Source organism: Bradyrhizobium sp. MI1.11 (genome assembly GCF_055811255.1).
On sequence record NZ_JBVVPM010000022.1, the window covers coordinates 63057 to 119466 of the forward strand.

Here is a 56410-nt window from a genome sequence, read left to right on the forward strand (position 1 = left end):
GCGCACCCGCCCCCCCCCCCCCGCGCAACACACCCAAATCTATATCGCCCCCGCACCCCCCGCCCCCGCCGCGCTTCCCCGACAGACTTGCATTTCCCCCACGCGCCGCGGCGCGCGGGGCGGCGCCGGCGCCTTCGGCGAGATTATGCGTATCGGTCCAGAGCGCATGGATCGCGAGCGCGATCTCATCGTCCATCACCTGGACGATACGCGAGGCGCCCTTGAGGATGACCGCGAGCGCTTCCGGATCGGGAATCCGCGTCGCCATGCCGTCCGCGAGCGTGTTGCTGGTCTCGGTCGTCACGACGTGGCCCGCCGCGAACGACAGCGCGTAGGACGGCGCCTCGGTCGACTGCACGCCGACGATCTCGGTCTTCAGGCCGAGCAGATCGCGCGCCATGATGCAGCCGCAGATCCCCGAGCCCTGCCCGATCGGCACATAGAGGACGTCGAGATCGGGCGCGGCCCGGAGCATTTCGAGCGCATAGGTCGCCACGCCCAGCACCAGGTCCGTATGGAACGACGGCACCATGTGCAGTCCGGCGAACTGCGCGTGGCGCCCGGCCTCCTCGCGTGCGGCCTGAAAGTCCTCGCCATGTTCAACGAGCTCTGCGCCAAACGCCTTCATCGCGCGGTTCTTCTCGACCGAATTGCCGCGCGGCACATAGATCACGGCAGGCACGCCATGGCGGCTCGCCGCAAAAGCGAGGCTCTGACCATGATTGCCGCGCGTCGCCGAGATGATGCCCGGAATGTTCGGCCGTTCGCGCTTCAGCCGATCGAGATAGACCAACCCGCCGCGCACCTTGAAGGCGCCTGTCGGCGTGTGATTCTCGTGCTTGACGAGGACCTGCGTGCCGAGCCGCTCGGCGAGCAGCGGCCAGGCGTGCGCCGGCGTTGCCGGCACCGCCTGCCCCACGATCGCATGTGCGCGTTCGAGCTCGTTCAGGTCGAACATTTCACCTTCTCATCAATCCATCTCTCGCGACTGTCATCCCCGCGAAGGCGGGGATCCAGTATTCCAGAGGCCCCGAGAGCGATCGAGAGGCCGCGGCGTACTGGATCGCCCGGTCAAGCCGGGCGATGACAGCGGAATTTGTGACGATCACGCTCACACCAGCGCCTTGCCGCCGGCGAACGCCTTTGCGGTGGCTTCGTCGTTCGCCTGCTCCGGCAACAGCATCTCGTTGTGCGCCTTGCCGGAGGGGATCATCGGGAAACAATTTTCCAGCGACGCGACGCGGCAGTCGAACAGCACCGGGCGCTTGACCGAGATCATCTCCTGGATGGCGCCGTCGAGATCGCCGGGTTTGTGCACCTGGATGCCGACCCCGCCATAGGCTTCCGCGAGCTTGACAAAGTCCGGCATCGCCTCCGAGTAGGAATGCGACAGGCGGTTGCCATGGAGCAGCTGCTGCCACTGCCGCACCATGCCCATGTACTGGTTGTTCAGGATGAAGATCTTGATCGGCAGCTCGTACTGCACCGCCGTCGACATCTCCTGCATCGTCATCTGCACCGAGGCATCGCCCGCGATGTCGATGACGAGACTGTCGGGATGGGCAACCTGCACGCCGACCGCGGCCGGCAAGCCGTAGCCCATGGTGCCGAGACCGCCCGAGGTCATCCAGCGATGCGGCTCCTCAAAGCCGTAGAACTGCGCGGCCCACATCTGATGCTGGCCGACCTCGGTGGTGATGTAGGTGTCCCTGCCGCGCGTCGCCTCGAACAGGCTCTGGATCGCGTGTTGCGGCAGGATGACGTCGTTGCTCTTCCTGTAATAGAGCGAGTTGCGGGCGCGCCACTGCGCGATCTGCTGCCACCAGGCCTTGATGTCGGGCTTCTTCGCCTCCGCCTTGAACACCTGGAGAATGTCGCCGAGGATGTTGCCGCAGTCGCCGATGATCGGCACGTCGACGCGGATGTTCTTGTTGATCGAGGACGGGTCGATATCGATGTGGATCTTCTTCGAGCCCGGCGAGAACGCATCGACGCGGCCGGTGATGCGGTCGTCGAAGCGCGCACCGACGCACAGCATGACGTCACAATCATGCATGGTCATGTTGGCTTCGTAGGTGCCGTGCATGCCGAGCATGCCGAGCCAGCTCTTGCCCGACGCGGGATATGCGCCGAGGCCCATCAGCGTGGAGGTGATCGGAAAGCCGGTGACCTCGACCAGCTCGCGCAGCAGCCTGGTGGCCTCGGGACCGGAATTGATCACGCCGCCGCCGCTGTAGATCACGGGGCGCTTGGCGCCTGCGAGCAGCGCCACGGCCTTGCGGATCTGCGTCGCATCGCCCTTCACGCGCGGCGCGTAGGAGCGATGCACGTCGGACTTGCGCGGCGGATGATAGGTGCCGGTCGCGAACTGCACGTCCTTGGGCACGTCGACGAGCACCGGGCCCGGCCGACCCGTGGTCGCAACGTAAAACGCCTCGTGCAGCACCTTTGCGAGATCGTTGACGTCGCGCACCAGCCAGTTGTGTTTGGTGCAGGGGCGCGTGATGCCGACCGTGTCGCATTCCTGGAACGCGTCGTTGCCGATCAGATGCGTCGGCACTTGGCCGGAGATGCAGACCAGCGGGATCGAGTCCATCAGCGCGTCGGTGAGCGGCGTCACCATGTTGGTGGCGCCGGGGCCGGAGGTCACCAGTGCAACGCCCGGCCTGCCGGTCGAACGCGCATAGCCCTCGGCGGCGTGGCCCGCCCCCTGCTCGTGGCGGACCAGGATGTGCTGGACTTCGCTCTGCTGGAAGATCTCGTCGTAGATCGGAAGCACCGCGCCGCCGGGATAGCCGAAAATGTCGGTCACGCCATGATCGATGAGCGCGCGGACGATCATTGCGGCGCCGGTCATCTGGTTCGGATCGTGGCTCTTGTCGCTCATTGGCTTGCTCCGGATGCGCTGTTGTCAGCGGCTTCGTTCGTGTCGGGTTTTCGGAAATAAAAAAGGCCCCGAAGAGGGCCCATGCACACCGCCTGTCATGTGGATGGCAGCTAGCCACCCCCGGCGGTGTGCCTGGGTACGACGGCGATAAGGAGTTTGGTAATAATGTTACGCATGGCGGCGGCTCGGCTTCCCAAAGGTTGCGCGAAACATAGCGGCCGGGGCCCCGATGTCAAGGCAATGCGGCCGTTCCCGCGCGATTTTGGCAGTGTAGCGGTGTTCCCGGGGTTGGGCGAGAGGTAAATTCGGCGACCGAGGCACAAAAGCGTGTCAACCGGGGTCCCGGGCCGCGTTCACCGCCGCCGCCAGCCAGCCCCGCCCCCCCTCCGGCTTCACCCACTCGAATTCGGGCAATTGGTGCCGAAACCAGGTGAACTGCCGCTTGGCGTAGTGCCGGGTGTCGGCGCGGCCGATGGTGGCCGCCTGCTCCAGGCTGAGCTCACCACGCAGATGCCGGACCAGGGCCGGCACGCCGTGAGCCTTCATCGCCGGCAGCAGCGGATCGAGGTCTCGGGCGGCGAGACGCTCGACCTCCTCCAGAGCGCCGGCCTCCAACATGACATCAAAGCGGGCGTCGATGCGCGCATAGAGGTCGTCGCGCTCGGGCGCGAGGAACACAGCGCGAAAACTGTCCTTGGGCAAGAGCGGCGGCTGCCCCTCATGGTGCCAGTCCAGCAGCGAACGGCCGGTGGCTTCGACCACTTCGAGCGCGCGCGCAATGCGCGTGCGGTCACGCAGGTTCAATCGCTCGGCTGCCTTGGGATCGGCGGCTGCGAGTTCCGCGTGCATCGCCTCGACGCCGTTCCGCTCCAGCCGCGCCCGGACGTCCTCGCGCACCTCGGCGGGGATTGGCGGCACCACGGAAAGGCCCGCCGTCAGCGCCTTGAAATACAGCCCGGTGCCGCCGATGAAGATCGGCAGGCGGCCTTCGGCTTGCGCCTCTTCAAGCGCCCTCGCCGCGTCACTCACCCAGGCTCCGGCCGAAAAATTCACGGCCGCATCGACATGGCCGTACAGGCGATGAGGCACCTGCGCCTCGTCGCCTAGGGTGGGGCGCGCGGTGATGATGCGGAGGTCGCGGTAGACCTGCATGGAATCGGCATTGATCACGACCCCGTTCGCAGCGAGCGCAAGCTCGATCGCGAGCGCCGACTTGCCGCTGGCGGTCGGGCCTGCGATAAGCACGGCCTTGCCAACATGCCCTCTGCCGACTTGCCCCTCGCTCACGAAAACCTCAAATGTCCCTCGTTGCCACGCTGATCTGCAACCCGAATAACCCCGCGCTCGACTCGACCATCGTCGACGGAGCCCGCGCCGTGCTGCCTCAGGCAGCTCCCGCGCACTGGCTGTTCGACGGGGTGGCAGTCGACATCCCCTTCGGCGCCGACAGTAACCTCGAAGGCGACCGTCACGCCATCGAACAGCGGCTCCGCGAGCTTCGCGGCGACCTACCGATTGATATCGTGGTGCAACCAGTCGGCTTCCGGCGCAAGAAGCTTTTTCTCGCCGACATGGATTCCACCATGATCGGCCAGGAATGCATCGACGAGCTCGCCGATTGCGTCGGGGTGAAGGCCCATGTGGCAGCCATCACCGAGCGTGCGATGCGCGGCGAGGTCGAGTTCGAGCCGGCGCTGCGCGAGCGCGTCGCGCTGCTCAAAGACCTCCCCGCCAGTGCCGTCGACGAGGTGCTGGCCAAGCGCATTACGCTGACGCCGGGTGGCCGCGAATTGGTCGCGACCATGCGCGCCCATGGCGCCTATGCCTGTCTCGTCTCCGGCGGTTTCACACTGTTCACCAGTGCGGTCGCCACCAGGATCGGTTTCCAGGAGAACCGCGCCAACGAGCTCGTCGTCCGCGACGGCAAGTTCACCGGCGAGGTGAAGGAGCCGATTTTGGGGCGCGCGGCAAAGCTCGCGACGCTGGTGGATCTGATGGAGTCGTTCGATCTCGACGACGTCGACTCGCTGGCGGTCGGCGACGGCGCCAATGATCTCGCGATGATCCAGGCGGCTGGGCTGGGCGTGGCGTATCATGCCAAGCCTGCGGTGGCCGCGGCTGCGGCAGCCCGGATCGATCATGGCGATCTCACCGCGCTGCTGTATGCGCAGGGGTATCGGCGCGAGGAGTTCGTGAGGCGTAGCCTCCTCTCCGCTGTCATCACCCGCGAAAGCGGGTGATCCAGTATTCCAGAGACAGGGCGAGGATACGGAAAGGCCGCGGCGTACTGGATGCCCCGCTTTCGCGGAGCATGACAGTGAATGTGTGGCGACTCATGCCCCTTACTGCACGCTCAACGCCACGAAGCGCAGCTCGCCGTCGGCGTTCGACACCAGCAGCAGCACCGACTTCTTGCCGTCCTTCTTGAGCTGGTCGACCCGCTTCTGGATGTCGGCGCCGCTGGAGACGCCCTCCTGCGCCACCTCGACGATGACGTCGCCGGCGGAGAGGCGCTTCTCGGCGGCGTCCGAATTGGCGTCGACATTGGTGACGACCACACCCTTGACGCTGTCCTTGATCTTGTAGCGCGCACGCAGGTCCTTGCTCAGCGCCGCGAGATCGAGGCCGAGCGCCTTCTGCGTCACGGTCTTTTCAGGCGGAGGCTCGTCGGTCTTCACTGCGGCCTGCACCTTGTCGGGATCCTGCAACCTGCCGAGCGTGACCTTCTTGGTCTCCTCCTGACTCTTGCGGATGATGACGACGTCGACCTCCTTGCCGACCGCCGTGTCGGCGACCACGCGAGACAGATCCTTCGGGTCCTTGACGTCCTTGCCGTCAAACTTGACGACGACGTCGCCGGGCTCGATGCCGGCCGGCTTGGCCGGGCCCTTGTCGTCGACGCCGGCAACCAGCGCGCCGCGCGGCGGCTTGATGTTGAGGCTCTCGGCGATCTCGTCGGTAACGCTCTGGATGCGCACGCCCAGCCAGCCGCGGCGCAACTCGCCGAACTGGCGGAGCTGGTCGACCACACCCGCGACCGTCTTCGACGGTACGGCGAAGCCGATGCCGATCGAGCCGCCGGAGGGCGAGATGATCAATGTGTTGACGCCGATGACGTCGCCATCGAGGTTGAACAGCGGACCGCCGGAATTGCCGCGGTTGATGGAGGCGTCGGTCTGAATGTAGCTGTCGTACGGACCTGACGAGATGTCACGGTTCTTCGCCGAAACAATACCGGCCGTCACGGTGCCGCCGAGGCTGAAAGGATTGCCGATCGCGACGACCCAGTCGCCGAGGCGCAGCTTGTCGGAATCGCCGAACTTCACCGACACCAGCGGCTTCGGCGGCTTGAACTTCAGCACGGCAAGGTCGGTCTTCTTGTCGACGCCGACCAGGTCGGCCTTGATCTTGGTCCCGTCGTTGAGGATGACGTTGATCTCGTCGGCGTCCGCGATGACGTGGTTGTTGGTGACGACGACGCCTGACGTGTCGATGATGAAGCCGCTTCCGAGCGAGTTGGTCTTGCGCGGCGCCGGGCTATTCTCTCCGCCCTTGCTGCCGCCGCCGGGACCCTTGCGATTCTTGAAGAAGTCGTCGAAGAACTCCTCGAAGGGCGAGCCGGGCGGCAGTTGCGGCATGGCATTGCCGCCGCCGCCCTTGGCTTCGACGGTTTGCGAGGTCGAGATGTTGACGACCGCGTCGATCACCTTCTCGGCGACGTCGGCGATGCCGTCCGGTCCGCGCGCAGAGGCCGGTGTGCCGAATGCGCTGAAAGCGCCAACGGCGAGCGCGGCCAGCCCTAAGCGCAAACGGGTCGGGGCAATGGTGGCAGCGGTCATTGTGATCTCCAGGAAGCAAGGATTCGGCGTCAAGACTGCGCTCGAACGGGGGGACGGCGCAAGCGCGGACCTTAACGGGCCTCAAGACCCGGACAATAAGGCGAAAACCGGTCCCTCGCCTTCACTTTGGCGTTGGTGCGACGGCTAAATTGGCCGTCGCATAACCCAGATCAGGACCAAGCCGGCCACGGCCGAACCAATGCCGACCGCTCGCAGGACATTGTCCGGTGTGGCCATCGCGCTTTTCATGGCCTTGCGCATCCAGGCCGGGCTTGCCGCGAACATCAAGCCTTCCAGCACGAACAGGATGCCCAAACCGATGAGGAAGTCGGTGAACGCAATGGACCTCATCGGATTGGAACCTCCCGTTGTGCTGTTCTTGTCTGGACGAGGGGCGGCCAGACCTGAGGCCCGACTTGCCGCCCTTGTCTCACTTACGGCTTCGCTGGCGTCGTGGTCGCCGTCTTGCCGGACGGGTTACCAAAGAACCGGAAGAAATCCGAGTCCGGGCGCAGCAGGAAGCGAGTGTCGTTCGCGCGCAGCCCGTTCTCATAGGCCGTCATCGAGCGGTAGAAGGAGAAGAAATCCGCATCCTTGCCGTAGGCTTCGGCGAACAGACGGTTGCGCTCGGCATCGCCGACGCCGCGCGTCTGCTCGGCCAGCGACCTTGCATCTGCCTCGATCACGGTCGCCTCGCGGTCGGCCTTGGAGCGGATCTCCTGTGCCTTCTGGCCGCCCTGCGCGCGGAACTCGGCGGCTTCGCGCTCGCGTTCCGTCTTCATGCGCTGATAGACCGCCTGGCTGTTCTGCTCGGGCAGATCGGCACGGCGGATCCGGACGTCGACGACCTGGATGCCGTAGCCGTCGGCCTCATGATCGAGCTGATCGCGGATGCGCTGCATCAGCTTCTCGCGGTCGTCCCGGACCACGTTGATGAAGGTCACCTCGCCGAGAACGCGGCGCAGCGCCGCGTTCAAGAGCGTGGTGAGCTGGATGTTGGCGGCCTGGATCGAGCCGATGCTCTGATAGAAGCGGAGCGCGTCCTTGATGCGGTAACGCGCAAAGGCGTCGACCACGAGCCGCTTCTGGTCGGACGCGATCGCTTCCTGCGACGGGTTCTCCAGATCGAGGATGCGCTTGTCGATGTTGATCACCGAATTCCACGGTGCCTTGAAGTGCAGGCCGGGATCGGTGACGACGTCGACGGGCTTGCCGAATTGCAGCACGATGGTCTGCTCGGTCTGCGCCACCGTGAACAGGGACATGTAGCCCACGATCACGACGAGCAGGAGGCCGAGCAGCGTGACAATGCCTGTGACCGGAGATCTCATCGGTTGCCTCCGGTCGTCTGCTGGCCGGTTGCAGGCGGCCGCTTGGCCGTCAATTCGCTGAGCGGCAGATAAGGCACGACGCCCTGGCCCGACTGGCCGCCGTCATAGATGAGCTTTTCCGAGCCGCCGAGCACGCGCTCCATCGTCTCCAGATAAATCCGTTCACGCGTCACGTCGGGCGCCTTCTTGTATTCCTCGTAAACCTTCAGGAAGCGCGAGCTCTGGCCCTTGGCCTCGGCGACCGTCTGCTCCCTGTAGCCTTCGGCGGCCTGCATGATCTGCGCCGCACGTCCGCGTGCCTGCGGCACGACCTGGTTGGCGTAGGTCTGCGCCTCGTTCTGCAGCTGCTCGAGGTTGGCGCGCGCCGCCTGGACGTCGCGGAAGGCGTCGATCACCTGCGCCGGCGGGTCGACCTTCTGCATCTGCACCTGGCTGATCTGAATGCCGGCGCCGTAGCTGTCCAGGGTCTTCTGGATCAGTTCCTGCACGCCCTGTTCGGTGACGTTGCGCGCGCCGGTCAGGATCGGCTGGATCTGCGAGCGGCCGATCACCTCACGCATCGCGCTCTCGGCGACCGCCTTCACGGTGCCTTCGGGGTTCTGGATGTTGAAGAGGAAATCGCCGACGCCATTGGGCTTGATGCGCCAGAGCACGGTGAAGTCGACGTCGACGATGTTCTCGTCGCCGGTCAGCATCAGGCTCTCTTCCGGCACGTCACGAATGGAACGGCCGCGCCGCGCCGGATCGTCGATCAGCGTCATGCCGATGGAAATGGTAGAAACGCGCAATGCCTTTGGCAGCAGCACGGTCTCGATCGGATACGGCAGGTGATAGTTCAGGCCGGGCTCCACGGTGCGGACATGCTTGCCGAAGCGCAGCACGACGCCGAGCTCTTCGGACTGCACCCGGAAGAAGCCCGACAGCAGCCAAAACGCGACGATGAGCAGCACGATCAGCGTGATGCCGATGCCGGAGAAATAGCCGCCCGGCATGATCTGCTGGAGGCGATCCTGGCCGCGCCGCAGAAGGTCTTCCAGATCCGGCGGCCTTGGCCCGACCGGTTGCGGGCCGTTGCCCCATGGTCCCTTCGGACCCGAGCCCCATGGGCCACCGCCCTGATTCTTCCACGGCATTCGACGCTCTCCTCGGCAGGGTGAAATTGCCCCCGCCCGCTTTGTCCGGTCCGGCTTTATAGGGGACAGGCAGGTCCCTTACAACGCAGCCCTCGCCGCCCTCCGAGCTAAGCTTGGGGGCAGAAAAGTCAATGTTAACATTGGCAAATGCGGTTAATGGCCCGCCCGCCGACGATATGTCACATAGGAGTAGTCGGCGCTGTCGTGGGGTCCGGCAGGATGACGGATGCGCTCGACCTCGTCCCACTCTGCCCTGTCGATGTCGAAATGCGTGTCGCCTTCGGGGCGGGCATGCACTTCGGTGATTTCGAGGCGATCGGCGCGATCGAGCCATTGCCGATAGATTTCGGCACCGCCAATCACGGCGATCTCGGTGACCGAACGCCGCAGGGCATCGCCGCGCGCGATGGCGTCTGCCTCGGCAGTCGATGTCGTGACGATGGCGCCGGTGGCGCGATACTCCGCATCGCGCGTGACGACGATATTGGTGCGGCCCGGAAGCGGCCGGGGCAGGGATTCGAAGGTCCTGCGGCCCATGATCACGGGCTTGCCGATCGTGAGCGCCTTGAAGCGCGCCATGTCGGATTTCATTCGCCACGGCATCGCGTTGCCGGCGCCGATGACGCCGTTCTCCGCGATGGCGACGACGAAGACGATCTCCATCAGGTCGCGCTCCCGGCAAGCCGTGTCAGCGCCGGACCGGTGACGCGGCACAGCGTCCAGTCCTCCAGCATGATGGCACCGAGCGACTTGTAGAACGCGATCGACGGCGCGTTCCAGTCGAGCACCGCCCATTGCAGCCGCGACCAGCCGTTCTCGACGCATTCCCTGGCAAGGTGCACGAGCAGAGCCTTGCCGAGGCCCCTGCCCCGGTGTGACGGCCGCACATACAAATCTTCGAGATAGATGCCGTGGCGGCCGCTGAACGTCGAGAAATTCGCAAACCACACCGCGAAGCCGACCGGCTCGCCGTTCCACTCGGCGAGGGCGCAATGGAGTTGCGGTCGCTCCCCGAACAGTGCGTCGGCGATGTCAGCCTCGGTCGCCTCGACCTCGTGCGAAAGCTTTTCGTACTCGGCGAGCTCGCGGATGAAAGCAAGAACCAGCCCGGCTTCGCCGGGACGCACAGGGCGGATGTTGAGCGACATCGGCGTCAGACCGCGACCGCGGCCTTGATGTGCGGATGCGGGTCGTAGCCGACGAGCTCAAAGTCCTCGTAACGGAAGGAGAAGATATCCTTCACCTCGGGATTGATCCGCATCACCGGCAGCGCGCGCGGCGCGCGCGTGAGCTGGAGCTTCGCCTGCTCCAGATGGTTGGAATAGAGATGAGTGTCACCGAATGAGTGCACGAAGTCGCCGGCCTTCAGGCCCGTGACCTGCGCCACCATCAGGGTGAGCAGCGCATAGGAGGCGATGTTGAAGGGCACGCCGAGGAACACGTCGGCCGAGCGCTGATAGAGCTGGCACGACAGCTTGCCGTTGGCGACGTAGAACTGGAACAGGCAGTGGCACGGCGGCAGCGCCATCTTGTCGACCTCGGCCGGATTCCAGGCCGAGACGATCAGGCGGCGCGAGTCCGGATTGCGCTTGATCATGTCGATCACGTTCGCGATCTGATCGATGCTGCGTCCGTCCGGCGCGGGCCAGGAGCGCCACTGATGGCCGTAGACGGGGCCGAGATCGCCATTGGCGTCGGCCCACTCGTCCCAGATGGTGACACCGTTGTCGCGCAGATATTTGATGTTGGTATCGCCCTTCAGGAACCACAATAGCTCATGCACGATCGCCTTCAGCGGCAGGCGCTTGGTGGTCAGCATCGGAAAACCGGCAGACAGGTTGAAGCGCATCTGATGGCCGAACACCGACAGCGTGCCGGTGCCGGTCCGGTCGGTCTTTTCGGCGCCGTCTGAAAGAATCCGCTCGAGCAGGTCCTGATACTGGTGCATGTGCGTGAGCCTTTGGGGAGGCGGCGAATTTAGCGGCCGCCCCCGCGCTGCGACAGCGGCGATTCGCCATCGATACGCATTATACCCGGAAAAGTGAGCGTTCCCGGTGCAAACGACAAGGGGCGGAACTCAGCATTCCGCCCCTCGTCTATCAGATTGATCCTGCTGGCCAACTTGCCGGCTGGGTTCGAGGCACGACGCGCCGACGCAGGCGCGGCGCCCTTAGTTTTCGGATTCCGTGAATACCTCGTCGCGCTTGGCACGCAACGCGGGCAGCACCGTGAGCACCAGGAGGAAAGCGGCGATCGCGAGCAGCACGGCCGACAGCGGACGCGTCAGGAACACGCTCCAGTCGCCGCGCGAGATCAGCAGCGCGCGGCGCAGGTTCTCTTCCATCAGCGGTCCGAGCACCATGCCGAGCAGCAGCGGCGCCGGCTCGAAATCGTGCTTGATCAGCCAGTAGCCGACCAGACCGAACACGCCTGCGAGGATGACGTCGACCGGCGCGTTATTCACCGAGTAGATGCCGATCGCGCAGAAGATCACGATCGAGGGGAACATCAGCCGGTAGGGAACGCGCAACAGCCGCACCCAGATTCCAACCAGCGGCAGGTTGATGATGATCAGCATCAGATTGCCGATCCACATCGAGGCGATCATGCCCCAGACCAGTTCCGGCTGCTTCTGCATCACCTGCGGACCCGGTACGATGCCGTGGATGGTCATCGCGCCCACCATCAGCGCCATCACGGCGTTGGGCGGGATGCCGAGTGTCAGCAGCGGGATGAAGGAGGTCTGCGCCGCGGCATTGTTGGCGCTTTCCGGCGCCGCCACGCCCTCGATCGCACCGCGGCCGAACCGCGACGGGTTCTTGGCGATCTTCTTCTCGAGCGTGTAGGACGCAAAGGACGCGATGACGGCGCCGCCGCCCGGCAGGATGCCGAGGATCGAGCCGAGCACGGTGCCGCGCAGGATCGCAGGTGCCGAGTCGATCAGGTCCTTCCTGGTCGGCATCAGGCCGGTGATCTTCTGCTGCACGAGGTCGCGGTTCATCTCGGCGCCGGCGTCGAGGTTGCGGATGATCTCGGCGAAGCCAAACACGCCCATCGCCACCGTCGCAAAGCCGAGACCATCGGCAAGCTCCGGAATGTTGAACGCCATGCGCGAGGCGCCGGTCTCGATGTCAGAGCCGACCATCGACAGCATCAGGCCGAACACGATCATCGCGATCGCCTTCAGCACCGACCCCTTGGCCAGCACCACCGCGAAGATCAGGCCCAGCACCATCAGCGAGAAATATTCGGCCGGGCCGAACGCCAGCGCGAGCTTGGTCAGCGGCGCACCGAGAACGGCAATGAGCACGGTCGCGACGCAGCCGGCGAAGAACGAGCCGATCGCCGCGATCGCCAGCGCCGGGCCGGCACGGCCCTGCTTTGCCATCTGATGGCCGTCGATGGCGGTGACGACCGACGTCGCCTCACCGGGAATATTGACCAGGATCGAGGTGGTCGAGCCGCCGTACTGGGCGCCGTAATAGATGCCGGCGAGCATGATCAGCGCGCCGACCGGCGGCAATCCGAACGTGATCGGCAGGAGCATCGCCACGGTTGCGACGGTGCCGATACCGGGCAGCACGCCAACCAGCGTGCCGACCAATGCGCCAATCAGGCACATGAGAATATTGATCGAGATCGGCAGCGACAGACCGTAGAGCCACCAGGGTGACCACCACGAGATCTGAAACACCACACCGAAACCGAGGCCCAGATTGTGGAAGAGATCGAACATCACACCCTCACTGAACCAGGAAGCGCGGGAACATCGGCATCGGCAGCCCGAGCACGTAGGGGAAAAGCAGCGCGCAGCCGAGCGTCAGGCAGGCGCCGACGATGATCGCTTCGAGCCAGCGCGTTTCATGCGTGCCCATCGCCGCGATCAGGAAGCTTGCGAATGCCGTAACCACCACCCCAAGCGGACGAATCGCCAGCGCGAAGAAGACGATCGAGATCATCACAAAGAGGGGCCCACGCCAGGCATAGTGCGCCATGCCCGGCCCGTCGGTCAGCAGTCCCGTCAACGCGATGCCGGCGCCAAGTGCGACGAGCAGCCCGCCAAACATCCGCGGCGCCGTGCCGGCGCCGAAGGAGAAGCCGCGCATCCCCTGCAAATCGCTGGAGGCCCACAGTGCGAACAAGGCGAGCGCCATCAACACGATCCCGCCGACATAGTCCTGCGCCGACCTGATCGTCATGAAGAACGTGAGAATCGCCACCGCAAAGATCGGATAGGAATAGATCAGCGCCAGCAGCACATCGGAGGACGCCTTCTTGGTGTCACCGCCGACCGCCCCGAGCAACGCGCCGGGCGCACCCGCGAGCAGCGCCGTAGCGTGGCTGGTCACCACGGCAGCCGGGCCGCGTCCGGCGCCCCAGCCAAAGATCGTCCCGAACGACCAGATGAATTCGAAAATCTGCGGCGCTATGGCCAGCAGACAAAAGCTGATCACCACCGAGGTGTTTCGGTTGGCTGTCGCCGAGTGGCCCATCGTATCGGCCATGCATGTCTCCTCCGCGACCCGTAAGCCACGAGCACTGTTGTTCTAATCGGCTGGAAATCGATGCCCCCGCCCGGATCCCTGCCTAGCCATTTTCACTACACAATGCCAGCAAAACCCAACAAGCCCCCGACCAGCAAAATCCATAGTGGATTGATGCGCGAGACGGATGCGACCACTGCAACCGTCGCGGTCAGAAGCAGCGCAGCAAGCGTGCGATCGGTCGACTCGGCGAGGATCAGGGCGCTCGCCGCCATCAAGCCTATCGAGAGCGGAACCAGTGCAGCCTGGATCAGCCCGGGCCAGCGCGATTGGCTCGGCCGATTGAGGAGCCGGCTGACATAATAGGCAAGCAGCGCGGTGGGCAGGCACATGGCCAAGGTCGCCGCCAGGGCGCCGGGGATGCCGGCGACGGCATAGCCGATTAACGTGACGATAAGGACGTTCGGACCTGGTGAGAGCTGCGCGATCGCATAGGCGTCGGCGAACTGCTTGTCGGTCATCCAGTGATGCACCTCGACCGCGATGCGGTGCATCTCGGGCACGGCCGCCGCGGCGCCGCCGACCGCGAACAGCGACATCAGACCAAAGGTCGAGATCAGCGCCCAGATCGGGTTCTCCGCGTTCATGCTGCTACCTTCCGCCGCATCAGGAAAATGGCGCCGACGCTGACGGGGATCGCAACCAAAAGCACAGCCTGGAGCGGCAGGCGAAGGACGCCGATGGCGAGGAATACGCCTAGCATCAGGATGAGCGCGACGACGTCCAGCCGCTTGAGCAGCGGCGTCATCATCCGGAAGACCACCGCGATCAAGAGGCCGACGGCCGCACAGGAGATGCCCGCGAGGCTGCGGCGCAGCACGTCCACATCGCCGAACCGGGCGTAGATGATCGCGAGCACCGTCATGATCAGCGTGGGCGGGAGCAACAGCCCTGCAAAGGCGGCAATGCCGCCGGCGATTCCGCGCAGCCGCGCGCCGAACACCATCGACAGATTGACGATGTTGGGCCCGGGCAGGAAATGGCAGAGCGCGAACGTCTCGTTGAACTCGTCCGCCGTCATCCAGCGGTGCTGTTCGACGATGGCCTGCCGGGCGAATACCAAAACCCCGCCGAAACCTGCCAGCGACATCCGGGCGAAGGCGAGGAACAGCGCGAGCAAGCCCGGCGGAACGGCGCTGGTGGCCAGACCGTCCGGCTCTTGAACTGGTTGTTGGGCGGCCGGTGCGGAATCCTCGGACATGTCAGGAGCTTAGAACGCCGGCCGGCGCGCGGCCAAGCCTGGCGGGAACCTATCCAAAGGGAACCCCGGAATGATCGCTCGAAACACCTGTTATTTGAAACGTTTGCCCCCTATATTGGGAGTGCCGGTTCGCCGGCTATGGAAATAAACGGTCGTCGCAATAAACCATTCGGACCCGGGGGCGGTACCCGGCGCCTCCACCAAAGCCCACCAGCGGGCTAGCCCTGAGGCGGGCTTTGGCGGGGGCGAAATAGGATCGACGAGGGCGTAAAGGGCGTTCTTTTTCCCGGTATTGTTCCGCCGTTATCGGGCTATGCAATAGTTGCCAACGACAACTTTGCTCCGGTTGCTCAGGCTGCGTAACGCAGTTTGAAAGACCATTCTGAAGTCCTAACGGGTTAAGCTCCGTTAGGCGGGGTTCGGAGGCACCTGGCAACAGAAGCCTCCACTTACCTCTTATTTCCTACCCCGCGGGGACTCCTGCTGACCCGTCAGGCGCGGTACTATTGCGGCTTGGCGAGTCGGGCCGGCAGGGCCCAGCTCCTGGAATGCAACAGGACCACCATGGCGACCGATCATATCCGATACGATGTGCTGGCCCGCGACGCGCTGCGCGGCGTGTTGCGCAAGGTGCTGACCGACGCCGCGTCCCAGGGACTGCCCGGCGAGCACCATTTCTTCATCACCTTCGTGTCGAAGGCCGAGGGCGTGAAGCTGTCGTCGCGGCTGCTGGCGCAATATCCGGAAGAGATGACGATCATCCTGCAGCACCAGTTCTGGGATCTGACCGTGCTCGAGGACCGCTTCGAGGTCGGCCTGTCCTTTGGCGGCATTCCGGAGCGGCTGATCGTGCCGTTCAGCGCCATCAAGAGCTTCCTTGATCCGTCCGTGAAATTCGGCCTCCAGTTCGAGACTTCCGATGTCGCCGACGTCTCGGCCGAGACATTGCCGGCCGCTCCCGCCCCGTCCGCGGTCGCGGTGCCCCCTGCCACTGAACCTGCGGAAGGCACGGAAGAGCCGGCGGCCCCGAACCAGGGCGGCGCCGAAGTCGTGCGATTGGATCGTTTCCGCAAGAAATGATCTAGATCGGACTGGCGCCCGTCGCAGGCGGCCAAACTCCCTATATAGAGGCGCATGAAGAGGCCGCGCGGCATTTCGCGCGGCGGAATGGATGTGCTCATGGCCAAAACTTCCTCCTCGAAGACTTCCCTCTCGAAGACTTCCCGTTCGAAGACCGATCGCGCCTCGCGCCCGGCGACCCGAACCGAGACCGACAGCTTCGGCCCCATCGAGGTCCTCGCCGATCGCTATTGGGGGGCGCAGACCGAACGCTCGCGCCAGAATTTCCGGATCGGCACCGATCGCATGCCGATCTCGCTCGTGCATGCGCTCGGCATCGTCAAGCTCGCCGCGGCGCAGTCCAACCAGGAGCTCGGCCTGCTCGACCAGCGCCGCGCCAACGCCGTTATCCGCGCCGCGCGCGAGGTGATCGAGGGCAAGCTGGACGATCATTTTCCGCTGGTGGTGTGGCAGACCGGCTCGGGCACCCAGAGCAACATGAATCTCAACGAGGTCATCGCCAACCGCGCCAATGAGATGCTCGGCGGCGAGCTCGGCACCAAGAAGCCGGTGCATCCCAACGATCACGTCAACATGAGCCAGTCGTCGAACGACTCGTTCCCGACCGCGATGCATATCGCGGCGGCAAGCCGCATCACCGCCGATCTCGTCCCTGCCCTCGGCGAATTGCTGCGCGCGCTGCGCAAGAAGGAGAAGGAGTTCGCAAAGATCGTCAAGATCGGCCGCACCCACACCCAGGACGCGACGCCGCTGACGCTCGGCCAGGAATTTTCCGGCTATGCCGCGCAGGTCGAAAGCGGCATCGCCCGGCTCAAGGTCGCCGTGAAGGAGCTCTATCCGCTGGCGCAGGGCGGCACCGCCGTCGGCACCGGCCTCAATTCGAAGCCGCGCTTTGCAAAACTTTTCGCAAAGCACGTTGCCGGGATTACCAAGCTGCCCTTCACCAGCGCCGCCAACAAATTCGAGGCGCTGGCCTCGAACGACGCCTATGTGCTGGCGCACGGCGCCATCAATTCGGTCGCGACAGGACTGTTCAAGATCGCCAACGACATCCGCCTGCTCGGATCGGGTCCGCGTTCGGGCCTCGGCGAACTGATGCTGCCGGAGAACGAGCCGGGCTCCTCGATCATGCCGGGCAAGGTCAATCCGACGCAGTGCGAGGCGATGACCATGGTGTGCTGCCAGGTGTTCGGCAATCACACCGCGATCACGGTGGCCGGCAGCCAGGGCCATTTCGAACTCAACGTCTACAAGCCCGTGCTGGCCTACAACATGCTGCACTCGATCCGGCTGATGGCGGACGCCGCACGCTCCTTCACCGAGCATTGCGTCAGCGGCATCCGCGCCGACGAGAAGCGCATCAAGGAACTGATGCAGCGTTCGCTGATGCTGGTGACGGCGCTTGCCCCCAAGATCGGCTACGACAACGCGGCCAAGGTGGCCAAGACGGCACATGCCAACGGCACCACGCTGAAGGAAGAGGCGCTGCGGCTCGGCTTCGTCTCGGCGGAGGAGTTCGACCGCCTGGTGCGCCCCGAGAAGATGACCAGCCCGGGATAAATTCCGAATTCCGATAGCCATCCGTAATGATACGGAGCCCCAAGCTCCATTAAATGTAGGGCTTAAAGGACGGGATTTGATTACCGTCAATGTCGCGGCGGGATTGCGTGTTACGCAGCCCCTCCGTCCCCACGGGGCGGAATTCATCGTTTGATGGCCCAAGGGTCGATTGACGAGGACAAGCGAATGGCGATCAAGTCTCATTGGGCGCAGTGCGGCGCACAGTTTCTGAATGTTTCATCCTGCCCACGGAGGATCGGATGATGGAGACGCGACATGGCGAACGTCATCAACCTGAATCGTTTCCGGAAGCGCGCCGAGCGGCAAGCCACGGCGAAGCAGGCGGACGCCAACCGAACGAAGTTCGGCCGCACGAAGGCGGAGCGGTCGGCGGAGGAGACGCGCGCGGACCAGGCGAAGGCGCACCTGGACCAGCACCGGATCGATCGCGAGGAGCAGCCATGAAGTCGCCCGTCGTGAAACGGTCGATCGTCGTCGCCGGCCACAAGACCAGCGTCAGCCTGGAAGAGGCGTTCTGGAACGGCATGAAGGAGATCTCGGGCCTGCGCAACATGACGCTGTCCGAGCTGGTCGGCGAGATCGACGGCAACCGCCAGCAGGGCAATCTGTCCTCGGCGATCCGCCTGTTCGTGCTCGACTACTTCAAGAGCCGCGCCATGGCCGCCATCCAGGCGGAAAAGGTCCCGGCCCAGTAGCCGACTTGGTGCCGAGCTTGGTGCCAATCGCCTCCGTCACGAAGCTGATACTTTAAAATCACTCTAAGGTGCAGTTTCAGCGACCGAGCGCGCTTGACCTCGATGCCCTGCGTTGAAAATACAGGGCATGACCGACATCCATGATACACGTCCGCAGATGCCGCTGGGCCTGGCCCAGCGCGGCTATACCGGCGTCATCCAGCACCTTTCCCCGAAGGACGCAGGTTCGGCGCTCTCGGACATCGAGCTCGAGAGCCGGCTGATCGAGCTCGGCTTCGTCGAGGGCGCCCGGGTCGAGGTCCTGCACGAGGGGCTGGTCGGGCGCGACCCGATCGCCGTGCGGGTCGACAGCATCACCATCGCGGTCCGCCGTCGCGAAGCCATGGCCATCATCGTCGCCTGAAGCGACCGGACCCTAATTCCATGGAATTGCCCCTACTTCATCTCGCCCTGGTCGGCACGCCAAACAGCGGCAAGACCTCGCTGTTCAATGCGCTGACCGGCAGCCGGCAGAAGGTCGCGAACTATCCCGGCGTCACCGTCGAACGCAAGGAAGGCTTCTTCGTCACGCCCATGGGACGCCAGGTCTCCGTGGTCGACCTGCCCGGCACCTATTCGCTGCGCGGCCGCAGCCCGGACGAGGAGATCACCCGCGACTTCGTGCTCGGCAAAGCCACCGGCGAGATCGTGCCCGACCTGGTGCTGTGCGTGGCCGATTCCACCAATCTGCGCCTGACCATTCGGCTGCTGCTGGAGCTCAAGCGCACCGGCCGGCCGATGATCCTCGTGCTCAACATGTTCGACATCGCGACCCGCCGCGGCATCACTGTCGACGTCGAGCGGCTCGCCAAGGAGCTCGGCGTGCCCGTGGTCACCTCGATCGCGGTGCGCAAGGGCGGCACCGCCGACCTGCTGTCGCTGACCGACGAGATTTCGGCAAAGCTCGCGGCCGAGCCGGGAGAGAACAATTGGCGGGCGCTCAGCGTGGCCGATTTGCGCGCCACCCAGCGCGAAGCCGACCGCATCATCGCAGACTGCGTCAGCCTGCCCAGCAGGCCCGACACCTGGACCGCGCGGATCGACGCGATCGTGCTGCATCCCGTCGGCGGGCTGATCGTGCTCGCGGCGATCCTGTTCGTGATGTTCCAGGCGGTGTTCGCCTGGGCCCAGCCGCTGATGGAGCTGCTCAATTCCGGCTTCGACGCGCTCGGCGAGTTCGTGCATGCGACCCTGCCCGCCGGCCTGCTGCAGAGCTTCCTGCAGAACGGCGTGATATCGGGCGTCGGCAGCGTCATCGTGTTCCTGCCGCAGATCATCATCATCTTCCTGTTCATCCTGCTGCTGGAAGATTTCGGCTACATGGCGCGCGCCGCGTTCCTGATGGACCGCATCATGGGTGGCGCCGGCCTGCACGGCCGCGCCTTCATCCCGCTGCTGTCGAGCTTTGCCTGCGCCATCCCCGGCATCATGGCGACCCGCGTGATCGACAACAAGCGCGACCGGCTGACCACGATCCTGATCGCGCCGCTGATGACCTGCTCGGCGCGCATTCCGGTCTACACGCTGATCATCTCCGCCTTCATTCCGGCCAGAGACGTCTGGGGCTTCATCAACCTCCAGGGCCTCGTGATGTTCGGTCTCTACGCTGCCGGCATCATCAGCGCGCTTGCCGTCTCGTTCCTGATCAAGTTCTTCATGCTGCGCGACTATGCGCCGGCGCCGTTCATGCTGGAGCTGCCGGACTACAAGATGCCGCGGCTGAAATCGATCGCGATCGGCGTCTACACGCGGGCCAAGATGTTCCTGCACCGCGCCGGCACCACGATCTTCTCGATGATGGTGCTGATCTGGTTCCTGGCCTCGTTCCCGCAGCCGCCCGCGGGCGCCACCGAGCCGGCGATCGACTTCAGCCTGGCCGCGATCATCGGCAAGGCGCTCGCGCCGCTGCTGGCGCCGGTCGGCTTCAATTGGCAGATCGCGGTCGCGCTGATCCCCGGCATGGCGGCGCGCGAGGTCGCGGTCGCAGCGCTCGGCACCGTCTATGCGATCGAAGGCGGCAAGGAAGCGGCCGAGCAGATCGGCCAGGTGCTGGCGACGAAATGGTCGCTTGCGACCGCGCTGTCGATGCTGGCCTGGTACATCTTCGCCCCGCAATGCGCATCCACGCTCGCCGTGATCCGGCGCGAGACCGGAAGCTGGACCTGGATGGCCGTGACCTTCTTCTACATGCTGGTGCTGGCCTATGCCGCGAGCCTTCTGACCTACAATGTCGCAGTCGCGTTCGGGGCGGGATAGCCCCTCCCGAAAATAAAAAGCGCGAAAACAACCCCATGCACAGTAGACGGATGCTGTGAGATCAATGGGTTACGCGTGTGTGAAAATCGTCGGACCGTAGCCGGATAGAGCCCGCACAATCCGCGCGACCGGCTGTTCGGCGGTTGCACCGTCGGGCAAAACAGGCGCATGATGGTATCGTCGGAGAATTGGCGCGACGTTCCGTGGCGGCAAGATGGGCCGGCATAGTGCGCAGCGGCAAGGAAGTCCGCCGTTGCAGCTACCGTCCGCTCCGCCGAGAGCTGACCGCGGGTCGCCCCTCGGGGGCCGCCCACCCCTGAACACTCACATCCGCCAGCGCGTCGAATATAGCCGCTGTCCGTTCCAGGCGGGCGATCGTACGTGCGCCTTCGACGGCAGCGACCAACGCGGAAGCGGTCGAAGAAGCGCGCGCGGAAGTGAAACCGCACCCCCTGAAATGCTCCACAACGATCTCGGTTGAATCAGCAAATCCGCGCGCGACTCGTTTGGTCAGATCAGCGTCGAGTGCAGGAAGCTCGTTCGCCAGATTTTGCATGAGACATCCATACTGGAAATCAGAGGCGACCATTTCGGCCGCGAACGCGCCGAAAATCTGACGAACGAAACTCAGGGCATCACCGGTCGTATTCGCCGAGATAGCCCGCAACACAGCAATTCTACTCGCAACGTAGCGATCGATTGCTTCTTCTGCGAGCTGTGCCTTACCGCGCGGAAAATGAAAATAGAACGATCCTTTGGGCGAGCCGCTTTCTTCGATGATCTGGTTCAATCCCGTCGCAGTGTAGCCTTGGATGCGAAACAGTCGCTCGGCAGTGGCAATCGCGCGAGCGCGGGCGTCAGTCTTACGGGGCATCCTTCAACGTAACACGCCTGGCTTGACACCGCTATGGTGATCGCCATACTATGGCGATCACCATAGTAAATATGTCCGTTGTACCACCGCTCTCAAATCGACCTCCAGAAGTTGCATGCGAGGGCACGACACTCTCCCGGATTGCTGCGCAGGAAATACTCATGAGTTCGAGCCACTTCAGTTTCGGCAACTGCTCCAGCGAACGGGATCACTGAGATGGCCTCTAGATCCTGCGTGATGATGCTTTTAGGAGCTGCCATGTTCACTGCGATGTCCACTCGCGTCGTTTCCGGAGAGACTTCAAGCGATGCCATCTGGCACAATAAAATGCCTGCCGCTTCGAGTGAGCCTGCCGCTGATATCGATAAGGATCCGAACCTTCTGCACAGATATGCGGAGAATGCGGGAACGAGGATCCACTACGTCACCATGGGATCCAATCAAAAACCGCTGATGGTGTTCGTGCACGGATTTCCCGACTTCTGGTATTCCTGGCGAAATCAGCTCCAGGCATTTTCAGCAAATCATCAGGTGGTCGCACTTGATCTGCGCGGGTACGATTTGAGCGATCGGCCAGACGGCGTCGAGAACTATAAGTTTCCGGTTCTCCTTGATGACATCCGCGCCGTGATCAATGCAGAGGCAAATGGTCGCAAGGCCATCCTGATCGGGCACGACTGGGGCGCCGCTTTGTCGTGGCTGTTCACCGGGCAAAATCCGGATCTGATCGAAAGACTTGTCGTCCTCAGCGTTCCTCATCCCGGCGCCATCACGAGGGAATTGCTCCCTTGGAACCACCCTATCGCGCAGGCCAAGGCCAGCGCTTACGCTACCCGGTTCTTCGCTAAAGGCAAAGGCGACAATTTGACGGCGCAGGAATTGGCATACTGGGTCGTCAACCCACAGGTGAAGAGTCGATACGTCGAGGCTTTCGCGAAATCTTCCATCTCGTCCATGATGAATTATTACAAAGCCAACTACACGTTTTCTCAGCTTGTGCTCAATCTTTTCGATCCAACCATGAAGAAACTCACCGGTGCCGTGATCAAATGCCCGGTCTTGCACGTGCACGGAATCGAGGAGAGCCACGCTTTGCTAAGCACGATCGATCTGGAAAAGTCATGGATTGAAAATCCCGACAATCTCACGGTCAAAATCGTGCCTGGCGTTGGCCACTTCATTCAGCATGAAGTGCCGGATTACCTCAATCAGACGATTGCCTCCTGGTTGAAAGACTCAGGAAGCTGAGCCCGGTCTTGCGAGGCTAAGCGCCGAGGGGCTTCGTGAAGATCACCTGGCCGGCGTCGTCGCATTGCATCCCGATGCGAGCATCCGGCTCAGCGTACTCTCTCGGTGCGTTCGCTCGGTGTACTGGAGCCCGAACTGACGCCTTCTTCGTCCGAATCGCTCTCCGGTTCCTGAATCAGCACCGCCGGTTCGTCGTAACCCTTGCGGCTGCTGTAGAACACCAGCGCCATCAAGCCGATGCCCACGACCAGCGAAAACACGACACCGAGCACCAGTGCGACATAACCCGATGCTGGCACCTCCGTCGTCGTGCTGAACCAGCCGAGATAGCCGAGCGCGCCGGCACCGACGAGGAAGGCGCATAACACCGCTATGACCAGCCATCTGGCGATCTTGCCGTCTCCGGGAGCGGGTGATTCCGGTTGCCCGTCTGTGCTGTTCATGGATCTCTCCCCATGGCGATGCGTCGCGCGGCCATCCCGTCACGCTAGGGTGCGGTGACCTTGGTCGCGATCGCGTGCAGGGCCGCCGTCATGGCGACAATTGCAGCCTTGGCCAGCTCGCCGATGCCGTGACGCCCGGCGATATACGCCGGATCGTTGTAGGACAACCAGGTCGCGCCTTGCTCGTCCTGCCAGACCAGCGCCTTCAGCGGCAGATCGATGCCGCTGGTCTGCGACTGCTGCATCAATGGCGTACCACCCCTGGCGTTCCCGAAGATGATGAGATTGGTCGGGCGCAACGGCAGGCCGGCAGCGGCGGCGCCGGTGGCATGATCGACATGGGCGAATATTGTGAGGCCCTTGGCCGTCACTTCCGCTTCCAGCCGCTTCATCGTCTCTTCAGGCCCGAAACTGCTCCTGATCGTGATGAGTCCGTCGACGGCCATTGCTTGGGTCTCCCATAAACATGTCGCAGCAACCAGAACAAGGATCTTGAGCAGCGCCGAAACTCTCATGATCACACGCTCATTTGTTGCGGAATAGTTTTGCCGGATCGAATTGCGGATCCGGAATGAAGCCGTCGCGGTTGGGCATCTTGATCTTCGGCAAGCTGTCCTTGTCGACCTTGCCGTCGGGGGGAACGATGCCGTTCAGACTCAGGATGTAGGCGGTGACGGCATAGGTGTCGTCGGTGCTGAGCGAACCCGGTGTGGGATATGGCATCGCGCGGTGAATGTAGTCGTACAAGGTCGTCGCATAGGGCCAGAAGCTGCCGACGGTCTTGACCGGCGCGCTGGAGGCGAGTGTGCCCTGCCCACCGGCCAGACGATCCTTGATCCCGCCCTGGCCGTTGTCGCCATGACAGGCCGCGCAATTGTCGGCGAAGACCTGCTTACCCTGCGCAACCGTCCCGCTGCCGACAGGCAGACCCTTGCCATCGGGTGCGACGTCGATGTCCCATGGCTTGATCTCCTCCGGAGTGGCGGGACGGCCGAAATCGAATGCAAATGCGGGCGGCGCGAGCAGGCTGAGCGTGAGAGCCGCTGCGACAAGCCCATTGTCATGCGAGGACATTGCGCACCCTCCCGGCCTCGTCGATGCTCCAGGTCTGCTGGGCGTTGTAGTGGAACAGCGCATTGCTCCCCATCGCGGCGATGAAGGACTGCCGGTCCGGCTGAACATTACCTTGCTCGTCGGTCGAGCGGCTCACGATCCGTGTCGGCTTGCCGTCCCAGACCCAGTCCATCTGGAATCGAACCTGGGCTTTGGAGAGCACCGGCTGATTCAGCTGCGCCTGTTTCCAAATTTTCGCGCCGTCGGTCGATATCTCGACCTTGGCGATCTTGCCATGGCCGCTCCAGGCGAGACCGGAGATTATGTTGTAGCCGGGCTGGATCTGCATCGTGCCCGAGGGCTGCGTGATGACGGAGTTGGTTTCCATCCTCAGCTGAAACTGGCGGGCCGTGCCGTTGGCCAGCAGCTGCGTGTAGCGCGCCGTTTCCCAGCGGGTCATCCAGGGCTCAGTGCCGAACTTGAGACGGCGCAGCCATTTGATGTTGAGATTGCCCTCGAAGCCCGGCATCACCAGCCGCATTGGAAATCCATGCGCGGGGCGCAGTGGTTCGCCGTTCTGACCGTAGGCGACAAAGGCCTCGTTCACGATTTCGTCGGTCAGCGGAATGCTGCGGTCGACGCCCGCGCCATCGCCTCCCTCGGCGAGCATCCAGTTCGAGTTCTTCTCCTTGCCCGAGAGACCAATCAGGAACTTCAGCGGAACGCCGGTCCACTCATTGGTGCTGACGAGGCCGTGCGTGTTCTGCACCGTCAGATCAGGGTCCGCCTTCTTCCAGTTTTCCCATCCGTTTCCAGTGCATTCGATGAAGACCACGCGCGTAACCGACGGCATCCGCTTGAGATCGTCGACGCTGAACACCAGCGGCTTCCGAACCAGGCCATGGATGAGCAGACGGTGCTGCGCGGGATCGATGTCCGGCACCCCGGAATGGCTGCGCTCGTAATGCAGATCGGTTGGCGTGATGTTGCCCACCAGCTTCTGATGCGGCGTCTTGGAATTGATGGCATCACTGGGGTCGACGTTGCGCTTGCCAGGTCCTGCCTCGGGAATGCGATCGATCTTGACGAAGCGCGATCGTTCGCTGTGCGCACCGAGATCGGCGCCGGGCCCGCGATCAGGGATTTCGGCCAGCGTTTGCGCCACCGCCGCTTCGGTCGCAACCGCCCCCAGAACGCCCGCCGACAGGCCTCCCACAAAACCACGACGCGAGACGCTCGCGGGCCGTGGCGGTGATTCGATTTGCGTTTTGGACGTCATGCAATCTCCGTCGACCTTCGTGCTGATTTGGAAATTCCACCGCTTTTCCATGGGAACATTGACCGAATGCCGCCGAAATTGCCCGTTAGGATGTGTTAGAAATCATGATGGGTGGCGAAGGCGCGTCATCCTGCCCTGCTCCGAAAGCGGCTATCCGGGTCCATGGATCATTTCAGCACCGAGAACCTGACTGCCGAGAGGCTTCGTGAGGATCACCTCGCGGACCTCGTCGCATTGCATCTCGATGCCGAGGTGTCCCGATATCTCGGCGGCGTGCGCCCGGCGGAAAGGACCAAGACCTATCTCGACGCCAATATGGCCCATTGGGACCAGCATGGCTTCGGGCTATGGGTGCTGCGAACGAAAGACGGGGCATTCGCCGGGCGAGCGGGCATCCGGCACATCCTGGTGGACGATATCGACGAGATCGAGATTGCCTATGCGTTCAAGCGCGAATTCTGGGGCCGTGGACTTGCAAGCGAGACCGCGTCCGCACTGACGGATATCGGACTGTTACACCACCAGCTGCCGTCCCTCATCGGCCTGGTCTATGTCGACAATGGCGCATCGCGCCGCGTTCTGGAGAAGGCCAACTATCTCTTCGAGCGAAGCACATTCCGTCACGGCGAAGACGTCGTGATCTACCGTATTCGGCGGTAGACCCCAAAAGCCAGAAGTCCGGAGCCGCAGAGCACGACGGCGGCAGCAATGAAGGCGCTCCGGTACCCACTGCTGTCGTACAAGAATCCTCCGAGGGAGGCGCCCGCCGTTATGGCGAGCTGGATCACCGCGACCATCAGGCCGCCGCCCGCCTCCGCATCCTCAGGCAGCGTCTTGCTCATCCAGGTCCACCAAGCGACCGGTGCGGCCGTGCCGATGAGGCCCCAACCGGCCAGCAGCACGGTAACAACGAGGGTCGACCCTCCGAAGGCGATCAAGCCGAGGGCAAGGGCGGTCATCGCAAGCGGCATGCCGATCAGAAGCCCGTGCAAGCCTCGCTTCAGTAGGAAGCTGATGAGGTAGGTCCCGAGCAGGCCCGCGACGCCGACCACGAGCAGGATAGCCGAGAGCGTGGAGACGTCTACGCGTGTCACGGTCTCCAGGAATGGACGCAAATAGGTGAAAAGCGCGAACTGGCCCATGAACAGGAGGGCAACCGAGAGCATCCCGATGCCGACTACCGGCCGACGAAGCAATCCGAAAACGTTCCCCGCGGCACCGCGTTCTGAGGGCATTGAGGGCAATGTGGCGTATTGCCAGACCAGAGTGACTATCGCGAGCGGGACGACACAGAAGAACGCACCCCGCCAGCCGATGAACTGACCGAGGAAGCTGCCGAGCGGCGCGGCGATCGTGGTCGCCAGCGCGTTGCCACCATTGAGGAGGCTAAGGGCGGCCGCAACCTGCCGCTCCGGCACAAGGCGCATCACGGTAGCCGCCGACATCGACCAGAACCCGCCGATGACGATCCCGATCAGCGCGCGCCCTGCCATGAACACTAGGGCATTCGGGGCCAGGGCCACCATCAGCCCCGAGACGATCATCAGCGAGGTAAGGCCCAGCAACAGGCTGCGTCGATCGATGCCCCGTGTCACCGACGCGATCGCAAGGCTAGTGAAGACGGCGAACAGTCCGGAGACCGCGATGGCCTGGCCCGCCCGCCCCTCGGTCATGTGGAGATCGGTCCCGATCGGTGTCAGCAGGCTGACCGGCATGAACTCGGACGCAATCAATGTCCCGATGCACAAGGTCAGCGCAAAGACCGCACTCCAAGCCGGATCGCGCGACAGCGCCTCGTTGCTTTGGGCGAGTTGTACGCTCATGATTGGGCGCCGAGCACGATCGGCGTTGCCTGTATCAGCTTGAGCGACTTCACCATCTTCTCAACCGTCGCCTTGTATTTCTTGAAATGATCTGTTCCGAGATGAGCTTCGTAGGCGCTCCTGTCCCGGTAGATTTCGAAGACCTTGACGTGGGCCGGGTTGTCCTTTTCGGAAACGGCGTAGAGTACCAGGACGCCCGGCTCCTTGCGAATTGCTGCGTCGATCTGTTCCTGCACCGCAGCCCTGTAGCCGTCCAATTGGCCGGGATCGATCTCGATTTCCGCCACCTGGACATATCGTTCGTCCGCCTGCTGGGCGACGACGCCGCCGGCGAGTACCGCGGCCAGCATCGATATGCCGTACGAGAAAAGCTGCTTCTTCATGTTCTCACCCTCAGAGGCTTCACTGGCCCTACCTGATTTCGACTGCTCGAAGGGTGCTCGCGGCTTTGGCGGTATCGTACGGTTCATCGCTGTCGCACCCGCGCATCGTAGATCTCACTTCAGATATTGGTCGTCGGCGACCTTCTCCATCCAATCGACGTTCTTTTCGTTGACGGATTCCTGAATGGCGATGTGCGTCATTGCGGTGGTCCGCGTCGCTCCGTGCCAATGTTTCAAGCCCGGCGGAAACCACACGACGTCGCCGGCGCGGATTTCCTCAATCTGCCCGCCCTCTCGCTGCACCCAGCCGAGACCGGCTGTCACGATCAGCGTCTGCCCGAGCGGATGCGTGTGCCAGGCCGTGCGTGCGCCGGGTTCAAAAGTGACCTGAGCGCCGCTGACGCGTGCGGGCTCGGGAGCCGCGAACAGTGGGTCGATACGCACCGTCCCGGTGAACCAGTGTTCGGGGCCCTTCTGGGAAGGGCGGGACCCGTTTCTCTAGATGTCGATGTCCATTGCAGTCTCCTTCAGTGCTTCGGACGCGAGCGCCGGCGCCAGTCGAATTCCCGCGACGGCGAAGGCGCTTCCGCCAACGAGAATGTCTCTACGCGTCACCACGGCATGTCTCCGCTCGTGGCGGATCGCGAACGGGATTGTCGATCGAGGCATTATCGTTCTTTCAGCGAGGTCGCTTCTCGATGACGTCCTTGACGACAGGCGCCGCGGAGAAAGCGCTAGGCCAGCCGGCGTAGAAGGCGAGATGGCCGAGCACCTCGCCCGCTTCCTCCCGAGTCAACCCGTTGTCCATGGCGCGGTTCAAATGATAGGTGATCTGCGCGACCTGACCGGTGGCAATCAGCGCGCTCACGGTAACCAGGCTGCGGTCGCGCGGAGCCAGCGCCGGCCTGAGCCAGAGATCGCGGAACAGCACGTCCGTCGTGTACTGGACGAGGCTCGGCGTGATCCGGCCGAACTGCTCTCCGACGAGCGCTGCCCGCTGCTTCTCCCGCGCCTCGTCGAGCGGTAGCTGCGGCCCCGACGCCGGCGGGAGTTGATCGGCCCCGATGTTGCGGCTCTCGAAGAGTTCCTTCGCCACCGGGACCGCATGAATCGCATTAGCCCAGCCAGTGTAGAACGCCAGATGCGTGATGATCTCCGATACTTCCGACGGCTTTACGCCGTTGTTCAGCGCGAGACCCAGATAGTACGGCAGCTCCACCGTCTGATCGCGGGCGATGAGAGCCGCGACGGTGACGATGCTGCGGTCTCGTGGGGAAAGACCCGGTCGCTTCCACAGATCGCCTTCGATAAATTCTTGCGCGTAGCCTTCGAGGGCTGGCGCAACAGCGCGGACGTCTTCCGGCTTTGACATAGCCTTCGCTCCTTCGAGGGATGTGTCTTTGGCCGCGGCCGGGCCGTCAGCAAACAGGCAGAATGAAAGCAAGGCCGCTGCGAGCATTCTCATTGCGTGGATCCTTCCAGATTTGTCGGGTGCGCCATCAGCCACAAGGCGACGAATGCCGCACACAGCACGGTGCCCGCGCTAACGAGAAACAGGACGTTCAATCGTGCCCCGGCAGCGATCAATCCCAGCGCGGGGCTGGCGAGCCCTTGGGCAAGATCGAGAAATGCAGTGTAGGCGCCCATGGCCAGGCCACGGCTATGGGCCGGAACGCGGCGGACCGCCTCGACGCCAAACCCGGGATAGACGAGCGAGAAGCCGAAGCCGGTCAGTGCAGCGCCCAGCAAGGCCATCTCGGGCCGAGAGGACATCCAGATCAGCGCCTGTCCTGCGGCCTCAATGATTATGCACACCAGCGCGACTTTGGCACCGCCGACCTTGTCGGCCACATGACTGAAGAATACCCGCGCCATGATGAAGGCAACCGCGTAGGCAGTGTAGGCGAGCCATCCGTTATCCCATCCGTGGTTCGCGAACAGCAAGGCGACGAACGTGGTCACGGCTCCGAATCCCACGCTGCCCAGAGCCGAGCCGAGGCCCGGCACCCAGACGGCGCCGATCACTTCGACGAACGAGAAGCGGGCGTGGTGCATGGGGGCAACGGCGGGAAGCCGCGCAACGAGCATCAATGTAGCAAGAGGCGCCGCGGCGGTCGCGGCCGCGATCGCAGCGAAGCCGTACTTCGCGTAGAGGGCAGAGCCAGCAGGCGCGCCGATCGCAAAGGCCGCGAACATCGCCATGCCTATCCAGGCGATGACCTTGCCCGTGCTGCCGGCATCGACGAGCGCCAGCCCCCAGCTTGCCGCCGCCGTGATGATGAAGCTCTCGGCGCCGCCCAGAAGTCCGCGCCCCAGCAGGAGGATCGCCACGGAAACCAGGGGAACCGGAGTAAAACAAAGCGAAACGAGGTACAGCAACCCGGACGCAGCGGCAGCGACCAGCCCAACGACCACGCCGGGCTTGGCTCCTTTGCTGTCCGAAAAGTTGCCTGCCCACGGCCGCGAGACCAGAGACGCCGCGAACTGACTGCCGGCGACCAGCCCGACCACGAACGTTCCCTGACCCAATCCATCGTGGACGTGAAGCGGAAGCACCGGCATTGCGATGCCGATGACGAGGAAAGCGACGAAGACCACCCCCATGATCGGCAGCAGAGTAGCGGCGAGGCTCTGTGCCGTCGCGGGCGCTGGGAGCGTGGTCACCGACATGCAACGACTCCCTCCGCTCACACCGTGAGCATCGTCTTGATCGCGCGCCGCTCGTCCATCGCGCGGTAGCCTTCCGCGACGTCGGCAAGAGGCAGGGTGAGGTCGAATACCTTGCCGGGCTTGATCCTGCCCTTCAGAACGCGATCCATCAGATCGGGCAGGAAGCGACGGACCGGGGCCGGTCCGCCCAGCATTCGGCGTTGCGCGAAGAACATCGCCTGACCGTCGAAGGTCACGCGGTGAGGCACCCCGACGTAGCCGATCGAGCCGCCGGGACGCACAGAATCGATGGCTTGAGTCATGGATTCCTGAGTGCCGACGCATTCCAGAACGGAATCCACGCCGACACCTCGCGTGAGCTCTTTCACGTGCTCGATGCCCGCACCCCCGCGTTCCGCGACGATGTCCGTCGTGCCGAACTCGCGTGCCAATTCCTGCCGACTCTTGTGCCGGCTCATGACGATGATGCGTTCGGCCCCCATCTCCTTCGCGGCCAGCACCCCCATGAGTCCCACTGCGCCGTCGCCGACGACGGCCACCGTCGAGCCGGGCCTGACGTTGGCGGCGTCCGCGGCGTACCAGCCCGTTCCGAGAACATCGGACGTCGCCAGCAGATGCGGGACCAGATGCCGATCCGGCACTTCGGCGGTCGCGACAAGCGTTCCGTCGGCCAGGGGCACCCGCGCGTAGGGGGCCTGCGCCCCCGTCATGAACTCGCGCTGTGCGCAGGAGGAGTGAAAGCCGAACTTGCAGTGCGGGCAAGTGTTGTCGGACAGGCAGAACGAGCCAACGACGAACTGGCCGGGGCGGACGGTTCTGACTTCGCTGCCGACCTCGACGACAATGCCGCAGTATTCGTGGCCCATGTGAGCCGGACCGTCCGTCGGCTGCAACCCGCGATACGGCCATAGATCGGCCCCACAGATGCAGGTGGCCGACAACTTTATGATGGCATCCGTCGGCTTGAGGATCTTGGGGTCGTCGACCTGTTCGCAACGGACGTCGCCCGGCCCGTACATGATTGTGGCAAACATGACTATCCCTCCCGTCAGGCTGGTGGAAGAAGCTCGATGTGCAGCGCGAACTTGCCTCGCTTGAGCAGCGGTTGCGGGCCATCATCGAGGCGGCCGATGCGGATCAGGCCGCTGGAATATTCGTAACCGTCATGGAAGAAGGCGAGATTGCCCCATGGCGCGTAGTAGCAGAGATCGCCGGCCGCTTCGTTCGAGAACGGACCGCTGCCTGCTTCCGTCAGCTTTCGCGGCAGGTAGGCGATTTTCTCGTTCGTCGAAAAATCCTCGATGACGAGATCGAGTGGCAGCATGGTCACCAGATCGCGAGCGGATGGATTATCCAGCAAGCCAACCGTGAAAACCTTCTCCTCGAAACGGCAGCGAATACGCATGGGCGCCCTTCCTCCGTGTCTCTCGTCACCGAATGCCGTCTGCGCGGAGGCAGATGAAGTTGCGGAGACGACGGCCGCTAGAGCGGCGGCAAATCGACGCCGGGTGAGGCCATCAAATGTGTCTCTCGTTTGCCCGTCCTCCGTGTTGTTGACGCGGGGGGCCCTTGGACCGACCACCCGATGCTGATGGGAAGCTAAGGCTTCCGCCTCCGTGCGATTAGATGATAAAATCTGAATGCAGTCATAAGACAGGCTTATCAATGAACCGGGACGACGCCAGCGATATCCTGGCCTTCCTCGCCGTGGCGAGGGAGCGCAACTTCACCCGTGCCGCAGCCAAGCTTGGCATGACGCAATCGGCGCTGAGCCAGATCATCCAAAAGCTGGAGGAACGGCTGGGCGTCCGCCTTCTCAACCGAACGACCCGGAGCGTCACGCCAACTCAAGCCGGAGAACGGCTGTTCGTGAGCATCGGGCCCAAATTCACGGAGATGGATGCTGATCTTGCTGCCCTAAGCGAGCTCCGGGAGAAGCCCGCCGGAACCGTGCGTTTGACGGCAACGGAGTACGCCGCCGCCGAGATCCTGCTGCCGGCGCTGGGGAAGATTCTTCCCCTATATCCAGACATCCATGTCGAGGTGATCATCGATTACGGGCTCACCAACATCGTGGCGCAGCAGGTCGATGCGGGCATTCGTCCGGGCGAGCTCGTCGCAAAGGATATGATCGCTGTGCGCGTCAGCCCTGATCTGCGAATGGCCGTCGTGGGCTCGCCGTCCTACTTCGACGAACGCAAGCGGCCCAGGGCGCCGCAGGATCTAACCGGCCACAATTGTCTCAACCTGCGCCTGCCGACCCACGGCGGCAGCCTCTACGCGTGGGAGTTCGAGAAGAACGGGCGGGAGCTCAACGTGCGCGTGGAAGGACAGCTCGTGTTCAACAGTGCAGGGCTTCTGCTGGAAGGAGCCCTAAAGGGCCTGGGCCTTGCCTACCTCACCGAAGGACACGTGCAGCCATACATCTCGCAGGGCCGGCTGATCAGGGTGCTGTCGGACTGGTGTCCGCCGTTCTCGGGTTACCACCTTTATTATCCCAGTCGGCGCCAACCTTCACCGGCATTCTCGCTGCTCGTCGAGGCACTTCGATATCGCGGCAAGTAGATTGCCGCTCATGGCGCCTGACAATCTTCGGCCGGGTACGACTGCTACCTGAAATAGCCCAGCACGAGATCGACATCCGCGCTGCCGGCCACCGTGCCGTTCAGCTCGGCGTCGATGACGCGGCGGCAAGCTTCGATCGCGGCGTGGTCACCGAGGTCGTTGGCGGCTTCCAGCACGAGCCAGGCGGCATCGACCGAGGCCTGGTCCGCTGCTCCCCCGCCGATCTCGCCGGCTGCGGCCTTGTTGAGGTTCTTGTTTGGATTCTTGCGAACGGCGGTGCCGAATTGAGGCAACATTGCAAATACTCCCTGCCAATTCCCGGATGATGCTCGGTGTACCTGTTCGTTGTACCGCTCAGTGCACCTGGAGCTCGGGCTGACGACCCGTGACAGGATCGGTGCCGGTCTTGCGCGACTGGTAGAATTTCAAGACGCTGCGCGAGGTCTCGATCTTGAGCTTGCCGAAATCGCGCTCGTTGTCGTGGAGCTCGCGCGCCGTGATCAGGTGATCCTTGGCGCCGAGGAACAGCAGCGACATGGTGGTGTCCCAGGAAAAATCGAGCGCCTTGCATAGCACCAGGATCATCTCGCGATTGCGGTCCATCATCGCACGCTCGATCACGTCGACCGGCAGCGACGACAGCAGCGACAGGCCGATCTGCACCTCGTCGAAGCGGTGCTGGCGCGCATAGTTCGAGATCGAATCCTGGTTGAGGTTGCCCTGCCGGTACTGCGTCGTCACCACGCGCTTGGCGACGAAATAGCTGCGCGAGGACGGGCCGAACTTGGATTGCAGGTCGCCGGTGACGTCGCTCACCGAGTTTTGGATCTGCGCCATCATTTCCGGGCGCTCGTGCTCGAGCCGGCGGCGGACGTCCTCCGACGCCTTCGAGATCAGCTGCTGGAAGATGTGACGCGGCACGTCCTTGCGCAGGCCAAGCTGCTCGGCAAGAATCGAGTCGCCCTCGGCGCGGCGAACCATGTGGAGCAGGCCCGAGCCGGAGAAGCGCGCGCCCTCGTTCCGGGCAACCGACGTCACGACCTCCTGGTCGCCGCGCTTGACCAGCACGTCGGTGACGGCCTCGCCGATCGACTTGCGCTGGGCGATCGCGAGCAGATGCGACTGGCTCTTGGTCATGGCGCTCTCGATCAGCAGCTTCTCGTCGATACGATTGGAGTCGCGCAGCACGGGGCCTGCGACCTCGATCTCGTCGGCGGTCGCGAGTTGCGCAATGACATTTAGCGGAGCGTGATCGCAGGCTGCCATGACCTCAGAGAGCTGCACCCGCGCAGCAACCTCGATCTCGTCGGCGAGCCGGCCGATGACCTCGCCGAACGTGCTGATCTCGTCGTCGCTATAGCGGCCGGTGATCAGAATGTCGGTCGCGTGCCACAACGCCTTGTTCCGGCTTTCGTCGGTGCCGCGTGCGATCGCGTCGTCCAGATCCTGCAGAAGTGTTGTCGCGCCGTTCATCCCGATGACCCCAGTTCTTGGCTAGCCATCCTGCTTGTGCCGCAGGACGCCGAGTTCCTCTGGGAACAGAGACTAGGGAACAAACGCGAGAATCCGGTAAAGTCGGCAGATCAGTTTTGCCGGGCAAAATTCGTTAAAAAGCGTGGGAATGGGTTTACCGGTGCGTCACGAGGAAGCTGCGCCCCCTCTCCCGCTTGCTGAAAAGGCTTGGGGCACTGATGCCTCTGCGGCGTCATGGCCGGGCTTGTCCCGGCCATCCACGTCTCACCCCTCGGACGAAGAACGTGGATGCCCGGGACAAGCCCGGGCATGACGGATGTCGCCTACGGATTCTGTGGCGTCAGGACCAGCGGCGGCTTCGGCTTAGGCTTTGGGGGCGGCGGGCCCGGGGCCGGCCTCACGTCGATCGGCGGGGGCAGCGGTGCGATCTGCGTGCTTGCAAGTGGCGGGCTTGCAAGTGGCGGGCTTGTAAGTGGCGGGCTTGTAAGTGGCGGGCTTGGCGCCGCGGGAGCGGCGTGCGGCGGCTTCGGTGTCGGCGCAACCCTGATATCCGCCTTGGGCTTCGGCGGCGGCGCGCGGCGCGGATCGCGGCCGGGCATCGGCACATCCTGCAGCGACGGCTCCGGCACGGGATCCGGCGACACCAGCGTCGGCAGCGCGGCGGTCGCCGGCGGCGGCTCGCCGCGCTCGATGGCGTCCAGCCGGCGCGTCTCGCGGTCGATCGTGCGCACCGCAAGCCAGGAGGACAGCGGCCCGACATCGACGGTGCGGTTGAGCCTGTCGGGGGGACCGGCCGCGAACAGCTGGATTTCCGGCGGTGCGCCGGAGAGCCCGGTCATGATCGGCGTCAGGCTGGCGCGGATGTCGGCCTGGTCGGCAGGGATGTCGTAGCCGCCGGAGACGATGGCACGCGCATTCTTCGCCTCTAGCGACGTTGCGCCGACGCGCAGGCGCCCGTCGCGGATCGTGAACGGGATCTGCGCCGAGGCCACTGCAATCGGACCCGCCGACAGCGCGGGCTCGACCAGTTGCCGCAGCCGGTTGTCGTCGGCAATTTGGCCGCCGTCGCTGGCGCGGATGGCGATCTCGAAGGCGCGCGGATTGAGGCCGGAGATTTCAGCGGATTCGAGCGTCACCGTGCCGTTGCCGGCGAGCGCACCGGTGAGCGCCGCAACGCTGCGGCCCTGGCTGGTCAGCGCCATCTGCGCCGAGGCGCGTCCCTTCGGCAGCGCAAGGTCGCGATAGCGCAGCGCCGCCGCGTCGACATTGCCGAGTTCGATGCGCGCATTGAGCGTCAGACCATTGGCGCCATTGCGCGCATCAAGGCTCGCCGACATCTCGCCGCCGCCGACGCCGCCCTTCATTGCGTCGAGCGCGAGCGACTGACCGTCGCTCCGGACCGTGCCGCCGAAGGGGCGCAGCTCGATGCCGCCGGGCAACGTGCCGTGCAACGCCTGGAAGGCGACGCGGCCGCGCCAGCCGCCGAGAAGCCCGGCATTCAACGGCGCATTGGCATCGTGTCCGGCCGCGCCGATGGCCATCGCGAGCGCGGGCACGAGGTCGAGCGTATCGAGGCCGACTTCGCCGTCGACGGTCTTCTCCTGATCGAGCGTCACCGCCAGATGACCGCGCAAATGCGAGCCGGCCAGTGTGCTGTCGAGATCGTTGAAGGTCAGGCGGTTGCCGGCGAGGCCGACGCGCGAGGACAGATTGACGCTCTGCACCGATTTATCGGCCAGGCTGGTCCCGAACAGCGGGGCCAGATTGGCGTTGCGCACGCGCAAATTCACGCTGCCTTTCGGCTCCGACAATTCGACGTTGCCTTGTGCGTCCGCGTCCAGCCCGCCGCCGCTAAGCTTTGCATTCAATTGCAGCTGATGGCGCCAGGCGCCGCTCAAATGGCCTTCGAACTGCGAAGCGCCCTCGCCTGCGGCCAACACGCGATCGAGCCCGAGCAGCGCCAGCAATGCACTGGCCTGCGGTGTCGAGACTTTCGAATCCAGCGTGAAGTCGCTGTTGCGCAAGCGCTCGATATCAATGCCGTTGACGGCGGCCACCGGCGTCTGCGCGGCCAGCGTTGCGGAAGCCTTGAGCTGGGGCGCGTCGAGCTCGAGCGCGGCGCGCGCGTCGTTGCGATCGGCGTGCTCGGCGTTCTTGTCGAGGCTGAGGTCGAGCTTGAGGCGGGTCGTGCCTGGCAGCGTCGGGACGGCGTCGAAGCGCGCGCGCACCGATGGCGCAAACGGCTCGAGCAGCGCGGTGAGATCGCGCAGCGAATTGGCGGAGGATTTCAGCGCGAGCTTGCCAATGGCCTTGGCGCGGTCGAAACTGCCGCTCGCTTCCGTGGTCACGCCACTGGCCTGTCCGAACCGCAACTGCTCCAGCGAGAGCGATGCCGGGCCGTAACCGAGTTTCGCGGTGAACGGCCGCAGCTCCTGCCCGGCCGAGATCGCGCGGCCGATATCGAGCGAAAGCTTCGCCTCCTCCGGCCATTCGCCCTGCGGCCCCGAAAGCGCGCGCACGAAACTCGCGGCGGCATCGAGGTCGAGGCGGTCAGCCCTAAGCTCCGCATCGATCCGCGAGCCCTTGCTCGCGCCGGTCTGGACGAAAGCAATGCGGCCTTCGATCGCGCCGCCCTCGATCTCGGCCTTCAGCCTGTCGATGGCGAAATGGTTGGCGGCAATGGTCACGTCACCGGCAAGGCGCATCGGCCGGGTGCTGCGGCGGTTGACCTCGCTGCGGCCCTGAAGCCAGGCCACCAGCGTATCGGGATCGGAGGAATCGACGCTGAGACGGCCGCTGAAACTGTCGGCGCCGGGCGTCGCGCCGTTGAGCGAGAGCTGCGTCTGGCCTGGCGCGCGCAGCTCGAGCCGCTGGAAGGTCCAGGATCGTCCGTCGGTCGCAAGCTCGGCCGTGATGTTCTGGAGCGGCCGGCCGCCGAGCATGATCTGGTCGGAGTTGAACTCGATCTGTGCCGGGATCGGCGCCTGCGGGATTGCGGCGAGACCTGCGCGGAGCGCCGGAAGGATGCGCTGCGGCTCGGTATCGTTCTTGGCCGTCAGCTTGTCGGCATCGACCTGGCGCGCTGACAGCACCGCGCGCAGCAGCGGCGAGGCCCCGAACCTGACATCGCCGACGCCGCCGAGCTTCAGCGCGGAGTCTTCGGGCCCGAAGCTGGCGTCGACCTGCTCGAACTTGGCGCCGGCCGGATCGGCCTTGAGTTTCGTCGTGAGCTTCCAGGGCATCGGCCCCGCATCGCCCGACTTCTTCGGCGCGGGCACCGCGAGTGTCAGCGCGCCTTCGAATTTCGGCAGGCGATTGTCGAAGGCAAGCACGCCTTCGAGATCGGCGAGAATCGCGCGCTCGCCGGGATCGATGTTGAGGTGGAGGCGGGTGGCATTGCCGTCGGCGCTCGGGCCGGAGGAGACGCGGAACGGATAGCGCACCCCAGCGGCGGTGAAACTGCCGTCGCCCCGGACCGAGCCGGCCAGCGAGCGCACGTCGCCGGAGAAGGCGATGTCGTTGAGCTCCAGCGTCGAACGGCTGGCGGCATCATGCAGGGCAATGCGGCCGGTGAGGTTCAGCCGCTCGATCGCCAGCGAAGCCAGATTGAAGCTGCCGCTTGCGGTGGACGGCAAATCGACCCGCCCGCGCGCGTCGAGGCCGAGATCGACCGCCATGCCATTGACCGAAAGCTCGGTGGCGCGCCATTCGCCGCGCATCAGCGAGCTCAGGCTGAACTCGACGTCGAGCTTGTCGGCGCGCAGGCGGCCGAGATCGTTGTTGCCGCCGAAGGTGACCCCGCGCAGCCGCAGCGTCGGCGCCGGCAACAGCCGCGCGTCGAGCTCGCCCGCCACCCGCACCGGCACGCCGATGATCCTGCCGGCCTCCGCTTCGAACTGGGGCCTGAACTGGTTCCAGTCGACGAAGTAAGGCCCGATCAGAGCGGCCAGCAGCGCTAAGATAAAGGCAATCGCCAATCCGAGCAGCGTCGTCTGCACGGGTCTCCCCTCGGCCAAACCGGATGCGGGCCTTGCCTGAGCCGCAGGGCCTCAGACGTACCGGAACAGCCCCTTATATAGGGAGAAGTGTGGCGAAGTCACAGCGACTGTTGCGCGCGGAGGTTAACGCGGGTGTGAGACCCTCATGGTGAGGAGGCGCGAAGCGCCGTCTCGAACCATAGAGGCCCCGCTCTCGCCCGCGGCCATCCTTGGAGACGCCCGCCTTGCGGGCTCCTCAGGATGAGGGCCAATGCTCGCAGAATCAGTGCTGGCGGCCATCACCAGCTCGCAGGCAGCCGCTTCAGGCCGCGTAGTACGAAGGTCGGCCGCCATTCCGGGTTTTCGAGGTCGTCGATGCGCAGGTCGGGCAGCCGCCGCAACAGCGTGGCGATGGCGATCTCGGCCTCGAGGCGGGCCAATTGGGCTCCCAGGCAGAAATGGATGCCACCGCCGAACGACAGCGGCCTCACGTTCTGGCGGGTGACGTCGAGTCGGTCGGGCCGGTCAGGATAGACCGCCGGGTCGCGGTTGGCCGAGCCAAGCAGGCAGAGCACGGTCTCGCCCTTCGGGATCTTCGCGCCGCCGACATCGTCGATGTCCTCCAGCGCGACCCGCCCGGTCATCTGCACCGAGGAATCGTAGCGCAAGAATTCCTCGATCGCGCCCACCATCAGCTCAGGTTGCGCCTTCAAAAGCGCGAGCTGGTCCGGATTGCGATGCAGCGCCAGCAGGCCGTTGCCGATCAGATTGACCGTGGTCTCGTGGCCGGCGCCGAACAACAGGATGATGTTGGCGGTCAGTTCCTCGTTGGTGAGCTTGTTGCCGTCTTCCTCGGCCTGCACCAGCTGGGTGATGAGATCGTCGCCGGGATTTTTGCGACGCAGCTCGAACAGCTGCTGGAAATACATCTGCGCCATCATGTTGCCGGCGTTGCCCTTGGCAATCTCCTCCGGCGAAAGCGGCACGGGGTCGAGCAGCCGTCCGCCGTCGCGTGAGCTGTTATAGAAAGTCTCGCGATGGTCCTCGGGGATGCCGAGCATGTCGCAGATGATGGTGACCGGCAGGCGGAAGGCGAAATCCTCGATCAGGTCCATGTGGCCGCGTTCGATCACGGCATCGATGGTCCGGTCGACGATCTGCTGGATGCGCGGCCGCATGTCCTCGACGCGGCGGGCGGTGAAGGCCTTCACGACGAGGCCGCGCAGGCGGGTGTGGTCGGGCGGATCGGCCTGCAGCATCCAGTGGCTCATGCTGCGGAAGACCGGCTCCTCCATGATCTTCTCGCTATAGCGGCGCTTGGAACGCTCGACGAAATCCTTGCCGAACCGCTTGTCGCGCATCACGAGGCTGACATCGGCATGGCGGCTGGTGACGAACTGGCCGAACGGCGTCACGTGAATCGGAAAGATCGCGCGGAGCCGCTCATAATGCGGATAGGGATCGCGGATGAAGTCCGGCGACAGTGGATTAAACAGCGGACCGCCGGTGCCTTGCACATGCTCGTTCATGGTGACCTCACATCGGTTGCCGCATGAATCGCATACGCCGGGCAGCCCCTCTTGCGCGGCGTAATCATCCCTGAATTGTTAACTCGATACATTGTTGTATCGAGTTGCATTCTGCCCTAACCTGCTCCGATGTCAAGGGTGAGAACCAGGCCGACCAGAGACGACACGCGCGAGAGGCTGTTCGAGGCGGCCGCGCGCGTGTTCGAGGAGGACGGCATCGGCGGCGCCAGCATCGAGGCGATCGCAGCTGCGGCCGGATTCAGCCGCGGTGCGTTCTATTCCAACTTCAAGAGCAAGGACGAGCTGATCATCGCCATGATCGAGGACCATGTCGCGCAGTCGATCCGGCGCAACATGGACATCCTCGCGCAGCACGACAATCTCGACGACTTCATCGCAGCGCTGAAGGCGATGGATCGCACAAGGCAGGACCCGCTCGGCCGCTCGCCGCTGCTGCACATGGAGATGATCCTGTTCGTCGCGCGCGCCGAGAAGCGCCGGCCGGAGCTTGCAAAACGCCTGCGCGCGCGGCGCAAGCTGGTCGCCGACATCGTCGAGGCCACGCTGAAGAGCAACGCAAAGGACGACACGCTCAATCCGCCATGGATGGCCTCCGTCGTGCTGGCGCTGGAAGACGGCTTTCGTCTGCATCGCCTGATCGATCCGGAGACGACGCCGGCCGACAGCTTTCTGCGCGCGATCACTGATCTGCGGCGCAGGACGGGATTGTCGTCGAAGTAGCGTTTGTTTTCTTCAGATCGTCGCGCTGTTCCCGCTCGACATCGGCGCGCCGCGCCGCTGGAACCTCGTCGCAATTCTCGCGCGCATTTTCCACATCGTCATACCGATCCAAGGAACGTTTCTGCAGCTTGCCACTTTATCCCGGGCCTGTTTTGGCAATTTGATCATTGGAGGAGACAGCGATGAGGATTCTGAAATTGTCTGCGGCCGCAGCCGCGCTGCTGGCCGGTACCGCGCTCGCCGTGGCGCAGTCGAGCTCGACGGTCGGCACTGGCGGCTCGTCAGCCGGCGGCGGCACCAGCAACTCGACGATCGGTACGGGCGGTTCATCGGCAGGTTCGGGCAGCGGCTCAGGCTCGGCCTCGACGCTTGGCACCGGCGGCTCGTCGGCCGGCGGCGGCACCAGCAGTTCGTCCGTGGGCACCGGCGGCTCTGCCGCGGGCTCCGGCAGCGGCTCAGGCTCGGCCTCGACGCTCGGCACCGGCGGTTCGTCGGCTGGTGGCGGCAAGAGCTCGTCCAGCGTCGGCACGGGCGGCTCTGCGGCAGGCTCCGGCTCCAACTCCGCATCGACGCTCGGCACCGGCGGCTCGTCGGCCAGCGGCGGCAAGAGCGGCTCGACCGTGGGAACCGCCGGCTCCTCCGCGGGACATGCCAGCGACATGGGCATGGAAAAGGGCAAAGGCCACCACAAGGACGAGATGAAGAAGGACAAGGACTGACATCCCGGCCGGCGGAGCGGCAGCAATGCCGCTCCTTCGTCCTTCCTGAGGAGGACTGGCATGAACAGATCAATCGTTGCGATCGCAGTTTTGACTTTGATGAGCAGCGCCGCTGTGGGGGAAACCATGCAGAAAACCGGCAAGACCGCATCCGGCGAGACCTGCCGGGTCACGGTGGAAAAACATCCCGACGGCAGCATTACCGCGCTGGGGTCATCGGGTTCAGGCACAACCGGCTCGACCTCATCGAGCGGCTCGCTGTCGAGCTCGAGCTCGGCCGGCGGATCGTCGGTGCACGTCCAGGCCGGTGGCGGCAACGTGTCGAGTTCGTCCTCGACGGCCGGCGGCCCGGGTTCGACCAGTGCGAGCACCGTCACAGTCAACGGCTGCACCATCTCGACATCGTCGCCATAGCAAAAGGATTTCACAGATGAGAATGTTGATCGCGACCTCGTCGGTCGCACTCCTGCTCGCCGCCGCCTCGCCGTTGTCGGCGCAAACCAGCATGACCGGCGGCAGCGGCGGCTCGGCTGCAGCCGGCGGCACCTCGGCCAGCACGCTCGGCACCGGCGGCACGTCGACGTCGGGGTCCGGACAGACCGGCTCGTCCATTGCAGCCGGCGGCAGCGCCGCGTCTGCCAACGGCAAGGCGCAGTCCGGCACCAGCATGAACAAGGGCAACGGTCCGGTGCTCAATTCCAATGCGCGCGCGCAGGCGCATGAGGGTGGCACGTTCAGCCGCTCCCACACCCGCACGAAAGTGAAGGCGGGCGAGGAGGTCGGGTCCACCACCAAAACCATGTCGCACGTGCCGGGCTCCAAGCCGACCATGTCGACGACATCGACGAACGTGCGCTGAACCATCCTCACGAGACTGCTGCCCGCGATTTGCGGGCAGTTTTTTCTTTGTGAGCAGATTTTTTTTGTAAGCAGGTTTTTCTTTGTGAACGATCAACCGCCGCTCAGCGTGTGGCTGACGCGGGTCACGACTGCATCCCACTGCCGCTTCTCGGCCGCCGGGTAGTTGATCAGCACGCAATGCACGTAGCGGCGGCCAAAATTGCAGCGGTCGTACCAGATCTTGCCGCCCCGGGTGCTGGAGACCACGAAGAAGCGCGGCGTGATGCGCTTGTAGGTGATGCCGGACGGCGGATTCTTCCGCGCCAGGAAAGCCGCCGGTGAACTGCCTTCGTTCGGAACGGCCTGCACCGTCAAATCCGCCCGGCCGTCGCTGGTCCGGTACTGCATGCCATAGCCGTCGGGCCGACCGGCTTGCTCGGTGAAGATGGACGAAGGGATGTCGACACTGGTCCCGGTCTCGGGAATGCGATAGCCGCTCCAACTCTCCGCACCGGCAGCAGCCGGCGAGGCAGAGAGCATCACAAGGATGGCGGCGATCTTCTTCATCGTATGGCCCAGTTTGCGCTCGACGGCCGACAACGTGGAGAAACGCCGGACGTTCCTATCCGCGACGTGAACGCGCGTTGCGCCCCGAGTCGCTCGACCAGACCTCGCAAGCCGGATGATGGCGTCGAGTGCACCCGCTAGCGAGCGCGTTTGCCCTTGTCCGTGGGCAACGGGCAGTTCGTACAAACGCTGTCGTCGCACATGCGACAGATCGTGAAGCGATCCATCTCGGACGTATCCTGCCGAGCCAACAACTCGTGGAGCAGCGTTTCGAGTCGTTTCGTTTCAGCCGGCGACAGCACATCCAGAAGCGACGCGACGGCCGAAATTCGCGACGTCATCAACTCGTTGCGGGTTGAGGCGCCCTTCGCTGTCAGGTGCAGAGCAACCTCGCGGCCGTCCTGTCCGGGCCGACGTTCGACCAGCCGATCCGACACCAGACGGTCCACCAGCCGGACCGTTCCTGAATGCGACAGGCCAAGGATCCGCCGCAGCTTGTCGTTGGTCATGCCCTGGCCATAGCCGATGACGACCAGTGCGGCAGGCGTCTCGCCGCCGCGGCCTATGACCTCGCGCGCACCCTGCTCGATCCGATCCATGACGGCGAGCGAAAGCGCCCCCAGCAAATTTGCGATTCCATTTTCCATGAGCCGGACAATATGTGCGGAGCGCACAAAAAACAACTTGACGAATATGTGCGCTCCGCACATATTTTGCCCGCGGGGCACGATGACATGGAGAATGACGATGAATATCGGGAGCGCGGCACGACAAGCGGATGCCCAAGCGAATACCAGAGGCATTGAACCCGCCTTGAAATACGTGCAGGCCAACGGCGTGCGCTTCGCCTATCTCGAACAGGGCGACGGCCCTCTTGTCATGTTCCTGCACGGCTTTCCCGACAATGCCTGGTCGTATCGAAAGCAGCTGCAGGTCTTCGCGGATGCAGGCTATCGTGCGGTCGCGCCGTTCCTCCGCGGCTATGCACCGACCGAGATTCCGGCGGACGGAGTTTTCGATCCGATCGCACTGGGCAAGGATCTCGAAGCCCTTATCGCGGCGCTGAGCGACGACGGACAGGCGCGCGTCGTCGGCATGGATTGGGGCGGCACCTCAACCTTTCAGGCGCTGGCCACGGCGCCATCGGCGTTCAAGGCCGCCGTGGTCATGAACACCGCACATCCGATTACAATTTCGAGCATCAGACGGGATCCGGAGCTCGTTCGAGCCGTCTTCCATGTCTATTTCTTCCAGCTTCCCGGCGCCGTATCCGCGGTCAGTACCGAGGGACTTCCCTTCGTCGACTATCTCTGGAAGCTGTGGTCGCCGACATTCAACAATGCCGAGCACATCCGTTCAATCAAGGAGACGCTCAGCTCGCCCGGCACGATGGCCGCGGCGCTTAAATATTACGGAGGCCTGACCGATGCGGGGCTCGCGCGCCGGCTGCCGATCAATGACATGCACACGCCGACGCTGACGATCTATGGCAGCAACGATCCGACCGCAAGGTACTCGGTCAAGGAGGAGCCGCTGTTCAAGGGGCCGCACCAGCGGATTGTCCTGCCCGATGTCGGGCACTTCCCGCACCTCGAGCGTGAGGAAGAAGTCACCGGCCTGATCATGGACTGGTTCAAGACGCACGCGCCTGACTGAACGCAGAGGGCGTGGCCCACAACATCCTTCGAGTTCTCTAATCCGGAGTACGCGCAATGGACGCCAAGACCCAACAGCAATATGCCGAGACGTTTCATGCCCTTCACAGGAAGGGCGATCCGCTCATCCTGTTCAACGCCTGGGACGCCGCCACTGCCAAAGCTATCGCGAAGACCTCTCCGGCCATCGCGACCAGCAGCAGTGCGGTCGCCTCCGCACTTGGATACGCCGACGGAGAAAATGTCCCGCTCGACATTGTGACCGGCCTGGTGTCGCGGATGACCGCGGCCGTCTCTGTTCCAGTCTCAATCGATCTGGAGGCTGGATATGGCGACACCCCAGAAGCCGCCGCCAGATCGGCGACCGAGATTTTGAAAGCCGGCGCCGTCGGCATCAATCTCGAGGACGGACTATCAGGGGGAAAGCGCCAACTCGTCAATCCCGAACGCCATGCCGCCAAGATCAAGGCCGTGCGGCACGCTGCAAAAGATCTGGGAGTTCAGCTGTTCATCAATGCGAGAACGGATCCGTTTCTGCTCAAATTCGGATCGCCGGACGAGTGCATGAACGAAGCGGCAAGCCGGGCGAAGGTCTATGCCGAGGCCGGCGCCGACGGAATTTTCGTGCCCGGCCTCACCGACCTCGCGCTCATTGAAAAGTTCGTTCAGCTCACGCCTCTGCCGGTCAACATCATGGTGACACAAGGCGTTCCCGCACTTCCGGATCTGGCCCGCGTCGGCGTTCGGCGGGTCAGTCTTGGGCCATGGCCGATGATGGCAGCGATGCGGATGATCGGACAGGCCGCGGCTGCGGTCGCTGCGACCAAGCAATACGGCACGTTCCTGCAACCGAACGCCTGAGCCTGGCCATCACTAGCTCGAAGCAGCGTTCTGCGCCGACCGCTTCACGCTTTTCGAATCCATCGGATGGACGTCGAGAGCGGTCAGCGCAGGTCCTATGCGTTACTGTCCATGGCCGCGATCAACGATGCGATCTCGATGGTCGCGAAATTGCAGAAGCTGTCGGAGACCGCGTAGGGGAAGATGATCTTGTCGCGGTGGCGCATCGCGCCGCAGGTGTAGACGACGTTTGGAACATATCCTTCGCGTTCGGAAGGGTCCGGGCGCAATAGCGGCTCGCGCAGGCGGCCGAGCACCTTCGAAGGGTCGTTCTTGTCCAGCAACGCGGCCCCGATCGAATATTTCCTCACAGGGCCGACACCGTGCGTCAGCAGCAGCCATCCCTCATCGAGCTCGATCGGAGATCCGCAATTGCCGATCTGTACGAACTCCCAGGGGTATCGCGGCTTCAGAATCGGCTGGCCGCCATCCCACGTATGGAGATCGTCGGAAAAAATCAGATAGAGGTTCTCGTTGTCCTGGCGCGCGATCATCGCATATCTGCCCCCGATCTTGCGCGGGAATAACGCCATGCCCTTGTTGCGCGCGGCATTGCCCTTCAGGGTCGATAGCCGGAACGATACAAAGTCGGACGTCTCGATCAGTTCCGACCGGATCGCGCGTCCGCTATAGGCGGTGTAGGTCGCGTAGTAGATCGTCTCGCCGGCGTTGCTGAAATGCACAAAACGGGCATCCTCGATCCCGTTCGACTGCGCTTCGGTGACCGGAAAAATCACCCGCTCGCTCAGATCTTGGCCAGCCGCGAATGTAACATCAATCCCGTCGCCGCCGGCGCTCGATGTCAGCCTGACGAGATCGGGGCTGGATGCAAGACGCGCCGTCGGGTCGATCGTCACGGTCCCGTCTGCCGCAATAAGCCCCGACCGAAATGTCAGGGACGACACGTGACCCTCGCCGACGGCACGCAGACTCAGGATGAAGCGGAGGCTGCCTTCCGGCGTTCCGGATTGATCGGGATGTGGCACGATACTCGGATTGAACAATGCCGAGGCCTCGAACGAATATTCGTTAAGAAAATAGGCGCCCGCGAGTTGGCGCTGCACCTGCGTGAATACAGCATGGTCGGCCAGCGCCTCTTCCATTTCCGCGGCGCGTGCCTCGAAAATCTGCAACAGGTTGCGGTGACGGCCGAGGAAATTCTCCAGAACGTCGGCCAATTGCCGGTCAGCCGTCTCGGGATCGAGCGCGAGGACCCGTTCGACGATATGGTTGGCGCGGGTCTTGTCTGTCGGATTGAGGTCGCGCGGCTCGGTTGCCGGCTTGAAAGGCCGAACGATGACACGGGTCGGATCAGGCCGCAGCTGAAGGGCTTGGCGTTTGAGGAAGGGAGATTGCGACAAAACGGCCTCGATGGGTTGAAGGAGGAAATTGTAACCGGCTCCGTCAGGCGACGAGAGGAGCAGGCTTGGCCCGGCTTTCGCTCAGGCGGGCAATTTGCCGAATCTCGGAAAGCCCAAGCAAATACGACACCACGGATTCCCCTCCGCGATTCTCATTGGGACGATCGGGGTGCAGGCCATCCCGGCAGCTTCCGGTTTCCAAATCGACCAGCGAGGCCGATAGATCGTTGCTGCCCAGAAACCACGCAAAGACCCGCGCGGCTTCGGCTTTCCACTCGACATCGTGATCGGCCCGCCATGCGGCAAGGCATGCCGCGATGGTCGCCGCGGCCTCCAGCGGCTGCTGGTCGAAGGCTTGCGAGGGTTGGCGTCGCTCACCAAATCCCGCCGTGCCGATCGGGCGGAATTGGCCCTTCGCCGAAGTTTGCCTCTTCACAAGCCAGCGCAGCGACTCCAGCCCGATATTGACATAGCGCGATGTCTTACTCGCCAGGCCCGTCATGATCAGCGCCTGGGGCAAGCGCGCGTTATCGTAGGCCAACCCATCCTCGAACCAGACCCAATCGCCTGTTGCCACGGTGTCGAAGATCAAGATCAACCGATCGGCAAGCACGGCACGCAAACGGGTCGCCTGGACATCGTTCGGGACAGCCGAGCAGTATGCATCAAGGCCCAGCAATACGAACGCCCACGCACGGGGCGAACGAAACTCTTCCGCTGTTGCCATCGCTTCAGAAAACAGCGCCGCTGCCCATGAGCGCCGCGACGTGCTGGCATCGGTCAACGCGCACACGCCCAAGGCCCAGAGCGTGCGTCCGTGACTATCCTCCGACCCCTGGTCCTCCAACCAGCAGCGGTTGAAGCCCATGAAATTGCGAAATCGTCGTGTATCCGGATTCCAGGCGTGCTGGACGAAGGCGGCAAATCGCGCCGTCAGGGCTTCCGGCAGCCGCTCTTCGCCCGGATTGTTGAGTGCACAGGCCACGAGCAGCGCCCGGGCGTTGTCGTCGACGCAATAGCCGTGGGCACGATCCGGCACGCTATGAACGGCATGCTGAAACAGTCCCGTGTCGTCACACATCGACAGGAAATGACCGAGCTGCATTTCCGGCGGGGCGCGGCTGTCGCGCAGCAGCGTACCAGTATCCGTGCGCGCAATGGTCTTGAGCCGATGCCGTCGGCCGGCGTTCTCGAAGACCGACATATAGCGTTCGGCGGTTCTTTCCCACGTCATCGCGCGGCTGCTCGAATAGGCGCGCTTGCGCATCGCCTGCCGAAGCACATCGTTGGTCAGCAACTTGGCGATTTCAATGCCGAGCGCTGCCGCATCGCCAAACGGAACCAGGATGCCGCGGCCATCGGCCAATAGTTCACGGGCATGCCAATACGGGGTGGACACCACGGCTTTACCGAGGCCGAAACTATAGGCCAGCGTGCCCGAGGTCATCTGGGCCTCACTGAGGTACGGCGTCACGTAGACGTCGGACATCGAGATGAAATCGAGCAGCGTTTTCTTGTCGACGAACTGATCGAGGAACACGACGTGATCCTCGACGCCAGCCTGGCGCGCGTGCGCCATCAGGGACTCACGATAGGCTTCGCCACGATCGCGCACGAGGTTGGGATGCGTCGCACCGAGGACGACGTAAACGGCGTCGGGTCGGGTCTCCAGAATCGAAGGCATCGCATCGATCATGACTTCGATACCCTTGTTCGGCGACAGCAATCCGAAGGTCAGGATGACCGACTTGTTGCTGAATCCGAGCGCAGCCTTGGCCGCGTCGGGTTCGACGAACGCAAATTCCGGGATACCGTGTGGGATGATTTCGATCTTCTCGTCAGCCACGTGGTAGACGGAACGCAACAACTCCCGACCCTTCTCCGCCATCACGACGACCTTGGACGAGCATTCGACGATGCGCGCGATGACGTCACGCTGAGCCTCCGTCGGCTCGGACAAGATCGTATGCAAGGTTGTCACGATCGGTATGGTCAGGCGCGACAGGAGCGCCATGATCTGGCCTCCGGCCTCGCCGCCGAAAATGCCGAACTCGTGTTGCAGCGAAACGGCCTCGAAGCCGCCGCTGTTCAGATAAGTGGCCGCACGGACATAATCATCTTGCCTGTCGTCGTTGATCTCCAGGCCCACGGTGGGAGGATAATCGTAGACCTGGCCGTGATCGGTCATCGCGACGATGACGGTCTCCAGATCACTCCGGGACGCCGCAATGGCGCTCTGCAAGTCGGTGGTGAAGGTCGCAATGCCGCAGCGGCGGGGAAGCGAATTGCCGATGAATGCGATACGATTTACGGCAGCCAATTTGGCGTCTCCGATTGTTTGAGCGCGGCGGTCTCGAAGGGAGACGCGACCAGGGTGCTGGGAAAGGCGTGCGGTGCGCGACTGGCGCTCGCGGCGCTGCGCTCTATCAACGCAGCGAGGTTTATCTTCGGGCCGGGATAGGCCAGTAGCGCTTTCAACCCGTTCGCACCGACCTCGATTTCCGCATGGTCGGCTTCCAGGAAGATCGCCTCCCCCGGCGCCAGCCTCGTCGAGCCGAGTTGGGCCTGGCCTTCTATCGCCAGCAGCCAGGTCTCTTTCGGTGCGTCGAGCATCCAAACGGAGCCCGGAGCAAGGTCAATTTGCTCCAGCGCAAAATATGAATTGACCGTGAGGACCGTTCGCGCGCCGCTCAGACGTTCGGACGGCAATTGGATCTGGCGCGGGCCTGCTGTCGCCACCGCGACGGCATTGTCGATGTGCAGTTGGCGCTGTCGCCCATAGTCGAACAGCCGGAACGTGGCGTCGCTTTGCTGCTGGATTTCGACGAGCACGATGCCGGCGCCGATCGCATGTACGGTTCCGGCAGGAATGAAAATGGCGTCGCCTGGATGAACCGGCTGCCAATCCACGATATCGGCGATCGAGCCGTCAGTGATTGCCGCTCGCAACTCTGCGGCGGAGCGCGGATGGTTCAGTCCCACCGCGACCCTAGCACCGGGGATCGCGGAGACGATGTACCAGGCTTCGGTCTTGCCGTTGGCAAGCCCGATCGAGCGCGCGAACGCATCATCCGGGTGAACTTGAATCGATAGCGGCTCGGAGGTGAAGAGCATTTTGAGCAGCAACGCCGTCTCCGGCCCAGCAAGGCCCGGACGCTCGAACCACAATTCCCCGATCGGGCCGTCGCTCGTCGACGCCAGGCTCCAGGGCCGCAGATCGAGACTGCCCCAGGGCTTCGGCTTGGTTCGCACGATGGCATGTTCGATCGTCAAGCGGGCCTCCCAAAGGCTGTGCGATCAATCGTTGACTGTTCGTGCCGGGCGCGGGCCGGTCCAGGGCGGAAGCGCATCCCATTCGGCCCTTCGCATGCGGCGCTCTTCATCGCCGACCTTCACGAAGACAAACGGAGCGTCGTCCTGCCCGGTCTTCGATCCCGTGAATGTGGCCGGAAGCCCGTTCGAATTTCGGATCGTTGCTGTGTTTGCCACGTAGCCTCCTGACGACCTGCGTGCGAGATCGCTGCTGCAGATCAATTGAAAATGGATTCCGCTGCATGAAGGCCGACGCAGCGACCCGCAGCGGCACCGGAGATACCAATCAGTCCAGGAGATTTGTATTTTGGGATATCGGACATCCGACCGCCTTCGTGGTTGAGGCGGGAGCGCAATGCTCTCAGTCACCGATAACTGCCAAGGGCGGGCGGCGATATCGAGCATATAGGAACGCTGTCGCCCAATAGCGAGACGAGAGCATCAATCAGATCGGCTTTATTAGCTGTATCTTTGTGTTGGCATTGCTCTATGGTCACACGGCCTGACGTCTGAGTTGACAGGGCTCATCGCTCGATTTCAATACTGGCCGGCTGATCCCCCTCTCAGAAGGGTTTTCGGCAATCGGATGTCGCATGGTTTCAACGGACCGTTTCCGGCAAGAGATTCGATCCCGGCTCGAATTGGCGAATGCGCAAGGCCTTAAGAACGTGACCATCGAGTGTGGCGAGCTTTACCGGTCCATGAGCCCGCTGCCCACGTTCAATCGATGGATGATCTTCTGCTGCAATGCTATGCGCGCGGAAATGGCCTTGACCGATCATTTGATTTTCGACGACAGGAACGAAAGCTTGCTGACCGTTCACTACGCATTGCCGCGTCAATGCCGACCAAAGCCAAACCAGGCACGATCGAAGTAACGCGTTTCGTTGATTTCGATGGCTAGCCGGTCGTTGCTGCCGTGGCGGCTCCGAGAGTAGACGCCCTACGCCGACCGCTTCACCGCGGTCGCGCCGGCCGGTGCAATGTCGAGACGAGCCAACATCGCCCGCGCCTGCTCGGCGCAGTGCTCGATCAGCCAGCGCTCGAAGGCAACAGGCGCGAGTGCGGGTGCGTAGAGGAAGCCTTGCACTACGTCGCAGCCGAGTTCGGCCAGCACCTTGCGCTGCGCCTCGGTCTCAACGCCTTCGCCGACAACGGTCATGCCGAGGCCCTGCCCGACACGCACCACGGCGGTGGCAATCGCGAGCGCGCCGGCGTCACGCTCGATGTCGCGCATGAAGCTGCGGTCGATCTTGAGCTCGCGGATCGGCAGATGGGCGAGCCGGCTGAGGCTGGAATAGCCGGTGCCGAAATCGTCCACGGAAAGCCCGACGCCGAGCTCCCGGATCGCATTCATCGTCTCGAGCGCGGCGACGCTGTCCTGCATGAACGCGCCCTCGGTGATCTCGAGCATCAGCGCATCCGCCGGCAGATCGTATTCGGCGAGGATGTCCTTGAGCCGCGCGGCCAGCGTGACGCTGCGGAAATTGATCGGCGACAGGTTCACCGACACGGATGGAATGCCGAGCCCGGCGCGGCGCCAACTCGCCATCTGCCGGCAGGCCTCGCGCACCGACCACAGGCCGATCTGCTCGATCAGGCCGCACTCTTCGGCGAGCGGGATGAATTTTGCCGGCGAGACGTCGCCGAGCTCGGCATCGTGCCAGCGCGCCAGCGCCTCGACGCCATGGATCGCGCCGTCGCAGCTGCGGATCTGCGGCTGATACCTGAGGGTCAGCGCCCTCTCGGCGATGGCGCGGCGCAGCGCCGCAATCAAGGCCAGCCGCTGCTCGGTGAGCCCGTTCATCTCGGCGCTGAACAGGCGATGGGTCGAACGTCCCGCCTGCTTGGCCATGTACATGGCCGCGTCCGCCTGCTGCATCAGGGTGTCGATGTCGGTCGCGTGATCGGGATAGAGGCTGACTCCGATGCTCGCCGACATCTGCAGCTGCCTGGAGCCGAGCCGCAGCGGCGCGGCCAGCGCTTCGGTAATTCCGGCCGCGACGCGCTCGGCACCCTCGGCGTTGCGCCGCGGCAGCAGGATGACGAACTCGTCGCCGCCGAGCCGCCCCAGCATGTCCTCGGGTCCGATCTGCTCGCGCAGGCGCTGCGCCAGCTGGATCAGGAGCTCGTCGCCGGCGGCATGACCGAGCGTGTCGTTGACGTCCTTGAAATGATCGACGTCGAGGAAGGCCAGCGCGACGTGGCTGCCGGTCGGGCAGGCATCGATGGCGGTGGTGATCAGGCGTCGCAATTGTGCGCGGTTCGGCAGACCAGTGAGGATGTCGTGATAGGCGAGCCGCGCGATCTCGGCGCGCGCTTTCCTTGCGCTCGATCGCGAAGGCGCCGAGATTGACGCAGGCCTCGACGATGCGGCGGTGCCAATTGCTCGGCGCGCGCGGCTCCCGGTAGTAGAAAGCGAAGGTGGCGATGACCCGTCCGTCCTTGGCCTTGACCGGCGTCGACCAGCATGCGCGCAGGCCAATCGCGAGCGGCATCGCCTTGTAGGGCTGCCAGCGCGGGTCGGTCTCCAGATCGGTCGCCAGCACCGGCTCGCCGTAGAAGGCCGCGGTTCCGCACGAGCCGACATTGGGGCCAATGGCAATGCCCTCCAGTGCGCGGGAATAGTCCTCGGGCAGGCTTGGGCCGCCGAGCGGATGGATCAGGCCCGCGGCGTCGACGTGAAGCAGCGAACAGACGACGTCGGGCGCGATCTGCTCGACACGGCGGCACAGCCGGTCTGCAATCTCGCCGATCGGAACCTCATCAGCGAGCGCGCCCATGATGAGCTGCTGGAGCGAGTGCAGCTGCTTGGTCTCCGTGATGTCCTCGAGCAGCGCGAAGATGTGCTTGACCTGGCCCTTCCTGTCGCGGAAGGCATCGATGCGGGCACAGACCCAGATCTCCTCGCCATCCTTGTCATAGGCGAGCATCTCGACCTCGCCGCGGTGGCCGCCATCCATCAGGCGCTTGACGAGCTTCGCAACGGCCTTGCGATCGGTGTGGCGGCCGGCGATCAGGCCCCGGGCGCGGCGGCCTTCGGCTTCCTCGCTGGTGTAGCCGAACAGCGTCGTGAAGGCGGAATTGACGTAGACGATGTTCTGGTCGGTGTCGGTGATGAGCACCGCGCGGTTGGTCTGGTCGGAGACGGCGTGGAGAAGCCCGATCCTGACGCGGCGCTCGGCATCCGCGGTAACGTCACGCGCGAACACGATGCGATGGGTCACGCCGCCACTTGCAATGGATGAAAGCGAGATGGCCGCCCGGATGCGGCTGCCGTCGTGTCGCACCAGGCTGATCTCGTCACGGAATTCCGCACACGGTTCGGCCTGGAGGCATTTGAGGGTGAGAATTCCGGAATCGTCGCCGAGCACATCAGCACGTGCGAGTTTCCAGATCTGCTCCGCACCGGCATTGAAATGCGTGATGCGATGCGCGCTGTCGACGATGACGATGCCCTCGTCGGCGCGTTCGAGCGCGGCCAACAGCACTTCCGGAGTTTCTGTCATGAGACAATCGGAGGCAGACATCGTTGGACCCGGAGGCATCGGGAAGATATGGCAACCGAGGCTAGCGCCGCGATGGTGTCCAAGACGTTTTTGCAGTCCGCTTGCACGGCGCCAAGACGCGACATGCTTAACATTCCACAAAACACACGAAGGTAATTGGGTGCGTAGGGAACCTATTCGGGGGCGGTTCCCGCCTGAAGCTTGCCGGCGACGGCGCGCACCTTGCGCGGCGCGGCTTGCCAGATCGAGAGCGCCGACAATCCGCTCACAATGATGGCAACGCCAAAGGCGAGCGTGTAGTCGCCGACCCGATCGTAAAGCAAGCCGGTGACCCAGGGACCGGCGGCGCCGCCGGCCAATGCTGCCAGCATGATGGTGCCGAAGATGCTGCCCTGGTGCTTGCCCTGAAAAATCTCGAACACCACTGCGCCCATGATCGAGGTCAGGCCGTAGCCGAGCGCGCCTTGCGTGAACACCATGAGATAGACCAGCCACAATGACGGTTGGAATTTCAGAGCCATCAGCGCCGCGAAAGAGATCGCAAAACCCGCGCAGCTGATTGCCCATACCCATTCCCGCCCGATCCGGTCGGAGACATGGCCGAGCAGGATCTGGCCGGGAATGCCGAGCAGGCTGACGATGCCGAGCGCCCACACCGCGGCACCCGGGCTGAAGCCGATGTCGAGCAGGAATTTGGTCTGGTGCACCTGCACCGCGTACCAGATGTACAGGCCGCAGAAATAGCCGAGCGCGATCCACCAGAACCGCGCCGTGGTGACCGCTTTCCGGAGTGTCCATTCGGTCCGGGCCCAGACGGGATCGACGATGTTGGAGACGGGTTTTGCGGCGCCTGCGGCCGGCGCGGCATCGCCGTCAGGCCGCAGGCCGATATCCTCGGGGCGCCTGTGCAGGAACAGATTGATCGGCGCCAGCACGATCAGAATCATCAGGCCCATCGCCGTGCAGGCCGTGCGCCAGCCGGTCTGTTCGATCAAGTGCTGCACCCAGGGCAGCAGCGTCACCGAGCCGATGCCGACCCCGGCGAAGGCAATGCCGATGGCGAGGCCGCGTGTGCGGATGAACCAGTTCGGCAGGAACAGCGACTGGCCGGAATAGCCGAGACACACCGAGCCGGCGCCAACCATGACGCCGATGGTGACGTAGAGATGCCATGGCTGGCTGGTGAGCGGCGCGAGCAGCAGCCCGCCACCCATCAGAACCACGCCGAGCTCCATCACCGCGCGCGGGCCGGCGCGGTCCATCAGCCGGCCGATCAGCGGGCTGACCATGCCCGACACCACGAAGCCGAAGGAAAAGGCGCCCGCGGTGACGCCGCGCTCCCAGCCGAACTCGGAGATGATGGGAGGAAAGAACAGCGAGAAGGCGGTGCGCGCGTTGACGCCGATGGCCATGGTGACGAAAGTCACGGCGACCACGACCCAGCCGTAGAAGAACGGAAGCCGCATTGTGTGTTTCATCCCTGGACGGTCCTTCCGACCATCCGGGACTGCCCGGGTCAAGCGCTTTTCGCGCATGCCCGTCGAGTAAGGTGATCGCGCTGGAAGAAGTACTGGCAAGCACCTCGCCTGCGGCCATCCTTCGAGACGCCCGCTTCGCGGTCTCCTCAGGATGAGGACAGAGTGTTTGGCGACAATTCAACAGGCCCCGATGCCACCTAGCCTCATCCTGAGGAGACCGCGAAGCGGTCGTCTCGAAGGACGAGGCGGGCGCTCAGGCGGCGTCGAGTTGGGATGGTTTGACGGGCACGTCGAACAGGATCCGTTCGATCGGGTGCGGGCGGCCGAACAGATAGCCTTGCGCGAAATTGACGCCGAGCGCCTTCAGCCGCTCGTACTCCTCGCGGGTCTCGACGCCTTCGGCGGTGACCGACATGTCCAGCCCGCGCGCCAGCGTCACGATCGAGGAGATGATGGCGGAGCTGCGCGGCTGATGCGTGAGGTTGCGGATGAACGACTTGTCGATCTTGATCTTGTCGAACGGGAACGCGGTCAGGTAGCTCAGCGACGAATAGCCGGTGCCGAAATCGTCGAGTGCGAGCGCGATGCCGATGCTCTTCAGCCGCTCCATGAAGGCGTGGTTCTCGACGCCGCGTTCCAGCAGAACGGATTCCGTGATCTCAATCTCCAGCCGCCGGGGCGGCAACCCGGAATCGGCGAGCGCCGCGCTGATCATCTCGAACAGCTCGGCCTCCTTGAACTGGATCGGCGACAGGTTGACTGCAACCGCAAGGTCGGACGGCCAGCCGGCCGCGTCAGCGCAGGCGCGTCGCAGCACGAACTCGCCGAGCGGCACGATCAGCCCGGTCTCCTCCGCAAGCGGGATGAACTGGTCCGGCGCAATCAAGCCGCGCGTCGGATGCCTCCAGCGCACCAACGCCTCGAAGCCGCGCCGCGCGCCGCTGAGGGCGTCGACGAACGGCTGGTAGTGCACCTCGAGCTGACACCGCGCAATGGCGTCGCGCAGATCGCCTTCCAGCGTGCTGCGCGCCTCGAGCTCGGCCGACATCGCCTTGTCGTAGATGGTGAAGCAGTTGCGGCCCGACGATTTCGAGCGGTAGAGCGCCAGGTCGGCCTTCTTCAGCAGCTGCTCCTGATCGCTGCCGTGATCGGGCGCGATCGCAATGCCGATGCTGGTGCCGATCTCGACGCGGTGTCCGGGAAGAAGGAACGGCTCGGCCACAAGCTTGGCGATCCGCCCCGCCAGTTCGGTCGAGCAGACGCGCTGATCCTCGCAAGCTTCCTGGATGATGGCGAATTCGTCGCCACCAAGCCGGGCCAGCACGTCGCTGGCGCGCAGCGCGGATTTCAGCCGTTGTGCGACCTGACGCAGCAGCGCATCGCCGGCACCGTGACCGAGCGAGTCGTTGACGTTCTTGAAGCGGT

Annotated in this window: 53 protein-coding genes, 1 other RNA gene and 3 pseudogenes (1 of these 57 running past the window's edge); 18 read left to right on the forward strand and 39 right to left on the reverse strand. The window is 63.9% G+C overall.

The annotated features are described in order from the left end of the window. The 3 genes from AC0L30_RS22080 to miaA all read right to left on the reverse strand — a co-directional run. On the reverse strand, positions 1 to 958 hold a 958-nt coding region (locus AC0L30_RS22080; protein WP_473405209.1), incomplete at its 3' end, for a threonine dehydratase. A gap of 153 nt (positions 959 to 1111) precedes the next feature. Continuing rightward, positions 1112 to 2887: an acetolactate synthase 3 large subunit gene (locus AC0L30_RS22085; protein WP_007600983.1), complete on the reverse strand. Its 1776-nt coding sequence runs from the start codon at positions 2885 to 2887 to the stop codon at positions 1112 to 1114. Between the two features lie 330 nt (positions 2888 to 3217). After that, positions 3218 to 4174, reverse strand: a complete 957-nt coding sequence (miaA, locus tag AC0L30_RS22090) for a tRNA (adenosine(37)-N6)-dimethylallyltransferase MiaA (RefSeq protein ID WP_473405210.1) — start codon at positions 4172 to 4174, stop codon at positions 3218 to 3220. Positions 4175 to 4185: 11 nt separating this feature from the next. On the opposite strand from miaA, the gene serB reads away from it, so the two are divergent. Further along, on the forward strand, positions 4186 to 5127 hold the full coding sequence (serB, locus tag AC0L30_RS22095) for a phosphoserine phosphatase SerB (RefSeq protein ID WP_473405211.1): 942 nt from the start codon (positions 4186 to 4188) through the stop codon (positions 5125 to 5127). Positions 5128 to 5229: 102 nt separating this feature from the next. On the opposite strand, the gene AC0L30_RS22100 is transcribed toward serB, so the two are convergent. From AC0L30_RS22100 to AC0L30_RS22150, 11 genes are all read right to left on the reverse strand, one after another. Continuing rightward, positions 5230 to 6726, reverse strand: a complete 1497-nt coding sequence (locus AC0L30_RS22100; RefSeq protein WP_007600980.1) for a Do family serine endopeptidase — start codon at positions 6724 to 6726, stop codon at positions 5230 to 5232. A gap of 144 nt (positions 6727 to 6870) precedes the next feature. Next, complete coding sequence (locus AC0L30_RS22105) at positions 6871 to 7077, reverse strand: DUF2065 domain-containing protein (RefSeq protein ID WP_007600979.1); 207 nt, start codon at positions 7075 to 7077, stop codon at positions 6871 to 6873. An 83-nt stretch (positions 7078 to 7160) separates the two neighbouring features. Further along, complete coding sequence (gene hflC, locus AC0L30_RS22110; protein ID WP_007600978.1) at positions 7161 to 8057, reverse strand: protease modulator HflC; 897 nt, start codon at positions 8055 to 8057, stop codon at positions 7161 to 7163. Further along, positions 8054 to 9190, reverse strand: coding sequence for an FtsH protease activity modulator HflK (gene hflK, locus AC0L30_RS22115; RefSeq protein ID WP_007600977.1), 1137 nt, complete (start codon positions 9188 to 9190; stop codon positions 8054 to 8056). Before hflK ends, hflC begins: the two co-directional genes overlap by 4 nt. A 153-nt stretch (positions 9191 to 9343) precedes the next feature. Beyond that, positions 9344 to 9853: a dihydrofolate reductase gene (locus AC0L30_RS22120; RefSeq protein ID WP_354170607.1), complete on the reverse strand. Its 510-nt coding sequence runs from the start codon at positions 9851 to 9853 to the stop codon at positions 9344 to 9346. Then, entirely contained in the window at positions 9853 to 10338 is a 486-nt protein-coding gene (locus AC0L30_RS22125; RefSeq protein WP_473405212.1) for a GNAT family N-acetyltransferase, read from the reverse strand. Before AC0L30_RS22125 ends, AC0L30_RS22120 begins: the two co-directional genes overlap by 1 nt. A gap of 5 nt (positions 10339 to 10343) precedes the next feature. Then, the gene (locus AC0L30_RS22130) at positions 10344 to 11138 is read right to left on the reverse strand and encodes a thymidylate synthase (RefSeq protein WP_354170603.1); all 795 of its coding nucleotides are present in this window, start codon (positions 11136 to 11138) and stop codon (positions 10344 to 10346) included. A gap of 222 nt (positions 11139 to 11360) precedes the next feature. Further along, positions 11361 to 12926 carry a tripartite tricarboxylate transporter permease gene (locus AC0L30_RS22135; protein ID WP_007600973.1) on the reverse strand — a complete coding sequence of 522 codons (1566 nt, stop codon included), beginning with the start codon at positions 12924 to 12926 and terminating at the stop codon, positions 11361 to 11363. Between the two features lie 7 nt (positions 12927 to 12933). Beyond that, entirely contained in the window at positions 12934 to 13695 is a 762-nt protein-coding gene (locus AC0L30_RS22140; protein WP_007600972.1) for a tripartite tricarboxylate transporter TctB family protein, read from the reverse strand. Positions 13696 to 13790: 95 nt separating this feature from the next. Continuing rightward, positions 13791 to 14321 carry a chromate transporter gene (locus tag AC0L30_RS22145; RefSeq protein ID WP_007600971.1) on the reverse strand — a complete coding sequence of 177 codons (531 nt, stop codon included), beginning with the start codon at positions 14319 to 14321 and terminating at the stop codon, positions 13791 to 13793. Continuing rightward, the gene (locus AC0L30_RS22150; RefSeq protein ID WP_007600970.1) at positions 14318 to 14935 is read right to left on the reverse strand and encodes a chromate transporter; all 618 of its coding nucleotides are present in this window, start codon (positions 14933 to 14935) and stop codon (positions 14318 to 14320) included. The genes AC0L30_RS22145 and AC0L30_RS22150 overlap by 4 nt, the downstream gene beginning before the upstream one ends. An 84-nt stretch (positions 14936 to 15019) precedes the next feature. On the opposite strand from AC0L30_RS22150, the gene ssrA reads away from it, so the two are divergent. From ssrA to feoB, 7 genes are all read left to right on the forward strand, one after another. Then, positions 15020 to 15385: a transfer-messenger RNA gene (gene ssrA, locus AC0L30_RS22155) on the forward strand. 114 nt (positions 15386 to 15499) lie between these two features. Further along, positions 15500 to 16015: an SspB family protein gene (locus AC0L30_RS22160; RefSeq protein ID WP_007600965.1), complete on the forward strand. Its 516-nt coding sequence runs from the start codon at positions 15500 to 15502 to the stop codon at positions 16013 to 16015. Between the two features lie 87 nt (positions 16016 to 16102). Beyond that, positions 16103 to 17575 carry a class II fumarate hydratase gene (fumC, locus tag AC0L30_RS22165; protein ID WP_219683513.1) on the forward strand — a complete coding sequence of 491 codons (1473 nt, stop codon included), beginning with the start codon at positions 16103 to 16105 and terminating at the stop codon, positions 17573 to 17575. A gap of 276 nt (positions 17576 to 17851) precedes the next feature. Beyond that, positions 17852 to 18040 carry a DUF4169 family protein gene (locus AC0L30_RS22170; protein WP_354201282.1) on the forward strand — a complete coding sequence of 63 codons (189 nt, stop codon included), beginning with the start codon at positions 17852 to 17854 and terminating at the stop codon, positions 18038 to 18040. Next, a complete protein-coding gene (locus tag AC0L30_RS22175) occupies positions 18037 to 18291 on the forward strand; it encodes a ribbon-helix-helix domain-containing protein (RefSeq protein ID WP_007600962.1) in 255 nt (84 codons plus the stop codon). Before AC0L30_RS22170 ends, AC0L30_RS22175 begins: the two co-directional genes overlap by 4 nt. A 127-nt stretch (positions 18292 to 18418) precedes the next feature. Further along, entirely contained in the window at positions 18419 to 18694 is a 276-nt protein-coding gene (locus AC0L30_RS22180; protein ID WP_007600961.1) for a FeoA family protein, read from the forward strand. 20 nt (positions 18695 to 18714) lie between these two features. Beyond that, positions 18715 to 20586 (forward strand): ferrous iron transporter B, encoded by a 1872-nt coding sequence (gene feoB / locus AC0L30_RS22185; protein ID WP_473405213.1) that lies wholly within the window; start codon positions 18715 to 18717, stop codon positions 20584 to 20586. A 259-nt stretch (positions 20587 to 20845) separates the two neighbouring features. Here the strand turns inward: feoB and AC0L30_RS22190 are convergent, their stop codons facing one another. Next, positions 20846 to 21460, reverse strand: a complete 615-nt coding sequence (locus AC0L30_RS22190; protein WP_007600959.1) for a TetR/AcrR family transcriptional regulator — start codon at positions 21458 to 21460, stop codon at positions 20846 to 20848. A gap of 258 nt (positions 21461 to 21718) precedes the next feature. Between AC0L30_RS22190 and AC0L30_RS22195 the strand changes: the two genes are divergently transcribed. Next, on the forward strand, positions 21719 to 22708 hold the full coding sequence (locus tag AC0L30_RS22195; protein ID WP_473405214.1) for an alpha/beta fold hydrolase: 990 nt from the start codon (positions 21719 to 21721) through the stop codon (positions 22706 to 22708). Positions 22709 to 22797: 89 nt separating this feature from the next. Here AC0L30_RS22195 and AC0L30_RS22200 read toward each other — a convergent pair whose 3' ends face one another. From AC0L30_RS22200 to soxC, 4 genes are read right to left on the reverse strand one after another with little or no spacing between them, the layout of a single operon-like run. Beyond that, positions 22798 to 23151, reverse strand: a complete 354-nt coding sequence (locus AC0L30_RS22200; RefSeq protein WP_219683467.1) for a hypothetical protein — start codon at positions 23149 to 23151, stop codon at positions 22798 to 22800. A gap of 44 nt (positions 23152 to 23195) precedes the next feature. Continuing rightward, positions 23196 to 23666 (reverse strand): DUF302 domain-containing protein, encoded by a 471-nt coding sequence (locus AC0L30_RS22205; protein WP_473405215.1) that lies wholly within the window; start codon positions 23664 to 23666, stop codon positions 23196 to 23198. Positions 23667 to 23676: 10 nt separating this feature from the next. Beyond that, positions 23677 to 24225, reverse strand: a complete 549-nt coding sequence (locus AC0L30_RS22210) for a c-type cytochrome (RefSeq protein WP_354170582.1) — start codon at positions 24223 to 24225, stop codon at positions 23677 to 23679. Next, positions 24212 to 25483, reverse strand: coding sequence for a sulfite dehydrogenase (soxC, locus tag AC0L30_RS22215; RefSeq protein ID WP_473405216.1), 1272 nt, complete (start codon positions 25481 to 25483; stop codon positions 24212 to 24214). Before soxC ends, AC0L30_RS22210 begins: the two co-directional genes overlap by 14 nt. A 162-nt stretch (positions 25484 to 25645) precedes the next feature. Here soxC and AC0L30_RS22220 point away from each other — a divergent pair, with 162 nt between their 5' ends. Continuing rightward, entirely contained in the window at positions 25646 to 26143 is a 498-nt protein-coding gene (locus AC0L30_RS22220; protein ID WP_473405217.1) for a GNAT family N-acetyltransferase, read from the forward strand. Here AC0L30_RS22220 and AC0L30_RS22225 read toward each other — a convergent pair. The 7 genes and pseudogenes from AC0L30_RS22225 to AC0L30_RS22255 form a co-directional block, all read right to left on the reverse strand. Then, on the reverse strand, positions 26125 to 27306 hold the full coding sequence (locus AC0L30_RS22225; RefSeq protein WP_473405218.1) for an MFS transporter: 1182 nt from the start codon (positions 27304 to 27306) through the stop codon (positions 26125 to 26127). The genes AC0L30_RS22220 and AC0L30_RS22225 overlap by 19 nt on opposite strands. After that, positions 27303 to 27689 carry a putative quinol monooxygenase gene (locus tag AC0L30_RS22230; protein WP_473405219.1) on the reverse strand — a complete coding sequence of 129 codons (387 nt, stop codon included), beginning with the start codon at positions 27687 to 27689 and terminating at the stop codon, positions 27303 to 27305. Before AC0L30_RS22230 ends, AC0L30_RS22225 begins: the two co-directional genes overlap by 4 nt. Positions 27690 to 27803: 114 nt before the next feature. Next, positions 27804 to 28187: pseudogene (locus AC0L30_RS22235) on the reverse strand ((R)-mandelonitrile lyase); the annotation flags it as partial. A gap of 181 nt (positions 28188 to 28368) precedes the next feature. After that, positions 28369 to 29154 (reverse strand): carboxymuconolactone decarboxylase family protein, encoded by a 786-nt coding sequence (locus tag AC0L30_RS22240; RefSeq protein WP_473405220.1) that lies wholly within the window; start codon positions 29152 to 29154, stop codon positions 28369 to 28371. Next, the gene (locus AC0L30_RS22245) at positions 29151 to 30359 is read right to left on the reverse strand and encodes an arabinose transporter (RefSeq protein WP_473405221.1); all 1209 of its coding nucleotides are present in this window, start codon (positions 30357 to 30359) and stop codon (positions 29151 to 29153) included. The genes AC0L30_RS22240 and AC0L30_RS22245 overlap by 4 nt, the downstream gene beginning before the upstream one ends. 17 nt (positions 30360 to 30376) lie before the next feature. Then, positions 30377 to 31393: a zinc-dependent alcohol dehydrogenase family protein gene (locus AC0L30_RS22250; RefSeq protein WP_473405222.1), complete on the reverse strand. Its 1017-nt coding sequence runs from the start codon at positions 31391 to 31393 to the stop codon at positions 30377 to 30379. A gap of 14 nt (positions 31394 to 31407) precedes the next feature. Beyond that, positions 31408 to 31839, reverse strand: a pseudogene (locus AC0L30_RS22255) (cyclophilin-like fold protein); the annotation flags it as partial. A 185-nt stretch (positions 31840 to 32024) separates the two neighbouring features. On the opposite strand from AC0L30_RS22255, the gene AC0L30_RS22260 reads away from it, so the two are divergent. Next, on the forward strand, positions 32025 to 32924 hold the full coding sequence (locus AC0L30_RS22260) for a LysR family transcriptional regulator (RefSeq protein WP_473405223.1): 900 nt from the start codon (positions 32025 to 32027) through the stop codon (positions 32922 to 32924). Positions 32925 to 32968: 44 nt separating this feature from the next. On the opposite strand, the gene AC0L30_RS22265 is transcribed toward AC0L30_RS22260, so the two are convergent. From AC0L30_RS22265 to AC0L30_RS22280, 4 genes are all read right to left on the reverse strand, one after another. Next, positions 32969 to 33220: a hypothetical protein gene (locus AC0L30_RS22265; RefSeq protein ID WP_219683465.1), complete on the reverse strand. Its 252-nt coding sequence runs from the start codon at positions 33218 to 33220 to the stop codon at positions 32969 to 32971. A 58-nt stretch (positions 33221 to 33278) separates the two neighbouring features. Then, positions 33279 to 34397 (reverse strand): DUF2336 domain-containing protein, encoded by a 1119-nt coding sequence (locus tag AC0L30_RS22270; RefSeq protein ID WP_219683464.1) that lies wholly within the window; start codon positions 34395 to 34397, stop codon positions 33279 to 33281. A gap of 323 nt (positions 34398 to 34720) precedes the next feature. Further along, on the reverse strand, positions 34721 to 38395 hold the full coding sequence (locus tag AC0L30_RS22275) for an AsmA family protein (protein WP_473405225.1): 3675 nt from the start codon (positions 38393 to 38395) through the stop codon (positions 34721 to 34723). A 278-nt stretch (positions 38396 to 38673) separates the two neighbouring features. Further along, the gene (locus AC0L30_RS22280; protein ID WP_473405226.1) at positions 38674 to 39903 is read right to left on the reverse strand and encodes a cytochrome P450; all 1230 of its coding nucleotides are present in this window, start codon (positions 39901 to 39903) and stop codon (positions 38674 to 38676) included. Positions 39904 to 40032: 129 nt separating this feature from the next. Between AC0L30_RS22280 and AC0L30_RS22285 the strand changes: the two genes are divergently transcribed. The 4 genes from AC0L30_RS22285 (at position 40033) to AC0L30_RS22300 (ending at position 42222) form a co-directional block, all read left to right on the forward strand. Continuing rightward, on the forward strand, positions 40033 to 40644 hold the full coding sequence (locus AC0L30_RS22285; protein ID WP_473405227.1) for a TetR/AcrR family transcriptional regulator: 612 nt from the start codon (positions 40033 to 40035) through the stop codon (positions 40642 to 40644). A 182-nt stretch (positions 40645 to 40826) separates the two neighbouring features. Then, positions 40827 to 41363: a hypothetical protein gene (locus tag AC0L30_RS22290; RefSeq protein WP_473405228.1), complete on the forward strand. Its 537-nt coding sequence runs from the start codon at positions 40827 to 40829 to the stop codon at positions 41361 to 41363. A gap of 60 nt (positions 41364 to 41423) precedes the next feature. Beyond that, positions 41424 to 41777 carry a hypothetical protein gene (locus AC0L30_RS22295; RefSeq protein WP_007600942.1) on the forward strand — a complete coding sequence of 118 codons (354 nt, stop codon included), beginning with the start codon at positions 41424 to 41426 and terminating at the stop codon, positions 41775 to 41777. Between the two features lie 22 nt (positions 41778 to 41799). After that, positions 41800 to 42222: a hypothetical protein gene (locus AC0L30_RS22300; protein ID WP_473405238.1), complete on the forward strand. Its 423-nt coding sequence runs from the start codon at positions 41800 to 41802 to the stop codon at positions 42220 to 42222. A 92-nt stretch (positions 42223 to 42314) separates the two neighbouring features. On the opposite strand, the gene AC0L30_RS22305 is transcribed toward AC0L30_RS22300, so the two are convergent. Both AC0L30_RS22305 and AC0L30_RS22310 read right to left on the reverse strand, forming a co-directional pair. Further along, positions 42315 to 42770, reverse strand: a complete 456-nt coding sequence (locus tag AC0L30_RS22305; protein WP_219683458.1) for a hypothetical protein — start codon at positions 42768 to 42770, stop codon at positions 42315 to 42317. Positions 42771 to 42907: 137 nt separating this feature from the next. Beyond that, positions 42908 to 43369, reverse strand: coding sequence for a MarR family winged helix-turn-helix transcriptional regulator (locus AC0L30_RS22310; protein WP_354201155.1), 462 nt, complete (start codon positions 43367 to 43369; stop codon positions 42908 to 42910). Between AC0L30_RS22310 and AC0L30_RS22315 the strand changes: the two genes are divergently transcribed. Then, on the forward strand, positions 43368 to 44426 hold the full coding sequence (locus AC0L30_RS22315; RefSeq protein ID WP_245285999.1) for an alpha/beta fold hydrolase: 1059 nt from the start codon (positions 43368 to 43370) through the stop codon (positions 44424 to 44426). The two genes, AC0L30_RS22310 and AC0L30_RS22315, sit on opposite strands and share 2 nt — an antisense overlap. A 56-nt stretch (positions 44427 to 44482) precedes the next feature. Next, complete coding sequence (locus AC0L30_RS22320; RefSeq protein ID WP_473405229.1) at positions 44483 to 45286, forward strand: isocitrate lyase/PEP mutase family protein; 804 nt, start codon at positions 44483 to 44485, stop codon at positions 45284 to 45286. Between the two features lie 95 nt (positions 45287 to 45381). Here the strand turns inward: AC0L30_RS22320 and AC0L30_RS22325 are convergent, their stop codons facing one another. From AC0L30_RS22325 to AC0L30_RS22340, 4 genes are all read right to left on the reverse strand, one after another. Further along, positions 45382 to 46686, reverse strand: a complete 1305-nt coding sequence (locus tag AC0L30_RS22325; RefSeq protein ID WP_473405230.1) for a glycoside hydrolase family 130 protein — start codon at positions 46684 to 46686, stop codon at positions 45382 to 45384. A 43-nt stretch (positions 46687 to 46729) separates the two neighbouring features. Further along, positions 46730 to 49006, reverse strand: coding sequence for a glycosyltransferase family 4 protein (locus AC0L30_RS22330; RefSeq protein WP_473405239.1), 2277 nt, complete (start codon positions 49004 to 49006; stop codon positions 46730 to 46732). Continuing rightward, entirely contained in the window at positions 48994 to 49812 is an 819-nt protein-coding gene (locus AC0L30_RS22335; RefSeq protein WP_473405231.1) for a class I mannose-6-phosphate isomerase, read from the reverse strand. Before AC0L30_RS22335 ends, AC0L30_RS22330 begins: the two co-directional genes overlap by 13 nt. Positions 49813 to 49983: 171 nt before the next feature. Further along, positions 49984 to 50175, reverse strand: a complete 192-nt coding sequence (locus tag AC0L30_RS22340) for a hypothetical protein (RefSeq protein WP_035974339.1) — start codon at positions 50173 to 50175, stop codon at positions 49984 to 49986. A gap of 416 nt (positions 50176 to 50591) precedes the next feature. Here AC0L30_RS22340 and AC0L30_RS22345 point away from each other — a divergent pair, with 416 nt between their 5' ends. Further along, a complete protein-coding gene (locus AC0L30_RS22345; RefSeq protein ID WP_157158654.1) occupies positions 50592 to 50876 on the forward strand; it encodes a hypothetical protein in 285 nt (94 codons plus the stop codon). 65 nt (positions 50877 to 50941) lie between these two features. On the opposite strand, the pseudogene AC0L30_RS22350 reads toward AC0L30_RS22345, so the two are convergent. The 3 genes and pseudogenes from AC0L30_RS22350 to AC0L30_RS22360 all read right to left on the reverse strand — a co-directional run. Further along, positions 50942 to 53528 (reverse strand): annotated as a pseudogene (locus tag AC0L30_RS22350) (EAL domain-containing protein). Between the two features lie 152 nt (positions 53529 to 53680). After that, the gene (locus AC0L30_RS22355) at positions 53681 to 54973 is read right to left on the reverse strand and encodes an MFS transporter (protein WP_473405240.1); all 1293 of its coding nucleotides are present in this window, start codon (positions 54971 to 54973) and stop codon (positions 53681 to 53683) included. Positions 54974 to 55238: 265 nt separating this feature from the next. Next, positions 55239 to 56410, reverse strand: the 3' end of a protein-coding gene (locus AC0L30_RS22360) for a bifunctional diguanylate cyclase/phosphodiesterase (RefSeq protein WP_473405232.1). The gene runs 1219 nt beyond the window's last position; only the last 1172 of its 2391 coding nucleotides appear in the window; its start codon lies off the right edge, out of view; its stop codon occupies positions 55239 to 55241.

Excerpts from the sequence above, each read along its gene's own strand:
- AC0L30_RS22100 (WP_007600980.1), bottom strand. The coding sequence starts at position 6,726 with ATGACCGCTGCCACCATTGCCCCGACCCGTTTGCGCTTAGGGCTGGCC.
- AC0L30_RS22180 (WP_007600961.1), top strand. The coding sequence starts at position 18,419 with ATGACCGACATCCATGATACACGTCCGCAGATGCCGCTGGGCCTGGCC.
- AC0L30_RS22230 (WP_473405219.1), bottom strand. The coding sequence starts at position 27,689 with ATGAAGAAGCAGCTTTTCTCGTACGGCATATCGATGCTGGCCGCGGTA.
- AC0L30_RS22190 (WP_007600959.1), bottom strand. The coding sequence starts at position 21,460 with ATGCCCCGTAAGACTGACGCCCGCGCTCGCGCGATTGCCACTGCCGAG.
- AC0L30_RS22105 (WP_007600979.1), bottom strand. The coding sequence starts at position 7,077 with ATGAGGTCCATTGCGTTCACCGACTTCCTCATCGGTTTGGGCATCCTG.
- feoB (WP_473405213.1), top strand. The coding sequence starts at position 18,715 with ATGGAATTGCCCCTACTTCATCTCGCCCTGGTCGGCACGCCAAACAGC.
- AC0L30_RS22245 (WP_473405221.1), bottom strand. The coding sequence starts at position 30,359 with ATGTCGGTGACCACGCTCCCAGCGCCCGCGACGGCACAGAGCCTCGCC.
- AC0L30_RS22300 (WP_473405238.1), top strand. The coding sequence starts at position 41,800 with ATGTTGATCGCGACCTCGTCGGTCGCACTCCTGCTCGCCGCCGCCTCG.
- AC0L30_RS22145 (WP_007600971.1), bottom strand. The coding sequence starts at position 14,321 with ATGAACGCGGAGAACCCGATCTGGGCGCTGATCTCGACCTTTGGTCTG.
- AC0L30_RS22320 (WP_473405229.1), top strand. The coding sequence starts at position 44,483 with ATGGACGCCAAGACCCAACAGCAATATGCCGAGACGTTTCATGCCCTT.
- AC0L30_RS22135 (WP_007600973.1), bottom strand. The coding sequence starts at position 12,926 with ATGTTCGATCTCTTCCACAATCTGGGCCTCGGTTTCGGTGTGGTGTTT.
- AC0L30_RS22170 (WP_354201282.1), top strand. The coding sequence starts at position 17,852 with ATGGCGAACGTCATCAACCTGAATCGTTTCCGGAAGCGCGCCGAGCGG.
- AC0L30_RS22265 (WP_219683465.1), bottom strand. The coding sequence starts at position 33,220 with ATGTTGCCTCAATTCGGCACCGCCGTTCGCAAGAATCCAAACAAGAAC.
- AC0L30_RS22125 (WP_473405212.1), bottom strand. The coding sequence starts at position 10,338 with ATGTCGCTCAACATCCGCCCTGTGCGTCCCGGCGAAGCCGGGCTGGTT.
- AC0L30_RS22220 (WP_473405217.1), top strand. The coding sequence starts at position 25,646 with ATGGATCATTTCAGCACCGAGAACCTGACTGCCGAGAGGCTTCGTGAG.
- AC0L30_RS22355 (WP_473405240.1), bottom strand. The coding sequence starts at position 54,973 with ATGCGGCTTCCGTTCTTCTACGGCTGGGTCGTGGTCGCCGTGACTTTC.
- hflC (WP_007600978.1), bottom strand. The coding sequence starts at position 8,057 with ATGAGATCTCCGGTCACAGGCATTGTCACGCTGCTCGGCCTCCTGCTC.
- AC0L30_RS22140 (WP_007600972.1), bottom strand. The coding sequence starts at position 13,695 with ATGGCCGATACGATGGGCCACTCGGCGACAGCCAACCGAAACACCTCG.
- AC0L30_RS22240 (WP_473405220.1), bottom strand. The coding sequence starts at position 29,154 with ATGAGAATGCTCGCAGCGGCCTTGCTTTCATTCTGCCTGTTTGCTGAC.
- AC0L30_RS22205 (WP_473405215.1), bottom strand. The coding sequence starts at position 23,666 with ATGAGAGTTTCGGCGCTGCTCAAGATCCTTGTTCTGGTTGCTGCGACA.
- AC0L30_RS22085 (WP_007600983.1), bottom strand. The coding sequence starts at position 2,887 with ATGAGCGACAAGAGCCACGATCCGAACCAGATGACCGGCGCCGCAATG.
- AC0L30_RS22315 (WP_245285999.1), top strand. The coding sequence starts at position 43,368 with ATGACGGCGAGCGAAAGCGCCCCCAGCAAATTTGCGATTCCATTTTCC.
- AC0L30_RS22290 (WP_473405228.1), top strand. The coding sequence starts at position 40,827 with ATGAGGATTCTGAAATTGTCTGCGGCCGCAGCCGCGCTGCTGGCCGGT.
- AC0L30_RS22345 (WP_157158654.1), top strand. The coding sequence starts at position 50,592 with ATGGTTTCAACGGACCGTTTCCGGCAAGAGATTCGATCCCGGCTCGAA.
- AC0L30_RS22270 (WP_219683464.1), bottom strand. The coding sequence starts at position 34,397 with ATGAACGGCGCGACAACACTTCTGCAGGATCTGGACGACGCGATCGCA.
- AC0L30_RS22150 (WP_007600970.1), bottom strand. The coding sequence starts at position 14,935 with ATGTCCGAGGATTCCGCACCGGCCGCCCAACAACCAGTTCAAGAGCCG.
- fumC (WP_219683513.1), top strand. The coding sequence starts at position 16,103 with ATGGATGTGCTCATGGCCAAAACTTCCTCCTCGAAGACTTCCCTCTCG.
- AC0L30_RS22200 (WP_219683467.1), bottom strand. The coding sequence starts at position 23,151 with ATGAACAGCACAGACGGGCAACCGGAATCACCCGCTCCCGGAGACGGC.
- serB (WP_473405211.1), top strand. The coding sequence starts at position 4,186 with ATGTCCCTCGTTGCCACGCTGATCTGCAACCCGAATAACCCCGCGCTC.
- AC0L30_RS22280 (WP_473405226.1), bottom strand. The coding sequence starts at position 39,903 with ATGAACGAGCATGTGCAAGGCACCGGCGGTCCGCTGTTTAATCCACTG.
- AC0L30_RS22120 (WP_354170607.1), bottom strand. The coding sequence starts at position 9,853 with ATGGAGATCGTCTTCGTCGTCGCCATCGCGGAGAACGGCGTCATCGGC.
- AC0L30_RS22210 (WP_354170582.1), bottom strand. The coding sequence starts at position 24,225 with ATGTCCTCGCATGACAATGGGCTTGTCGCAGCGGCTCTCACGCTCAGC.
- AC0L30_RS22310 (WP_354201155.1), bottom strand. The coding sequence starts at position 43,369 with ATGGATCGGATCGAGCAGGGTGCGCGCGAGGTCATAGGCCGCGGCGGC.
- AC0L30_RS22250 (WP_473405222.1), bottom strand. The coding sequence starts at position 31,393 with ATGTTTGCCACAATCATGTACGGGCCGGGCGACGTCCGTTGCGAACAG.
- AC0L30_RS22285 (WP_473405227.1), top strand. The coding sequence starts at position 40,033 with ATGTCAAGGGTGAGAACCAGGCCGACCAGAGACGACACGCGCGAGAGG.
- AC0L30_RS22130 (WP_354170603.1), bottom strand. The coding sequence starts at position 11,138 with ATGCACCAGTATCAGGACCTGCTCGAGCGGATTCTTTCAGACGGCGCC.
- AC0L30_RS22295 (WP_007600942.1), top strand. The coding sequence starts at position 41,424 with ATGAACAGATCAATCGTTGCGATCGCAGTTTTGACTTTGATGAGCAGC.
- AC0L30_RS22195 (WP_473405214.1), top strand. The coding sequence starts at position 21,719 with ATGTTCACTGCGATGTCCACTCGCGTCGTTTCCGGAGAGACTTCAAGC.
- AC0L30_RS22175 (WP_007600962.1), top strand. The coding sequence starts at position 18,037 with ATGAAGTCGCCCGTCGTGAAACGGTCGATCGTCGTCGCCGGCCACAAG.
- soxC (WP_473405216.1), bottom strand. The coding sequence starts at position 25,483 with ATGACGTCCAAAACGCAAATCGAATCACCGCCACGGCCCGCGAGCGTC.
- AC0L30_RS22305 (WP_219683458.1), bottom strand. The coding sequence starts at position 42,770 with ATGAAGAAGATCGCCGCCATCCTTGTGATGCTCTCTGCCTCGCCGGCT.
- hflK (WP_007600977.1), bottom strand. The coding sequence starts at position 9,190 with ATGCCGTGGAAGAATCAGGGCGGTGGCCCATGGGGCTCGGGTCCGAAG.
- AC0L30_RS22225 (WP_473405218.1), bottom strand. The coding sequence starts at position 27,306 with ATGAGCGTACAACTCGCCCAAAGCAACGAGGCGCTGTCGCGCGATCCG.
- AC0L30_RS22260 (WP_473405223.1), top strand. The coding sequence starts at position 32,025 with ATGAACCGGGACGACGCCAGCGATATCCTGGCCTTCCTCGCCGTGGCG.
- AC0L30_RS22160 (WP_007600965.1), top strand. The coding sequence starts at position 15,500 with ATGGCGACCGATCATATCCGATACGATGTGCTGGCCCGCGACGCGCTG.